This is a genomic window from Paenibacillus sp. NRS-1781 (assembly GCF_050467745.1).
Classification (GTDB): Bacteria; Bacillota; Bacilli; order Paenibacillales; family Paenibacillaceae; genus Paenibacillus; species Paenibacillus terrae_A.
Window position 1 is genome coordinate 1 of the sequence record NZ_JBITPI010000030.1, and the last position, 43,821, is coordinate 43,821.

At 47.4% G+C, this 43,821-nt stretch carries 44 protein-coding genes and 1 CRISPR repeat array; of the genes, 34 read left to right on the plus strand and 10 right to left on the minus strand.

What is annotated here, in order from left to right:
- Positions 1–13: 13 nt before the first annotated feature.
- The 3 genes from ACIFO6_RS11705 to ACIFO6_RS11715 form a co-directional block, all read right to left on the minus strand.
- Positions 14–760 (minus strand): transposase, encoded by a 747-nt coding sequence (locus ACIFO6_RS11705; RefSeq protein WP_430040840.1) that lies wholly within the window; start codon positions 758–760, stop codon positions 14–16.
- 366 nt (positions 761–1,126) lie between these two features.
- Positions 1,127–1,975 (minus strand): sulfurtransferase, encoded by an 849-nt coding sequence (locus ACIFO6_RS11710; protein ID WP_430040841.1) that lies wholly within the window; start codon positions 1,973–1,975, stop codon positions 1,127–1,129.
- 74 nt (positions 1,976–2,049) lie between these two features.
- Positions 2,050–2,994, minus strand: coding sequence for a DMT family transporter (locus ACIFO6_RS11715; protein WP_430040842.1), 945 nt, complete (start codon positions 2,992–2,994; stop codon positions 2,050–2,052).
- Positions 2,995–3,202: 208 nt separating this feature from the next.
- Between ACIFO6_RS11715 and ACIFO6_RS11720 the strand changes: the two genes are divergently transcribed.
- The 7 genes from ACIFO6_RS11720 (at position 3,203) to ACIFO6_RS11750 (ending at position 10,130) form a co-directional block, all read left to right on the plus strand.
- Positions 3,203–4,108, plus strand: a complete 906-nt coding sequence (locus tag ACIFO6_RS11720) for a hypothetical protein (protein WP_430040843.1) — start codon at positions 3,203–3,205, stop codon at positions 4,106–4,108.
- Positions 4,109–4,219: 111 nt separating this feature from the next.
- Positions 4,220–4,933 carry a 2,3,4,5-tetrahydropyridine-2,6-dicarboxylate N-acetyltransferase gene (dapD, locus tag ACIFO6_RS11725; RefSeq protein ID WP_430040844.1) on the plus strand — a complete coding sequence of 238 codons (714 nt, stop codon included), beginning with the start codon at positions 4,220–4,222 and terminating at the stop codon, positions 4,931–4,933.
- A gap of 184 nt (positions 4,934–5,117) precedes the next feature.
- On the plus strand, positions 5,118–6,263 hold the full coding sequence (locus ACIFO6_RS11730; protein WP_430040845.1) for an N-acetyldiaminopimelate deacetylase: 1,146 nt from the start codon (positions 5,118–5,120) through the stop codon (positions 6,261–6,263).
- Between the two features lie 74 nt (positions 6,264–6,337).
- Positions 6,338–7,447: an ABC transporter ATP-binding protein gene (locus ACIFO6_RS11735; protein ID WP_430040846.1), complete on the plus strand. Its 1,110-nt coding sequence runs from the start codon at positions 6,338–6,340 to the stop codon at positions 7,445–7,447.
- Positions 7,437–8,249 carry an ABC transporter permease gene (locus ACIFO6_RS11740; RefSeq protein WP_430040875.1) on the plus strand — a complete coding sequence of 271 codons (813 nt, stop codon included), beginning with the start codon at positions 7,437–7,439 and terminating at the stop codon, positions 8,247–8,249. Before ACIFO6_RS11735 ends, ACIFO6_RS11740 begins: the two co-directional genes overlap by 11 nt.
- The gene (locus ACIFO6_RS11745; protein WP_430040847.1) at positions 8,239–9,060 is read left to right on the plus strand and encodes an ABC transporter permease; all 822 of its coding nucleotides are present in this window, start codon (positions 8,239–8,241) and stop codon (positions 9,058–9,060) included. The genes ACIFO6_RS11740 and ACIFO6_RS11745 overlap by 11 nt, the downstream gene beginning before the upstream one ends.
- Complete coding sequence (locus ACIFO6_RS11750) at positions 9,057–10,130, plus strand: ABC transporter substrate-binding protein (RefSeq protein WP_430040848.1); 1,074 nt, start codon at positions 9,057–9,059, stop codon at positions 10,128–10,130. The genes ACIFO6_RS11745 and ACIFO6_RS11750 overlap by 4 nt, the downstream gene beginning before the upstream one ends.
- Positions 10,131–10,165: 35 nt before the next feature.
- Here ACIFO6_RS11750 and ACIFO6_RS11755 read toward each other — a convergent pair whose 3' ends face one another.
- Positions 10,166–10,339 carry a hypothetical protein gene (locus ACIFO6_RS11755; protein WP_430040849.1) on the minus strand — a complete coding sequence of 58 codons (174 nt, stop codon included), beginning with the start codon at positions 10,337–10,339 and terminating at the stop codon, positions 10,166–10,168.
- Positions 10,340–10,651: 312 nt separating this feature from the next.
- Positions 10,652–11,815, minus strand: coding sequence for an aminotransferase A (locus tag ACIFO6_RS11760; protein WP_430040850.1), 1,164 nt, complete (start codon positions 11,813–11,815; stop codon positions 10,652–10,654).
- 185 nt (positions 11,816–12,000) lie between these two features.
- Between ACIFO6_RS11760 and ACIFO6_RS11765 the strand changes: the two genes are divergently transcribed.
- The 14 genes from ACIFO6_RS11765 to ACIFO6_RS11830 all read left to right on the plus strand — a co-directional run bounded on the left by ACIFO6_RS11765 (position 12,001) and on the right by ACIFO6_RS11830 (position 27,059).
- Complete coding sequence (locus tag ACIFO6_RS11765; protein ID WP_430040851.1) at positions 12,001–14,769, plus strand: endonuclease/exonuclease/phosphatase family protein; 2,769 nt, start codon at positions 12,001–12,003, stop codon at positions 14,767–14,769.
- The gene (locus ACIFO6_RS11770) at positions 14,738–15,028 is read left to right on the plus strand and encodes an S-layer homology domain-containing protein (protein ID WP_430040852.1); all 291 of its coding nucleotides are present in this window, start codon (positions 14,738–14,740) and stop codon (positions 15,026–15,028) included. Before ACIFO6_RS11765 ends, ACIFO6_RS11770 begins: the two co-directional genes overlap by 32 nt.
- A gap of 5 nt (positions 15,029–15,033) precedes the next feature.
- On the plus strand, positions 15,034–15,141 hold the full coding sequence (locus ACIFO6_RS11775; RefSeq protein ID WP_430040876.1) for an S-layer homology domain-containing protein: 108 nt from the start codon (positions 15,034–15,036) through the stop codon (positions 15,139–15,141).
- 111 nt (positions 15,142–15,252) lie between these two features.
- Positions 15,253–15,654: a VOC family protein gene (locus ACIFO6_RS11780; protein WP_430040853.1), complete on the plus strand. Its 402-nt coding sequence runs from the start codon at positions 15,253–15,255 to the stop codon at positions 15,652–15,654.
- 113 nt (positions 15,655–15,767) lie between these two features.
- Positions 15,768–15,950, plus strand: coding sequence for a hypothetical protein (locus ACIFO6_RS11785; protein WP_430040854.1), 183 nt, complete (start codon positions 15,768–15,770; stop codon positions 15,948–15,950).
- A gap of 310 nt (positions 15,951–16,260) precedes the next feature.
- Positions 16,261–17,670, plus strand: a complete 1,410-nt coding sequence (gene aspA, locus ACIFO6_RS11790; RefSeq protein ID WP_430040877.1) for an aspartate ammonia-lyase — start codon at positions 16,261–16,263, stop codon at positions 17,668–17,670.
- Between the two features lie 167 nt (positions 17,671–17,837).
- A complete protein-coding gene (locus tag ACIFO6_RS11795) occupies positions 17,838–18,428 on the plus strand; it encodes a restriction endonuclease (protein ID WP_430040855.1) in 591 nt (196 codons plus the stop codon).
- A gap of 186 nt (positions 18,429–18,614) precedes the next feature.
- Entirely contained in the window at positions 18,615–19,619 is a 1,005-nt protein-coding gene (locus ACIFO6_RS11800) for a BMP family lipoprotein (protein WP_430040856.1), read from the plus strand.
- A 28-nt stretch (positions 19,620–19,647) separates the two neighbouring features.
- The gene (locus tag ACIFO6_RS11805; protein ID WP_430040857.1) at positions 19,648–21,312 is read left to right on the plus strand and encodes a methyl-accepting chemotaxis protein; all 1,665 of its coding nucleotides are present in this window, start codon (positions 19,648–19,650) and stop codon (positions 21,310–21,312) included.
- A gap of 199 nt (positions 21,313–21,511) precedes the next feature.
- Positions 21,512–23,956 (plus strand): AraC family transcriptional regulator, encoded by a 2,445-nt coding sequence (locus tag ACIFO6_RS11810; protein WP_430040858.1) that lies wholly within the window; start codon positions 21,512–21,514, stop codon positions 23,954–23,956.
- 130 nt (positions 23,957–24,086) lie between these two features.
- Positions 24,087–25,094: a tripartite tricarboxylate transporter substrate binding protein gene (locus tag ACIFO6_RS11815; protein ID WP_430040859.1), complete on the plus strand. Its 1,008-nt coding sequence runs from the start codon at positions 24,087–24,089 to the stop codon at positions 25,092–25,094.
- A 48-nt stretch (positions 25,095–25,142) separates the two neighbouring features.
- Positions 25,143–26,144, plus strand: a complete 1,002-nt coding sequence (kdgT, locus tag ACIFO6_RS11820) for a 2-keto-3-deoxygluconate transporter (RefSeq protein ID WP_430040860.1) — start codon at positions 25,143–25,145, stop codon at positions 26,142–26,144.
- A gap of 126 nt (positions 26,145–26,270) precedes the next feature.
- Entirely contained in the window at positions 26,271–26,624 is a 354-nt protein-coding gene (locus ACIFO6_RS11825) for a hypothetical protein (RefSeq protein ID WP_044647347.1), read from the plus strand.
- 153 nt (positions 26,625–26,777) lie between these two features.
- Entirely contained in the window at positions 26,778–27,059 is a 282-nt protein-coding gene (locus ACIFO6_RS11830; RefSeq protein ID WP_430040861.1) for a hypothetical protein, read from the plus strand.
- 372 nt (positions 27,060–27,431) lie between these two features.
- Here the strand turns inward: ACIFO6_RS11830 and ACIFO6_RS11835 are convergent, their stop codons facing one another.
- Together ACIFO6_RS11835 and fdhF are read right to left on the minus strand one after the other, a co-directional pair.
- A complete protein-coding gene (locus tag ACIFO6_RS11835) occupies positions 27,432–27,914 on the minus strand; it encodes a DUF1641 domain-containing protein (RefSeq protein WP_430040862.1) in 483 nt (160 codons plus the stop codon).
- Between the two features lie 17 nt (positions 27,915–27,931).
- A complete protein-coding gene (gene fdhF, locus ACIFO6_RS11840) occupies positions 27,932–30,871 on the minus strand; it encodes a formate dehydrogenase subunit alpha (RefSeq protein WP_430040863.1) in 2,940 nt (979 codons plus the stop codon).
- A gap of 592 nt (positions 30,872–31,463) precedes the next feature.
- Between fdhF and moaA the strand changes: the two genes are divergently transcribed.
- The 8 genes from moaA to ACIFO6_RS11880 all read left to right on the plus strand — a co-directional run bounded on the left by moaA (position 31,464) and on the right by ACIFO6_RS11880 (position 37,591).
- Entirely contained in the window at positions 31,464–32,477 is a 1,014-nt protein-coding gene (gene moaA / locus ACIFO6_RS11845; protein WP_430040864.1) for a GTP 3',8-cyclase MoaA, read from the plus strand.
- Between the two features lie 40 nt (positions 32,478–32,517).
- Positions 32,518–33,330: a formate dehydrogenase accessory sulfurtransferase FdhD gene (gene fdhD / locus ACIFO6_RS11850; RefSeq protein ID WP_430040865.1), complete on the plus strand. Its 813-nt coding sequence runs from the start codon at positions 32,518–32,520 to the stop codon at positions 33,328–33,330.
- A 29-nt stretch (positions 33,331–33,359) separates the two neighbouring features.
- Positions 33,360–33,608: a MoaD/ThiS family protein gene (locus ACIFO6_RS11855; protein WP_430040866.1), complete on the plus strand. Its 249-nt coding sequence runs from the start codon at positions 33,360–33,362 to the stop codon at positions 33,606–33,608.
- A gap of 57 nt (positions 33,609–33,665) precedes the next feature.
- Entirely contained in the window at positions 33,666–34,385 is a 720-nt protein-coding gene (locus ACIFO6_RS11860) for a molybdenum cofactor biosynthesis protein MoaE (RefSeq protein ID WP_430040878.1), read from the plus strand.
- Entirely contained in the window at positions 34,378–35,463 is a 1,086-nt protein-coding gene (locus ACIFO6_RS11865) for a thiazole biosynthesis adenylyltransferase ThiF (protein ID WP_430040879.1), read from the plus strand. The genes ACIFO6_RS11860 and ACIFO6_RS11865 overlap by 8 nt, the downstream gene beginning before the upstream one ends.
- 76 nt (positions 35,464–35,539) lie before the next feature.
- A complete protein-coding gene (gene modA / locus ACIFO6_RS11870) occupies positions 35,540–36,361 on the plus strand; it encodes a molybdate ABC transporter substrate-binding protein (protein WP_430040867.1) in 822 nt (273 codons plus the stop codon).
- A gap of 27 nt (positions 36,362–36,388) precedes the next feature.
- The gene (gene modB, locus ACIFO6_RS11875; RefSeq protein WP_430040868.1) at positions 36,389–37,054 is read left to right on the plus strand and encodes a molybdate ABC transporter permease subunit; all 666 of its coding nucleotides are present in this window, start codon (positions 36,389–36,391) and stop codon (positions 37,052–37,054) included.
- Positions 37,055–37,243: 189 nt separating this feature from the next.
- Entirely contained in the window at positions 37,244–37,591 is a 348-nt protein-coding gene (locus tag ACIFO6_RS11880) for a DUF2294 domain-containing protein (RefSeq protein ID WP_044647337.1), read from the plus strand.
- Positions 37,592–37,608: 17 nt separating this feature from the next.
- Here ACIFO6_RS11880 and ACIFO6_RS11885 read toward each other — a convergent pair whose 3' ends face one another.
- On the minus strand, positions 37,609–38,037 hold the full coding sequence (locus ACIFO6_RS11885) for a DUF4395 domain-containing protein (RefSeq protein ID WP_430040869.1): 429 nt from the start codon (positions 38,035–38,037) through the stop codon (positions 37,609–37,611).
- A 160-nt stretch (positions 38,038–38,197) separates the two neighbouring features.
- Here ACIFO6_RS11885 and ACIFO6_RS11890 point away from each other — a divergent pair, with 160 nt between their 5' ends.
- Both ACIFO6_RS11890 and ACIFO6_RS11895 read left to right on the plus strand, forming a co-directional pair.
- Positions 38,198–38,596 carry a hypothetical protein gene (locus tag ACIFO6_RS11890; protein WP_430040870.1) on the plus strand — a complete coding sequence of 133 codons (399 nt, stop codon included), beginning with the start codon at positions 38,198–38,200 and terminating at the stop codon, positions 38,594–38,596.
- A gap of 134 nt (positions 38,597–38,730) precedes the next feature.
- Complete coding sequence (locus ACIFO6_RS11895) at positions 38,731–38,904, plus strand: hypothetical protein (RefSeq protein ID WP_430040871.1); 174 nt, start codon at positions 38,731–38,733, stop codon at positions 38,902–38,904.
- Positions 38,905–39,935: 1,031 nt separating this feature from the next.
- Here ACIFO6_RS11895 and ACIFO6_RS11900 read toward each other — a convergent pair.
- Positions 39,936–40,151, minus strand: coding sequence for a helix-turn-helix domain-containing protein (locus tag ACIFO6_RS11900; protein ID WP_014282582.1), 216 nt, complete (start codon positions 40,149–40,151; stop codon positions 39,936–39,938).
- A 172-nt stretch (positions 40,152–40,323) separates the two neighbouring features.
- Here ACIFO6_RS11900 and ACIFO6_RS11905 point away from each other — a divergent pair, with 172 nt between their 5' ends.
- The 3 genes from ACIFO6_RS11905 to ACIFO6_RS11915 all read left to right on the plus strand — a co-directional run bounded on the left by ACIFO6_RS11905 (position 40,324) and on the right by ACIFO6_RS11915 (position 41,730).
- A complete protein-coding gene (locus ACIFO6_RS11905; RefSeq protein WP_430040872.1) occupies positions 40,324–40,974 on the plus strand; it encodes a hypothetical protein in 651 nt (216 codons plus the stop codon).
- A gap of 84 nt (positions 40,975–41,058) precedes the next feature.
- On the plus strand, positions 41,059–41,172 hold the full coding sequence (locus ACIFO6_RS11910; protein ID WP_223264084.1) for a putative holin-like toxin: 114 nt from the start codon (positions 41,059–41,061) through the stop codon (positions 41,170–41,172).
- A 150-nt stretch (positions 41,173–41,322) separates the two neighbouring features.
- Positions 41,323–41,730, plus strand: a complete 408-nt coding sequence (locus ACIFO6_RS11915; protein WP_430040873.1) for a hypothetical protein — start codon at positions 41,323–41,325, stop codon at positions 41,728–41,730.
- Here the strand turns inward: ACIFO6_RS11915 and ACIFO6_RS11920 are convergent.
- Entirely contained in the window at positions 41,684–42,172 is a 489-nt protein-coding gene (locus ACIFO6_RS11920) for a hypothetical protein (RefSeq protein WP_430040874.1), read from the minus strand. The genes ACIFO6_RS11915 and ACIFO6_RS11920 overlap by 47 nt on opposite strands.
- A gap of 364 nt (positions 42,173–42,536) precedes the next feature.
- Positions 42,537–43,785: a CRISPR direct-repeat array (repeat unit 32 nt; unit sequence GTCGCACTCTATATGAGTGCGTGGATTGAAAT).
- The last annotated feature ends 36 nt before the right edge of the window (positions 43,786–43,821 follow it).

Genomic DNA, 43,821 nt, shown 5'->3' on the forward strand with positions numbered 1-43,821 from the left:
AAATCCCGAAACATCACCACACGATGACGTTGTCTGGAACGACACTGAGGGGTTCCCAACTGGCAAGGATATCTCGAATGACGGATGAATCTGGCTTTGTAAGGCGACGTAGCGCATGAGGCTTTTCCAAATGGACGTTGTCGCGAAGCCGAATGACAAACGATTGTCCATGGGTTTTGAAGTAATCCAGACGCTCCAGTTTCCCATAAGCACGATCCATCACCACAATGTAGTCCGGTTGAGCCAACGCTTCACTCATGGGGCCATCATGCTTGGAACCTAGCGATTCGAGCACCTGAAGAGGTTGCCCATTTTCGGCTCGTAAAGCGACATGAAGCTTAATACCCGCACGCTCTCCGTGATAAGGAGCCCAAGGCAACCGCGTTTTCCCCACCGTCATCGTAGTTGAATCGATAAGTAATAGTTCTTTGGGGAAAGTCAGCTTCCGACGAGCTTCCCGGTTGCATTTGCTAACAAGTAGATGGAAAAGTTCCTTAAATACGGAAAACGGGACTTCGGCGGCTTTGGTTGAAAAGCGTGAGTAATGGACGACGGGCAAGCCACAGAGAGCCGCATAATCTACGCTGGATCGATAGCTACCCCATTGTTCCAACGCAGCCATGCACCAGTATTGGAGTAAATGGTACACCGTAAACTTGCGGGCTTTGTCTTCATAACCTATGAACTTCACAACCCTTTGAACTTCTTCAGGAGTCAGCATGGATTGAAGGATAGATGTAATCGTGATAGAATTCTTCATGAGATCGTCTTCTTTCGGATGGTACCAACGATTCTACAGAAAAGACGATCTTTTTTCTACCATTTTGTGGTTATTCAACAGGCGTGATTTAACATCATAGTTTTTGTTGGATGTCCGTTGATAGAGCCACACACTTATATGGCTTTGTTGATTTTAAAAAAATGAGAAAACAATTTGGCTAGTGTGCCGCTAATTTAAACATCTTTTGTCCCATTGAAAACGTATAATGCCACTGTCATAGAAGATGCTTTCTGTGAACCGATGTTGATCCCTTGTTGATTTTCAATCAATGAAAACACCGCCATTAGCACTAAGCCTAAATGGCGGTCTATTCATATAGTTGATCCTGTATTGTATTCCTTTGTCTTATTCCTCTTCCGTAGCCACCGGATTCTCTTCATAACTTATCCAATCGCTCCAGCTTCCCGGATATAACCGCACCTTACTAAATCCTGTCTCATTCAAGGCCAGAACATTCGGGCAGGCGGATACGCCTGAGCCGCAATATACGATAATTTCTGCATTCCGATCAAGGCTGGTAAAGTGCTGTTCCAGTTGTTTCGCATTTTTAAATGTACCCTTTTCGTCCAAGACCCCTTTCCAAAAATAATTCAATGCACCGGGGATATGCCCCGCTGCTTGATCTATGGGCTCTTCCAGTCCCAGGTAGCGCGGCCGTTCTCTGGAGTCGATCAATGTATAGGAGCCGACAGGAACCGAACCTTCGGACACACGTCGCACTTCTTCCATACTTGTGAGCATTTGCGGCTGTACCTTCGCTACAAAGGTTGAGGGAATGCGAATCGGCTGGTCTGCCGTGACCGGGAACTTCGCTTCCTTCCAGGCGCTGTAGCCTTCTTCCAGCACGTACACCTGCTCATGGCCCAAATAGCGCAGCAGCCACCAGAAGCGGGAGGCCATCATGCCGCCTTGATCATCGTAGGCGATGATGCGTGAATCTGCGTTAATTCCGGCGCGACTCAGGCGGGCGGCTAATGTGTCAGCATCCGGTAAAGGATGGCGTCCACCATGCTCACCTAGAGGAGCCGTGAGGTCTTCCTCCAGATCGAAGTGAACAGCCCCCGGGATATGATCTTCATTAAATTGAGCCCGTCCCGCTCCGGCTTGTCCGAGCAGAGAACGGCAGTCGGCAATGATGATATCTGGCTCATATAGTCGAGCTAATAGCCAGCGTTTGGATACGATGGATTTCATAAGGGATTCCGCCTTTCCTTTTTATCATTAAGATCGTTCACTTGAGTACTGTTCATGAAAATGGGGTAAATAAGTTATGAGCCTGTCTTAAGGGGAAGCTCGCTGTCGGGCAATTCACTTTGGTGGACGAATTGCTTCTTGAAATCTGTTCCGTACCGGATAAAAATCCATACCCCGAACAGGATGAAGAAGCCCGCGCCAAATTGTAAGGCAGAAAGTTTTTCTCCCAGCAACATCCAGGCTAGCAAGGAAGAAATAACGGGTTCGCCGAGTACCGCCATCGACACCGCGGTGGCGTTGATGTATTTGAGCAGCCAGTTAAACAGGTAGTGACCGAACAAGGTGGGCACTATGGCGAGCAACAGGAACAGTCCCCATTCCCGCGGAGCGTATCCGGTAAAAGGAATTGCGTTGACCACATTATACAGCGCAAGCGATGTGGCCGCGATGGCGAATACCCAAAAGTTATACACAAAGGCGCTCAAATGCTCGCGCAAATGCTTGCCCATCAGCATATGGATAGAGACGGCGATCATCCCCAGAAAAGATAAGGCATCTCCAAGCAAGGCTTGTCCCGAGGCATGAAAATCCCCGGCTCCGATCGCCAGCGAGCCAACAAGAGCCAGGCCCATTCCGATGAGCATAGCACGGTTTGTGCGTGTACGGAAAAATAAAAAAGAACCGAGCATGACAAGGATCGGCTCCAATGTCATAATAACGGTAGAGCTTGCAACGGTGGTCAGTCGCAGCGAGCCCATCCAGAGCAAGAAGTGCAGCCCTAGTGCAATACCGGACCAAAGGATCAGTATCCATTGCTTGCGGCTCAGGCTGAATAGCTCGGCACGGTATTTCCAGACCAAAGGCAGCATGACGAGATTGGTCAGGTACAAACGGTACATAGCGATGACGGACACCTCGGCTTCAGACCATCTTACGAAGATCGAGGAGAACGAAATAGCGATAATACCTACGATGTACAGTAATTCAAAGGAAAATGACGGTTTGTGCGCTTGATTCATGTGACAGCTTCATCCAGTACGGAGGAAGAATATTACGTGTATGATTCCTTCCATCGGTATCTCGAAAATTAGGTTTAATACAGCCCATTATACCGTACCTGACATCCGCGTAGAATATAAAAAGCGATGCAGGAAGAAGGATTTTAAGTATGGAGCTGCGTAGAACTTTTGCCGCACAAGCTCGTCTATCATAGTGGAGGTGGATTTTATGAAAAAACGCAGCACCTTTTCAATTATACTGTTAACTGTAGTGGCAGTGCTGGCTCTGTCAGCCTGTGGAACGAAACCGCAAACCAATAATACCGCACCTCAAGGGGGAGACCAACCACAGACGCAACAGCCACAAGTGAAACCGGAGCCAAGCGCCGAGTCGGAGGCCAAAAAGGGAACAGGCGTATACAACGGAGCCGCTGACCCGCACACGGTTGAAATTGAAACCAATGGCCAAGCCCAATCTTTCCAACTGGGTGAAGGACTGGACACGGTGGTAGCCGGACTTGAGGAAGGCGATTCAGTCGCATTTGAATACAACGAAAAAGCAGTGGAGGGCGACGCGGTTGCCAAGCAACTGATTTTGACGAAAATACAAAAAGTAGAAGCTGCAACAGACAGCACGCCAAACGGCAGCTCTAGTCAGGCAGTAGGCGGTGAACGCTCGAAAACGCAAGCTTTTGAGCTTAGCCTTGAAGGGAAAAAGGAAAAGCAGACAGCTACATTGGCAAAAGGAGAGGGATATACACTGTATGTGTTTGATCCCATGTCCCTGTTTCCTGATCAAAACCGTGTAGCCTTGGCTGTTGATGATAACTATTACGCTGAAATTACGAAGCTGCCCTCCGATGTAAATCTGGACGAGCTTCAAAAGAAAGGCGAAAAGGATCTGGCTTCCGTCGGTAAAGCGGTGAAGGTAGATAAAGCCGAAGTGCCTCAAGCGCTGACCAGCAGCCGTCTGTTCCTGCAAGCGAACGGTTCGAAGGTCACACGCCAATATATTGTTGTAGAACATAAACCAGGCGGCTTCATCCTGAAGGTAAACATTCCTCACGGCGAGCCTGCCGAGGGCTTCGAATCCTTCATTTATACATCGCTGGAGAGCCTGCAAGCCAACAAGTAACTCGAATCTGTAATTGCGGGACCTGTACTTTTGTGCTATAAAGGATGAGAGAATAAGATCATTCCGGCTTGCGAAGTCGTATGAAGCGATGAAGGAGTTGTTCGATTTACTATGTCCATCGAAATGAACACACAAGAAGTCATCAACGTGATTAAAAACAGTAAGAAAAAAACACCTGTTAAAGTATATGTAAAAGGGGCTTTGGCTTCCGCAGCATTCGGCGAGAATGTTCAAGCTTTTATTTCCGGAGACAGCGGCGTTGTATTTGGCGATTGGGCCGACATCAAGCCTGTTCTGGACAGTGTTAACGCTAATGAAGAAGACTATGTGGTGGAAAACGACCGCCGCAATTCCGCAGTGCCTATGCTCGATCTGAAAGGCATTAATGCCCGCATCGAGCCAGGCGCGTATATTCGCGATATGGTTGGTATCGGTAATAACGCAGTCATTATGATGGGTGCAGTCATTAACATCGGTGTCACCATTGGTGAAGGCACAATGATTGATATGAATGCTGTACTGGGCGGCCGTGTTAAAGTAGGTAACATGTGTCACATCGGTGCAGGCGTAGTCCTTGCGGGTGTTATTGAACCTCCATCTGCACAGCCTGTTGTGGTAGAAGACGATGTATTGATCGGTGCGAACGCGGTCGTATTGGAAGGTGTGCGAATTGGTAAAGGTGCAGTCGTTGCAGCCGGAGCTGTCGTAACCGAAGATGTACCTGAATACTCCGTAGTTGCCGGTACACCTGCACGCGTGATCAAACAGGTCGACGATAAGACTAAATCAAAAACTGAAATCTTGAAGGATTTGCGCGTTCTGTAAGACTGAAAAAGAGTTTTAAATGCACAATGGGTGAACGATACCTTGTCAGTGGCATGATGCATTGACAGCACAATTTAGGGACGAAGCACAACGGACAAGGCTCGGCGGCTGCGCCGGGCTTTTGTCCTTTTGTTCTTTTGTCTGATAAACCTGATGAGTTAGGAAAAGGAGGCGGATCAGCGGAATGAGCACGGTCGATTATCGTTCTTTTGTTCAAATACGAAGAGATTTGCATCAAATTCCTGAGCCTGGCTTTGAGGAATTTAAAACGCAGCAATATCTGCTGAATTATTTGGCAACGCTCCCTCAGGAGCATCTGGACATTCGTACATGGCGTACTGGCGTACTGGTGTTGATTCATGGAACGGCTCCTGTGCGCCGCTATGGATATCGCTGTGATATGGATGGTTTGCCAATTGTGGAAGAGACGGGCTATGATTTCCGTTCGACCCATCCCGGCTACATGCATGCTTGCGGTCATGATTTACATATGACAATTGGATTGGGGATTGTTTCTCACTTTGCAAGCCACCCGATCAAGGATGACCTGGTTGTATTGTTTCAGCCTGCCGAGGAAGGGCCTGGCGGAGCATTGCCTATGCGGGACAGCACGGAATTTGCAGATTGGATACCGGATGAAATGGTTGCGCTGCATGTTGCACCGGAATATCCGGTTGGCACGATTGCGACTCGCCCGGGCATCCTATTTGCCAATACATCAGAGCTTTTCATTGACTTGAAGGGTACAGGCGGACATGCTGCGTATCCACACAAGGCGAATGACATGGTAGTAGCTGCTTGTCAGCTGGTCGGACAACTGCAAACGGTTGTAGCCCGTAATGTGAACCCACTGGATTCAGCGGTCATTACGATTGGCAAGGTCGGCGGTGGTACGAAGCAGAACATTATTGCTGAAACAGCCCGTTTGGAGGGTACGATCCGAACGTTGTCAGCCGATACGATGACACTGGTCAAATCAAGGATTGAAGCGCTGGTGCGCGGTGTTGAAGCTGGGTTTGAATGCCATGCAGAAATTCATTATGGCTCGAATTATTTACAAGTGTTCAATGAGGCCAAGGTGACAGAGGAATTTATGAACTGGGTCCGTGAACGGCAGGATGTACAACTCATTGAATGCGGTGAAGCGATGACCGGAGAGGACTTCGGATATTTTCTGGAGCGGATTCCGGGTCTAATGTTCTGGCTTGGCGTGGATACGCCTTATGGTCTGCACCATGCCAAGCTGGAGCCTGCGGAGGAAGCCATTGGGGTGGCGATTCGTGTGCTGACAGACTATTTCACATGGAAATCCCAAGGTTCAAGGATATAGTCTGAATAAATAGGTTTAATGAAATGAATGAAATGAATGAAATGGAATGAAGTCGAATGTTGAGGGAGGGTGTTATGGGAGAGCAAACCATCATCCGATTCGAACGGGTGACCAAGCAATATGACAACGATCCACCGGTGCTGGCTGATGTCAGCTTTGAGATTGAACGTGGCAAATTCTATACGCTGCTGGGGCCCTCCGGCTGCGGTAAAACAACAATTTTGCGTATGATTGCGGGTTTTGCAGAGCCGACGGAAGGCTCGATTTATTTGAATGACAAGCTGATTAATCGTGTTCCAGCCAATGAACGGCAGGTCAATACGGTTTTTCAGGACTATGCCTTATTTCCACATCTGAATGTGTTTGAAAATGTGGCTTTCGGTCTGCGGATCAAAAAGATGAACCAAAAGGCCATTCAGGAGAAGGTTGCGCAGGCATTGTCGTTTGTCAATCTGGAGGGCTACGACGAACGGGAAATTTCTGAGATGTCTGGAGGGCAACGCCAGCGTGTTGCCATTGCACGGGCTATAGTCAATGAGCCGGACGTTCTGCTGCTGGATGAGCCGCTGTCTGCACTGGATTTAAAGCTGCGGACAGAAATGCAGTACATTTTGCGTGAAATGCAGCAGCGTCTTGGGATCACCTTTATTTTCGTTACGCATGATCAGGAGGAAGCGCTGGCGATGTCGGACGAAATTTTTGTTGTGAATAAAGGAAAGATCGAGCAGAGCGGTACACCGAATGATATTTATGATGAGCCGATCAATCGGTTTGTTGCTGATTTTATCGGGGAATCCAATATTGTGCCAGGACGCATGATCGCGGATTATCAGGTGGAGTTTAACGGTCGACAGTTTGAATGTGTCGATGGAGGATTGCGTCCGAATGAACCGATTGAAATTGTCATTCGACCCGAGGACTTGGAGATTACAACTGTTACAGAGGGCAAGCTGCGAGTAAAGGTGGATACCCAACTGTTCCGTGGTGTTCACTATGAAATTAGCTGCTATGATGATTCAGGCCAGGAGTGGCTGGTGCATTCTACCAAAAAGGCGGAGCTGGGTAGTGAAATCGGCCTCCATTTTGACCCGGAAGCGATCCATGTGATGCGGTTCGGGGAAACAGAGGAAGAATTTGATCGCCGTCTGGAAGCCTATGAAGAGGTGGAGCAGCATGTCCGGTAATACGAGAGCAGCGTATCTGCTGCCTTACTATTTATGGATTGTGCTGTTCGTAGCAGCTCCGGTCGTGCTTGTGTTTTACTATTCGCTATTTGATGTAGACGGTCATTTCACGTTCAGTAACTATGTACAATTTCTGACACCTGTCTATTTGAGCATGACGCTTAGCTCGTTTTGGTATGCGCTGTTGATTACGGTATTTTCGCTGTTAGTGGCTTATCCGGCGGCGTATTTGCTGACCCGAACCAAGCATAAGCAACTGTGGCTGTTGCTCATTATTTTGCCGACGTGGATTAACCTACTGCTTAAAACATATGCTTTTATCGGGATTTTTGGTACTTATGGTCCGGTGAATGCTGTGTTGGGCTTGGTCGGGTTGGGTGGTCAGCAATTATTGTTTACCAGCTCCAGCTTTGTGTTTGTATCGGTTTATATTTTTGTGCCGTTTATGATTTTGCCCATCTACAACGCGCTGGAAGGGCTGAACCCTTCACTGCTAGACGCCGCGCGTGATCTGGGCGCTTCCAAGTGGACGGCGTTTCGCCGGGTTATTTTCCCATTAACGCTATCTGGTGTGCGATCCGGGTGTATGGCGGTATTCATCCCGGCGCTGTCGCTGTTTATGATTACCCGTCTGATTGCGGGCAACCGCGTCATTACATTGGGAACGGCGATTGAGCAGCATTTTCTGGTCACACAGGATTGGGGCATGGGCTCTACGGTGGCGGTGTTCCTGATTTTGGCGATGGCAATCCTTATGCTGATAACCTCGGGAACGAAACAGAGGGTGCGGCATGGCAAATAAAAACCGGTTCGGGAATATTTATTTGGTGCTCATCTTTCTCGTGTTGTATGCGCCTATTCTGTACTTGATGTATTATTCGTTCAATAGCGGAGGGACGATGCACCAATTTGAAGGCTTTACGCTCCAATACTACAAAGAGGTGTTTGCCGACACTCGGCTGATTATCATTGTCATAAACACCTTGGTCATTGCGTTGTTGTCCTCTGCTCTGGCCACGATTATTGGCATCATGGGAGCGCTGGCTATTCACCAGATGCAGAACCGTCGGGTTAAAAATACACTGTTGTCGCTCAACAATGTGCTGATCGTGAACCCGGACGTCATTATTGGCGCATCCTTCCTCATTTTGTTCACGATGGTGGGGATCAAGCTGGGTTTTTACTCGGTGCTGCTGTCCCATATTGCATTTAGTGTGCCGATTGCGGTCATTATGATTCTGCCGCGGCTTCAGGAGATGAGTCCATCGCTGGTGGATGCGGCGCGGGATTTGGGTGCCAGCCGGATGGATGTGCTAACCAAGGTCATTTTACCTTTTATCAAGCCGGGGATTTACGCGGGCTTCTTTATGGCGTTAACGTACTCGCTGGACGATTTTGCGGTGACCTTTTTTGTGACAGGCAGCGGCTATTCGACCTTATCAGTGGAAATTTACTCGCGTGCCCGCCAAGGGGTTTCCCTGTCCATTAATGCGCTGTCCACGCTCATTTTTCTGTTTACCGTGCTGCTGGTTGTGGGTTACTACTTTATTATGCGCAAGGCGAACCGGAATGGGAAAAAGGAGCCTGCGGCGGAAATGGGGGTACCTAGATGAAGTCGCTTGTGCGCGTGTTTTTGTCGATTATTATCATCTCGTTCAGTCTGATGGGGGTGGCGGCATGGCTCAATTCCAGTCAGGGCTATTCCGGTGGCAATACGCTGACGGTCTACAACTGGGGAGACTATATCGACCCTGAGCTGCTGGCAAGGTTCCAGAAGGAGACGGGAATTACCGTCATTTATCAGACGTTTGACTCCAATGAGGCGATGCTGACGAAAATTGAGCAGGGTGGAACATCGTTTGATGTAGCGGTTCCTTCGGAGTATGCTCTGGCTAAAATGAAGCAGGAGCACCTGTTGCTCCCGCTGGATCACAGCAAGCTGCCGAATTTGAAGCATGTGGATGATCATTTTCTGAACCTTTCGTTTGACCCCAAAAACCAATACTCTGTGCCGTATTTTTGGGGTACGGTTGGGATTGTGTTCAACCCGGAGCTAACGAAGGGCGTTGATTTTCATAGCTGGGATGGTCTGTGGAATCCAAAGCTGCGTAACAACCTCCTGCTGGTCGATGGTGCGAGGGAAATCGTAGGTATGTCGCTGAACAGCCTCCACTATTCCTTGAACGATACGAATGAGGCGCATTTGCAGCAGGCTTTAACGAAGCTGGAGAAATTAGCGCCCAATGTCAAGGCCGTTGTCGGTGACGAGATTAAAATGCTGCTGGCCAACGAGGAAGCTGCTGCCGGGGTTGTATGGTCCGGCGATGCATCCGAAATCATGGATGAGAACGACAAGCTGGATTACATCGTGCCGGATGAAGGCTCCAACCTGTGGTTTGATAACATGGTTATTCCAAAAACCGCTACCCATGTGGACGCGGCCCATAAGTTTATCAATTTCATGATGCAGCCCGATGTAGCTGCTCAAAATGCCGAATTTGTAGGCTATTCCACACCTAACGAGGATGGAAAGAAGCTGTTGCCAGAGGATATATCCGGTGACGAGCGCTTCTATCCTCCATCTGAGATTACAGATAAGCTGGAGGTCTACGACAACCTTGGCAAGCGGATGCTGGCTCATTATAATGAATTGTTCCTGCAATTCAAAATGCATTTAAAGTAGGAGAGTGGAGGGGCGCGTGGATTCAGGTTTGAGCTTTAGAGGCCGCTGCGGGGGCGGATGATGCTTCCCATCGCCACCGCCCCCGGATTTCCGGAATGAAGCCAGGTTTTAGGGGGAAATCCGGGGACAAAAGCGACCGCATCGCTTGTCCAGCACCATTCCGCCCCCTCCGCTGTGCCGTGCTTCAAGCTACACGAATGAATCCACACGCCCATGTGGGAGTAGTAGTCGAACAAACAAGCTCTTGAATCACCTGTACGGGTGATTCAAGAGCCTGTTTTATTTTACTCACCGCGCAAAGCGGTGAGAGGGGTACTTCTTTTCCCCTGCGCCCCACACACGTTAGAGACTTGTGGGACTTTAAGGCGGGCAGTGAGCGAAGCGGGCTATTTGAATCTGAAGAAGCGACAGCGTTCGCCTTTGCAGGGGGATTCTTACCTCTAAATGTCTTACACAATCCAAAGAATCCCCCTGCAACAGCGATCGGAAGATCAAATGGACCGCGAAGCGCCTCCCCCACCTTAACTCCTCACAATTCCTCTAACAAACCCTTCTATTTTATCCAATCCCTGCTCCAGCACATTCTGCCCATAAGCATAGGACAACCGAATGTACCCTTCGCCATAGGAGGAAAAGGCATCTCCGGGCACGACAGCCACCCCATGCTCTTCCAGCAGCTTCATGGTGAAATCCATCGAGCTTAAGCCAAAATGGGCGATGGAAGGAAAAAGATAAAAGGCCCCCTCCGGCTTTTCAAGCGGAATGCCCATGTCGGTTAGCCTTCCGTGCACATAATCACGGCGCTTGCGGTATTCCTCGCGCATCGGAAGTGCATCGTCGACACCGACGGTCAAGGCTTCCAGCGCAGCATATTGGCTAATCGAACTGGCACAAGTCACGTTGTATTGATGAACCTTGACCATGTGCTGTGTAATTGCCGCAGGTGCAAGTGTGAAACCAATACGCCAGCCTGTCATGGAGTGCGATTTGGATAAGCCGTTGATGACGATGGTACGCTCTTGCATGCCGGGAAGGGCTGCAAGAGACACGTGTGGCGCATCGTAAATCAGTTCACTATATATTTCATCTGAAATGATAAACAGATCACGGCCTCTCAGCAAATCTGCGACGGCTTCCAGCTCTTCGCGGCTCATCACTCGTCCGGTTGGGTTTGAAGGATATCCGAGGATGACGGCTTTCGTCCGTTCGGTCAAATAAGGCTCCAGCACCTCTGCGGTCAGCTTAAAGCCGCTGTTGCGGGTGTCAGCCAGCACGGGTACGCCACCTGACAAGCGAATCAATGGCTCATATCCGGGGTAGATGGGCACAGGCAAAATGACCTCGTCACCAGGTGACAAAATGGTACGCAGGGCAATATCCAGCGCTTCGCTGGCTCCATTCGTTATGATAACCTCATCCTGTCCACGGTAATTCAGTCCGTATTTATGAGCTACAAACGCCGCTGCTGCTTCCCGCAGCTCGGGTAGTCCCGGATTTGGCGTATAGGAGGTGCGTCCTTCGTTAATTGCCCGATGGGCAGCCTCCATAATATGCGAAGGGGTAGGAAAATCAGGCTGCCCAATTGTTAAGGACAGGGTTCCGGGCAATGCGGCAACTTTATTGGCAATTTTGCGGATGCCACTGATTTGAATGTTTTTAACCTGATCGTTAAGCAAGTGCTCCATAGCGTATATGCCACCTTTTTCTGTATTAGAACAAGTTTACAATAATTTGATCAGATTATGCTACGGCGGGAAGCATTCATTTTACATAATTCAGGTACTGGTTTGACTATTTTATGGTATGTTTAAACATGGAATATATATTGTAAGCGTGACCATAGCTAAAATTGGGAGGAGCGCGTCTTTTAATGAAACAAGAATACATAGCAGTAACGTTACCCAGGAAATTAAAAAGGTTTGGGGTCACATGGCTCAGTGTGGCATTGGTGCTGTCGGGTGGAGGGCCGGGGTTACTGTCCGATGGAAAAGCTTCAGCAGAGCCTGCATCTTTAGTAGAAACGGGGGTACCATCATCACCCACGTCTGTTGGGACAAGCGTATACGTAGATGTCTACGTGCCGGGTAAGCTCCGTATCCATGATATACAAGGAGCGGCTCATCGTTCACCTTATGAGGGGCAAAAGGTAACGGATGTTGAAGGAATAGTGACGATGGTGAAGGGAAGCAACTTCTTTATCCAGGAGGCGGACGATAGGGTGGATCAGGATGAAAAAACATCCGAGGCCATTTTAGTGTACAAGTCTGGCAGCGGTGTGCAGGTTGGGGATGAGGTATGGGTCAGCGGCTCTGTGAAGGAATATACAGAAAGAACCTATGCCAGCAAGCCAGTCGACCTGACGACCACGGAAATTGTTGCTTCTTCGGTTTCGGTGATCGCCAAGGATCGTCCACTGCCGACTCCGATTTTGCTTGGAAAAGAGGGGCGCGTGATGCCGACATCTGTTGTGGATAATGACGGAATGACGGTGTTTGATCCGCAGGAGGATGGATTGGACTTTTTCGAAAGTCTGGAGGCCATGCGCGTAGAGTTGAAGGATGCACGAGTCATCGGCCCTTATGGTTATGAAATTCCGGTCAGGATTGATAACGGGGCGAACACAGGCGAGGTATTGACCGAAGCAGGCGGCTTGATGCTGACCGAAGAAAGTCTGAATCCGCAGCGGATTTTGATCGACGCCAAACCTTCGGTTCCGTTGAAAACAGGGGATCGTTTTGCGGGTCCCATCACGGGAATTGTGAGCTATAGCTTTAGCAATTTCAAGCTGTTGCCGGAGCGTCTGCCGGATATTGTGTCAGGTGGTCTCCAGCCAGCCAACACACGTCTGGTACAGGATGATCGTAAGCTGACGGTCGCTTCCTTTAACGTGGAAAATTTCGATCCCGGTGATGGAAAACGGATTGATCAGCTCGGACAGGCCATCGCCGTGAATTTGAACCACCCGGATATTGTAGGACTGTTAGAGGTTCAGGACAATAACGGTGAGAAGGATGACGGCACCACAGATGCTTCGGAAAGCTTTCGGGTGCTGATTGAGGCGATTCGTGCTCATGGAGGACCGGAGTATGCTTTTACAGATATAGCACCTGAAAATAATAAGGATGGCGGCGCTCCTGGCGGCAATATCCGGGTCGGCTTCCTCTACAATCCGCAACGTGTCACGCTGATGGACAAGCCGAAGGGAGATTCGGTTACATCTGTGACCTATGGAGAGCAGGGGCTTTCACTCAATCCCGGTCGTATTGATCCGCTGCATGCGGCATTTGAATACTCACGCAAGCCGTTGGCTGCTGAATTTGAGTTTGACGGTCAGCAGGTGATCGTGATCGCGAACCATTTTAATTCCAAAGGAGGCGATCAGGCGCCATTCGGAGGGATTCAGCCCCCCGTACGAAGCAGCGAAATACAGCGGGCGAAGATTGCAACGATTGTGAATGGTTTTGTGAAGTCGGTACTGGCTCAAAACCATCAGGCGAATATCGTCATATTGGGAGATTTAAATGATTTTCAATTTTCCGAAACGCTCGCTTGGGTCCGGGGACAGGAATTGACGAATCTGGTAGATAAGCTGGATGAGAAGGAGCGGTATTCGTATATTTATGAGGGGAATTCGCAAACACTGGATCATTTGCTGGTCAGTCCGTCCATAAGTGAATCATCCGTGCTGGATATTGTTCATATCAATGCGGATTTTAGCGCGGCGGACGGGCGGGTAAGTGATCATGATCCATTGGTTGCTCAAATTGGCTTGCCACGCCAAACAGTGGAACCGCCAACAGATGGCGAGAGTGGTCGGAATAAAGATGATGACGATGATCAGCAGGAGAGCAATGGCAGCAACAACACCGGGAATCATAGTGGAACGACGAATAACGGACAGGGTGAGACTGCGAATAGCGGGCAGAATGGTAACGGTTCGTCAGGTGTTAATGTGGTGCAAGCCAAGTCCATAGTAACAGAGCAAAACGGACTGAAAAGAGCAGTCGCACAGGTACCAGCCGCTGACATACACAATGCGATTCGGAACGGGGCGAATGGTACGCTCGTAGTCCGTGCAGGAGAGCAAGCGGATGCTAAGCTATTCGAAGTGAATCTAAACGGAGATGCTTTGGGTGCCGTCTTGAACGACCGTATTCACACCCTGCGAGTAGAAACGCCACAGGGCGGCTATGAAATAGCAACAGGTCGTTTGTCTGTTCAAAAGCTGGCTGACACCTGGCAGGTGCCTGTACAACAAATTTCCCTGAGCTTTACGGTTACGTCGAACGAAGGATTGACTAATCGCACAGATTTTCCGACAGGGCGCAAGCTGGTGCGGGCTGTTGATGTTGTGGCCGAGTTACGAAGCGAAGATGGACGCAAGCAGCCGTTGGCAGGTAGCGATAATTTCAGTAAAGGGTATGAACGTTATCTGCTACGTGTTCCTGCAACGGTAGCTATGAGCCAGCTTGCTGTAGTAAAGGTATCCACCAACCAAGCCGGACAGTTGTCCTATCATCCGGTTCCGTTTACCGCTTCTGGCGAGGAACTGACTGTGTATGGACGTTCGGGTGGAACCTATGTCGTGCTGGATGGCGGAGAAGCTAATGCAAGCAGATCGCATGGTGACGGGCTTTGACGATGTGCAATCGGAATCGTGGTATGCGGATTCTGTGCGTATCGCGGCCTCTGCTGGACTGATCAACGGTTATGCTGACGGCAGCTTCAGACCTGATGCTCCGGTATCGAGGGAGGAGCTGGCTGTGATTGTAGAGCGAGCCCTGCGCTTCGCCGGGACTGTAGAAGATACAACGGCAGGAAGTGCCTCAGCGTCATTAACGGATACACAAGCCATTTCTATATGGCAGCTCCGGCTGTCAACACGCTGTCCGGCTTAGGCATTATGAAGGGAGACGTGAAGGGACGTTTTGCTCCAGCTGCATCGGTGACGAGGGCAGAAGCAGCGGCTGTATTATCTCGAACTCTGGATAAGTTGAATTGGGAACAGTAGTATAATAATTGAAATGTCAGATTGATTGACTTTCTACGGTAGTTAAGTTATCTTTTGTTGGAGAAGCAGCATGAAAATTTGATTTTATAACTGATGAAGAGGTGAAATGTCATGGCAGTAACAGCCAAACAAATTTTTGTGAATTTACCAGTAAAAAATCTGCAACAGTCCATTGATTTTTTCTCAGCAATCGGATTTGAATTTAACGCGCAGTTCACCGATGAGCATGCAACCTGTATGATTGTCAGTGAGCAAATATTTGTTATGTTGCTGGTTGAAGAGCGTTTTAAAGCATTCACTACAAAAGAAATTTCGGATGCAACGAAAACAACAGAAGCGATTGTTGCCTTATCGGTGGAGAGTCGAGAAAAGGTGGATGAAATTGTCCACAAGGCTCTGGCAGCGGGCGGCAAGCCTTCAAACGAACCTCAGGATCACGGCTTTATGTACGGATGGAGCTTTCAGGATATAGATGGGCACCTGTGGGAGCTCTTTTATATGGCAGAGCAATAAGATGAAATAAAGCCAGACATACAGAAATTAAAGTAACACCATGGAAAGTAAGCGATCCTTAAAGGATGGTTTGCTTTCTTTATTATTATCAACATCACCGGGGAGGAATCACCATGTCTAATGAAATAGCAGTCTATCCCGTTCAAGCTCTGAACGATGCACTGACAGATACACTGACCCGGTTGTTGATCGATGTGGTGGCGGACGGTGCTTCTATTGGATTTTTACCGCCAATGGCTTATCAGGAAGCAGCAACTTATTGGAATAGCGTCCTTCAGGACGGTGTAGTCCTGTAGATTGCGGAGAAGGACGGCGTGCTTGTGGGGACTGTGCAGCTTCATCTGGCTACTAAGGCCAACGCCGCTCACCGTGCGGAAAACCACTTAATCCGTACCTGAGCCGTGGCTGAGTATTTGACGAATAACGGAGACATATACAGGTAATAATAGATTGTTATACGATTATATTTGCTTTTTTAACTATTTGACTGGAAAAGTAAGGGAATGAGAACGTATAATGAAGTGGAGATCGTCTAAAGGTTATCTTGATGCCAATTCGGCGGTCGGATTGAAGATCGTAGTATATATAGCGGAGGAATCGAAGAATATGAGGCTGGAGCATGATTTTCTAGGTACCAAGGAAGTGCCGTCAGACGCCTATTACGGTGTACAAACACTGAGGGCAAAAGAGAATTTTCCAATTACCGGTCAACGGCTGCATCCTGAGCTGATTAAAGCCATGGCGATTGTCAAAAAGGCAGCAGCAACGGTAAATATGGAGCTGACCCGCTTGCATCGTCCTAAGGCGGAGGCCATCATTCAGGCAGCTGACGAGGTTATTCAAGGGCAGTTGCACGACCATTTCATCGTCGATCCGATTCAGGGCGGCGCAGGCACGTCCATTAATATGAATACAAATGAAGTGATTGCGAACCGGGCGCTGGAGCTAATCGGCAAGCAGCGTGGAGATTATCAGGAGATCAGTCCCAACAACCATGTCAACATGGCACAATCGACAAACGATGCTTTTCCTACGGCTGTCCATTTGGCTGTACTAAGTATGATTGACAAGCTGTTGGTCACCATGAGCGAGCTTCAGGAGGCGTTTTCCCGTAAGGCGAAAGAGTTTGACAGTGTGATTAAAATGGGACGAACCCACTTGCAGGATGCAGTACCGATCCGGCTGGGACAGGAGTTTCAGGCTTATGCGCGTGTGTTGGGTCGTGATATCGGACGTGTCCGTGCCACGAAGCAGCATTTGCTGACAGTCAATATGGGGGCAACTGCAGTTGGCACTGGTTTGAACGCGGATCGCCGTTATATTCAGCGTGTCGCCGAGGTGCTGGCGGAAATAAGTGGTTTCCCTGTGGAGGCTGACGAAAATCTCGTCGATGCCACTCAAAACACAGATGCCTATACGGAAGTGTCTGCTGCGTTAAAAATTTGCATGATGAACATGTCCAAAGTAGCAAATGACATCCGCCTGATGGCCTCAGGGCCGCGTGCCGGTCTCGGAGAGCTGAGCCTGCCCGCCCGTCAGCCGGGTTCATCCATTATGCCGGGTAAAGTAAATCCGGTCATGTGTGAGGTCATCAACCAGATTGCTTTTCAGGTCATTGGAAATGATCATACGATCTGTCTCGCTTCCGAGTCTGGTCAGCTAGAGTTGAACGTGATGGAGCCTGTGCTTGTCTACAACCTGCTGCAATCGCTGGAAATTATGAAGCAGGGCTTTCATGTTTTCCGCATTCATTGTGTGGACGGAATTGAAGCGAACGTGGAGCGGTGCCGTGAATATGTCGAAAACAGCGTAGGTATTATTACCGCGCTCAATCCCCACCTCGGATATGAGGTCGTATCACGCATCGCCCGTGAGGCGATTACAACTGGCAAATCGGTACGCGAGTTGTGTCTGTTGTATAATGTGCTAACTGAGGAAGAACTGGACATTATTTTGGACCCGTATCAAATGACTCAGCCGGGTATTGCCGGAGAGTCGCTGCTGAATAGGGAATAATAGTGCGGAGTTTAGAATGCAGGCAGCATTGAGGCAAAATGAAGACAGCCCCGTCGAATCCGGCGGGGCTGTCCTTGTGTAACACGGTGTCAGCGTGAAATGTGGAATGCCCTGCTAAGGAGAATACACCGACCGCTGCACGCCTATTGTAGAAAAGGGGAAGAGGAATGCTGCTGGAGCAATTATCCGCATATAAGGAATTAGGAATAGGATTCATTATACTACTACTGTTACTTGTACTCATCATCAGAGGACTGATACGTCGGCGCAGAAATCGGATTTTACGTGATCTGGACCCGCGAAAAATTGGGATTCAGGATATAGACCGCATGGAGGATGGCTCGGAATTTGAGCTTTATCTGCAACGGTTGTTATCTGCGCTTGGCTATAAGGACATTTACAAAACGACCAGTAGCCGGGATTTTGGAGCGGATCTGGTGTTCACAGACCGTGAAGGGGTCAGAGTCGTGATTCAGGCCAAGCGTTATGCAGTACAAAATCCGGTCGGTTTGGGCGCAGTGCAGGAAATTTATACCTCCATGCGTTATTATGCCGCTGACAAGTCTGTCGTCATCACTTCCGGGCGCTACACGGAATCCTGTAAAACACTCGCTGCTGTCAACGGAGTTAAGCTATTGGACCGCAACGACTTGGTGGACATGATGGATTGGTTCAAGGCTAAACGCCGTGAGGAGGTCATGGATCTATTAGAAAGCAAAGCCGACGTGATTGCCTCCAAATGGAGCAGGAGCAAATGATAAAAGGGACTTTACTAGGCGGCGAGATGAAGCCTGGAAGTTCAGTCCCTTTTATTTTTAACATGATGCCGTACTTATAAGAGACTCTGTTTACAATGAATTTACAGAAAATCTTATGAAAAAAAATGACTTTATAACCGATATAAAGATGTTGGGGATTTGCAAATTATGCTGAGGTGATATGTCATGAAGAAACAGGTTCAGTTATTAACATTGAGGTGGGTTCCCATTGTCACTATTTTTGCTTTACTGCTGGGTGCATGTGGACAGCCGGCAGCACAAACCAAGGCGCAACCGATTAAGGTAGGAATTGTACTGTCAGATATTGGTCTGGGTGATCAGTCTTATAGCGACGCGGCTTTTCGGGGTTTGGTCAAGGCACGGGACGAGGGGAAAATCGTTTTTGAATATCGGGAAATTTCCGAGACCAAAACATATGATGCTGCTTTTGAACAGCTTGTTCAAGAAAAAGCCGATTTGATTATCGGGCTGGGGTACATGGTGAAAGAAAGTTTGGAAACCGTTGCGAAAAAATATCCGGATCTTAAATTTGTAATTGTAGATGAAAAATCCGATTTACCGAATGTGGCTTCCATTATTTTTAAAGAAGAAGAGGGCAGCTTTTTGGCAGGGGTCATTGCAGGAATGGCGAGCCGTACCGATCACGTAGGCTTTATCGGGGGAGTAGAGTCTCCGCTGTTGAAAAAGTTTGAGGTTGGATATCTGGCAGGGGTTCGCTCCGTTAAGCCTGATGCCAAGGTTACCGCTACGTATGCGGGAGATTTCGGCAAGGCGGAGTTGGGCTCGGAGATTGCACGCGATATGATCAATCGGGATCGAATTGATGTGATCTATGCGGCGGCCGGTCTTACAGGTGTAGGTGCGTTACAGGAGGCACAAAAGCAGGAAAAGTTCGCAATCGGGGTCGACAGCGACCAGTTTTTCATTGCGGAAAAAGCAGTAGTGACCTCGATGATTAAAAATGTGGATATCGCCATTTATACAGCAGTCAAAAGCTTTGCAGATCATCAAAGAAAATTTACGGACCAGAATATGGTGTTCGGTCTTGCGAAAGAAGGCATCGGTTTGGCGCCTATTCGTGTTTTGACATTGAACCCGGATCAGCAAAAGCTGCTGGATGACTTGAAGGAAAAGGTCAAGTCCGGCAGTCTTACTGTGCCCACCCAATAAATTTTCGTAAAACGGAGGATGATTCCTGATGAAACTGCAAGGTAAACTGGTGCTTAACGCGATGGTTTCCCTGATCGCATGCCTGGCTTTAGTGGCCTATATTATTTTTCAATTGATCCGTATCAACTCGCAAAGCAGTAGTCTCGTTCCAGCTATGCTGAATGTACAGCAGCTCAATGCTTATTTGATTCAGTCAGGACAGGCGCTGCAAAACTACTCTTCTTCCATGACAGAGAGCAATAAAACGGATGTGCAAAACCAACTGGGACAGGCGGAAAAAACGATCACTTTGCTTTCGCAAGGCATGATGCAGACCGAAGCGCAGCAAAAGCGTCTGAATACCGTTAAAACCAAATTCAGCGAATTGAAGGCTGCGACGGATAAAGCGATGAGCAACGGAAGCAGCCCTGAATCCAAACGTAATGCGATGCGTGTACAGGGTATCCAGAACGATGTGTTCATGCTGGATATTCTAACGAAGACGCGTTATGACGAATATACAGAGGAATTGACCAAGAGTATCCGCTTTACTTGGCAATTGGCCTTGGCAGGTGCTGTTCTGCTTCTAGTGGCGGTGGGACTATATAATACATATACATCCAGGCAGCTTGCCCTTAGAACCCGCAAATTGACGGATGCCGCGAAGCAAATTGCCGATGGAAATTTGACGGTGCAGCTTGCGCAAACGAAGGGACGTGATGAGCTGGACGAGCTCAACGAATCGTTCCGGTTCATGATCGGGAACTTGCGTAACATTGTGCTCTCTATTGACCAGTCGGGGAATCGTGTTGATCTGATGGCTAGGGATATTGACCAGCATAATGTGGCCATGAAGGAAATTGTGACGCAAGTTAGCACCTCAACAGAGGAACTGGCGATTGGTAGTCAAAAGATTGCCGAGGATCTGTCGACCACCGTTGGCGTTGTGGATGAGATGCAGCAGAAGTTTGAAGCGAATTTACTGGAAACCACGCAGTCCTCTACATATAGCGAAGACGCATTGCGTGTCATTGAGCAAGGTGCGCGTGTGATGAGCGATCAGCTACGCATTGTAGCGGAAAATCGTTCAGCGATGTCTGAGGTGGAGCAGACGGTCATGGAGCTGGAGGCCAATGCAGCCGAGATTACAATCATGACCGGCTATGTATCCGAGATTGCCAGTCAGACGTCGCTGCTATCCTTGAATGCTTCAATTGAGGCTGCGCGTGCGGGTGAGGCTGGAAAAGGCTTTGCTGTCGTTGCTGATGAAGTCAAAAAGCTGGCGAATCAATCGGAGTCGGCTGTGAAGCAAATTTATAACGCTGTCGAGGGCATTACGCAGGCTATGAATAAGGTGAAGAACTCTGTGGCGCAAAGTCAGGGACTGTTCCGTGAGCAGGAGAAGGCAACTTCGTCTACCGGGGAATCGTTCACGGAGATTAGCGGCAAAGTACAGCAAATTGCCAGCCAAGTCAGCAAGCTGTCGGTGGATATGAATGTATCTCGGGAACTGAGTGTACAGGTACAGCAAGCCATTGAGAACATTAGCGCGATTACCCAGCAATCCGCCGCAGGCAGTGAGGAAATTACCGCCTCTACGGTGGAACAGAAGCGTTCCTTTGAGGAATCGGCAGAGAAGGTGAAAGAGCTTCGTCAGATTCGTGAGGAGATGCAACGAGAGCTGGATCGTTTTCAGGTGGAAAAAACAGGATAAGCAACATAAAACCAACACCCGAAGAAGAAGTCTTACCCATGCAGGGAGGCTTCTTCTTTTTTTGAAAAGCGTCTAACGATTTATAATAATATCCATATTTTATTACTCTCCGTAGAGCTAAATAGGCAGGGAATTCCACATCTTACGTCAAATAGATTTAGGGAGTATATGTTAGCACACACGTTGTTGGCAAGAGATCATGGAAAACGAAGTCCGGAAGGATGAAGTTACGGGAATGCTACGATTAAAGCTTCGATTAATCCTGAAAAATAAACAGACAAGGCTGATTCTGCTGCTCACACTAAGCGTATCACTCATTATTAGTGTGATCGGCTTGCTATCGTATTCGGGATACCGCAAGGGTTTGGATACCGAATTAAACACACCAAACATAGAACTGCTGCAAATTAATCTGGATGTGACTAATAGGGCATTTCGTGAGTCCGATAATAAGGCACTGGATGCGGCCTATTCCCGGGATGTTGAGGCATTTGCACGTTTGCAAACGGATGAAAAATCGCAATCAAACAACGCTTCCGTTATCAAACGGCTTCAAAAATACTTGAAAGCCCTTTCTTCGCATGAAGAGATTCATTCGGCTGAAGTTATTTCTTTTGAAAATCATGCTCTCGTATCCAGCGAATACGGCTACTTGTCCGATTGGGACCAAGCGCCGGATACGACTTGGGTTCCCTGGATTCGGGACATTCAAAGGAAGCCATTACTGATTAAGCGAAGATGGTACGGCACGAATCATGAAAATGGAACAGTAGAACTGCTTTCGCTGGCAAGACCCGTGGTAAAGGATGGGCAGGTCATCGGTGCGGTGCTGGTCGATCTGGATTACGACCGCTTTTTCTCCAAGCTGTATATTCATTTATCCAACTCGCAATATGTGTACGATCTGGAGGGCGAACTGATCTATCCCAAGTTAAAATCATCAGTGCCCTTAAACGAAATGGACAGGGTTTTGAAAGAATTGGATGTGAGCCCCTATGCTTATGTGAAGGTAGGGGGGATGGAGTATATGGTGAACCAGACTTTTTCCGATGTGACGGGCTGGCGTCTGGTGTCACTTGTTCCTATGGACAAGCTGCTGAAGCATGTTAAGCTGGCCCGCAACATGATGTTGTGGTTGGCCTTTATTTCTATACTGGCGGGTTGCTCAGCGGTCTACTATTACAATTATGCGGCGTTTCGCCCTATGAAAAGAATTAATAGCCTACTGAATTCGGGCTACAAAGGAACGCGTCAAGGTGGATTGTATGATCTGGAGCCGGTCATTGGCAAGCTGGTTGGGGAGTTCCATCGCAAATCACTTGTGGTGGAGCGAAGTTTACCCGAGCTGCGTTCCAAATATATTGAAGATGTCATCCAGCGTAGAATGGGCATACAGGAAATGCGTATGAAATGGGAACAGTATTTTTCCGATTGGGACGGCAGCTCTTTGGCTGTGATGATCGTGTCGATTGATCGGTATTCTACTTGGGCAGCAAGCTTTCCAGAGGAAGATAAAATGCTGCTCAAATATGCGCTGAATAATATTTTGCTGGAATGGCTTGAACCTCACTGGAAGGCGGTAAGCGCGCCAGAGGAGCAAAGCGGGTTCGTTGTACTGCTACAGTTCAGTGAGCACGAGGATGAAGCTGTAGATGGGACTAGGACTGAGACTGATGCTGATGCTGATGCCAATGCCAAAGCCAATGTCCAAGAAAGTGTTCTGCTCCGCAAAAGCGCAGACAGGCTGATTCAGGTTGTGGGTGAGCATCTTCCCCTGACTATTTCTATAGGAATTGGTTATATATTCTCGGATATCTATGAGGCACGTCAGTCTTTTGTAACAGGGAGAGAAGCCCTTGGTCTGCGTTTGTATGAGGGATATGGACGTTCGCATATGAGTACCTACAGCATAGGGGAGGGCGCTCACGTCTCATCAGCGGTGGGAAACCGGAATGTGGAAATCATTCGTGCCATAGAGTCACAGGAAGCCGGAGCAAGTATAAAGCTGATCAGTCAATGGGGAGAAGAACTTCGTCTTCACAGGACCTCCCCGATGCAGGTTTACTTGTCTGTACATGAGTTGATGGAGGAATTGCTGAAATGGTGCATGACTCATAGTGTGACGCCGCCAGATCAGCTGGTAGATCACCACTGGAATCAGATTCTGACGCTTGATCTTCCAGACATGGAGAAGCAAATGTTTTCGATTGTGGCTGATATCGAGGAAGAGCTTATTGGACACAGACAGTCCAAGGAGTTTGTACGTGTACAGGAGATGATGGATTACATGCAACATCATTTGCATTTAAATATCGGGCTTCAGGAAATTGCAGATCAGGTCCATATGAGCGTGTCATCGGTGAGCAGTATGTTCAAGGAAGAGACAGGTTGCACTGTATACGACTACTTGACTGGTTTGCGAATGAAAAAAGCGTGCGCTTTACTGTGTGAAACACATCTGAAAATTGCAGAGATTGCAGATCAGGTCGGCTACCGGAATGAAAACAGCTTTATCCGTGTATTCCGCAAACATAAACAAGTGACACCTGGGAAATTCAGGGAAATAAACAGATGTTCCAATGGATATGCAGATCCGCCAAAAGGTCGACATTTTGGGGATTTGGAAGATAAATTCGAAGATTAAGCGATAGCTGTGCCCCCTGCGTTGCGGTACATTGACTTCATGTAAACGCAAAAATCATGGCTGAAAACGTCTGGGGGTGAAAACGGGTGCGTGACTGGCCCAGTTCATTTTTCGGAAAAGAGGAAACGTAATGAAGAACAAGCCATGGCAAAAATATGTGCTGGTTGCGGCGGGAGTGGCTTTTCTTTCTGCCTTGAGTATCAGTGAATATGTGGATCAACACGCTTTGCATGACCACAGTGGTGCATTTCCTGTGAAGCCTATTACCCTCGTCGTTCCTTATGCGGCGGGTGGCGGGACGGATATCACGGCAAGAGCATTGGCGAAAGCCGCCGAAAAGCATCTCGGTCAGCCGATCATCGTCGTTAACCGGACGGGTGGAGGCGGTTCGGTCGGGCTGATGGAAGGGGCTGAGGCGCAGGCGGACGGCTACACTGTAACGTATCTGGTTGCGGAGCTGACCACACTGCCACATCTGGGACTGCTGCCGCTCACCTATGAGCGCTTTAAACCGCTGGTCCAAACCAATATGGACCCTTCTGCCATCACGGTTAGAGCGGATGCGCCCTGGACGACGGCCGAAGCATTTCTGGAGGACGCTCATGCTCATCCCGGCAAGCTGAAAATGGGCAATGCAGGCACAGGGAGCATCTGGCACCTCGCTGCTGCGATGCTGGAGCAAAAAAGCGGAGTCCGCTTTACCCATATCCCTTATGAGGGAGCAGGGCCAGCCGTTTCAGCGTTGATGAGCGGCTTCGTGGATGCTGTGCCGGTCAGTCCTGCGGAAGTGAAAAAGGATGTGGACCAAGGGAAGCTACGCATACTGGCGATACAGGCAGATAGCATTTCGGAAGCGTTTCCAAATGTGCCGACGTTACAGCAGGCTACTGGGCTGCGTGTACATTTTATCGGGACTTGGAGAGGGCTGGCTGTGCCCAAGGATACGCCGGATGAGATTGCTCAAACCCTGGCGGACGCACTGATCAAGGGGACGAAAGAGGAGGAATTCAGGGAAGAAATGCGTAGGCATGGATTGGGGCTGCGTGTTAAGGATGCTGAAGCATTCGCACGACAGTTGAAGGAAAGCCATGACACCTTCGCAAGCCTAATTCCCGAACTTGGCTTGAGCCGCAAGTAAAACGGCCTTGTTTTTGCACTGGCAAAGACGAAAGGGTTGAATGAAGCTATGAAAATCAAACAACGCATTGATAAAATTCCAGGGGGCATTATGCTGGTGCCGCTGTTTATAGGCGCATTGGTTCATACTTTTATGCCTTGGTCCGGAGACTACTTTGGATCGTTCACCAAGGGGCTAATGACGGGGACGGTACCGATTTTGGCGGTGTGGTTTTTTTGTATGGGTGCTTCGATTGATGTACGAGCTACAGGTACCGTATTGCGTAAATCAGGTACACTCGTATTGACTAAAATTGCAGTCGCTTGGGTGGTGGCGATCATTGCGTCTAAACTGCTGCCCGTTGGTGGCGTGGAAAGCGGGCTTTTTGCCGGACTGTCGGTATTGGCGCTGATTTCCTCCATGGATATGACGAATGGCGGGCTATACGCCTCCATTATGCAGCAATATGGTTCCAAGGAAGAGGCGGGGGCATTCGTACTGATGTCGCTGGAATCCGGTCCATTAGTGACCATGCTTATTTTGGGCAGTACCGGACTGGCTGTTTTTGAGCCGCAGGCCTTTGTGGGGGCGGTATTACCATTTCTGGTCGGGTTCATGCTGGGGAATCTGGATCACGATTTCCGTAAATATTTTGGTAGCGCTACGCATGCGCTTATTCCCTTCTTCGGTTTTGCACTGGGCTGTTCCATTGATCTGAGTGTGATTGTTCAAACCGGCTTGCTCGGAATAATATTAGGTATTTTCGTTATTATCATTACAGGCATTCCGCTGATCCTGGCGGACAAATATATCGGCGGTGGCAACGGCACTGCGGGAATCGCAGCCTCCAGCACGGCAGGTGCAGCGGTAGCGAATCCGGTCATTGTGGCCAATATAAAGCCAGAATTTCTGCCAGTAGCGCAATCAGCAACAGCATTAGTTGCTGCTTCGGTCATCGTTACCTCTATTTTGGTACCTATTCTCACGGCTTACTGGGCCAAATATATGAAACATAAGGAAAAATCCAAGGGAGCGGGGCCTGTAAACCCAGGTGCCAATGTGCCTAAATAAAGCTCGGATGATCTTTAGTCTCTCCATTACCCGGGAAATGCTTTTGCAGATACGTCTCCTATCCTAACATCACAAACTTGTCCTAAAACGCTACTGCAAACATACATATGTAAGCAGAGGAGCGTGATGGAATTGGAAAACAAGGTGCGTCGCTACTATCAGTTAAAGCAGAAGCAAAAAGAAATTGAGGGTGAACTGACTGATTTGCGTAATGACATTACAGCTCATTGTGCACAGCAGGGAGTGGCAGATTGGGAAATTGGCAGTTATCGGGTTAAAGTTGTACAGCAGCACCGTAAGGAATATGACCATACCAAGCTGTATGATTCACTACCTGATCCGCAGCTATGGCGCTTGTTTTCCAAACCGGATACTTCGAAGATTGCCAGTTTGCTTAAACTCAAGGTCATCGCAGAGGAGCAATTAAAAGATGCTGTTTCTCTCAAAACGGTGACCCTATTACAGGTGGATAAAAAATAAAATGTAGATCATAGCGTTACTTTACAAAGTGCTGTAGCCTCAGAAAGGTTATTCGGTATGCGTCCGAATAGCCTTTTTCGCCTTTCCAATTTGCGTGATAGCTTTGGAGTGGCGTACTCTAGTAAAAGTTGGTTGAGACGGAGGAAGTATACATTGAACATGGAGACTGCTGTCAGTAAAGTATTTTTATATGTTTTCTCAATTTTAGTTGCGTTGGCTTCCTGTCATGGATTCATGTTGTACTGGATGTGGCAGTTACCGGAGCTTACGGACGAATTTTCTGATCTGGAAAATGGACTTGCTCTATTTGCCGCGGGTATCGTGTTTGCCTTCATTGCTTTTGTTGTTCACCTCATTCTACAACTCCTAATTTTCGCTCATCTACTTCATCGTAACGGCTACTCTATACATGTGAAAACAGTGCTATTCCCCTAGGAAACAAACAACAATACAATCCTCCGTATTTGTCTGTTGGTGGTTCTGTTGATTTGGATCGTTTATGCTACCATTTTACATACAATTCCGCTGTTTTCGGTCATTAGCTTTACGCTGGTTTTTATCAATTATAGTATTTGGCTGTTGCAATTTTTGACGGAGAGACGAGGCAGGGAGGTTTGATTGTTGGGGAAGTATCAAAGGAACATGAAAAGGGCTGACTCCCGTTTGCGGTGGGGCCAGCTCTCTTTTACTGTTGTTATCCTTGGCCGTTAAGCACCTGCCGAAAGTAAAACCGATACGTATTATAAAGGAACGTTTGAAGTGGAAGCTGAACCTCCAACTCTGTATCCACCTCCACGCTATATTCAGCTACTTATCGGACAAGCCTTTTCCCAGCCCTTTGAGAAAATGAATGCCAAAACCCATCGCCCGGTTTACATCCGGATCGTTCATGGCCTTCATGAGATCGCGCAGGCGGATCTTTTTGTTCTGTTTTAAATGCTCTTCCGCTTCGTTCAGGCCGGAAGTGACGCTGCCTACCAGCTTTTTCATCTGCTCGGGGTCTACCTCGGACAGCATACCGGCTGCTCCCATCAGATTATTAATGATATTCGTTACAGGCTTGCGCGTCGCTTGTCCTACAGCAATTTTGGCAATGCTTTCCTTGGCTTTCAGCATAGACTGAGCCGCTTCGAGAAGACCGCTATCGTGCAGCTCACGCACAATTTCGAGCGTCTTCTGCAATGCCGCCCCGTTGTCCGCCAGATCAGCAGTAAGCTGATCCAGCGATTGCTTTTGTCGTTCTTCTTCTGTCAACACACGTTTTCGCACGATTGAAATAGGCTTAGCCATGAGTCTGACCTCCTTTATTATTGATCCACCAGATCGACGTAACCGGGGCGATTCCATTTCCGCTCCACTTCAACCCCATTTTGCGGATGACGCTTTTTGTAGCGAGGGTTGATACGTGGCAGCGGATTTTGACCATCGACCTCCAAAATGTGCATTCGTACCTTGTTTTGCTTATAAGCCGGTGTGTTGGTGATTACATCGAATGCTCCGCCAGTTAACAGGTTCACGGCGCTGTCATGGCTGCTGGAGTGCATAGGTACGTAGACATCGGTTCCCTGCATCCGGTCGGTGACGAGAACACGCAGCTTCACGGCACCATATGGCGACTCCAGACGAACCAGCGATCCGTCCCTGACTCCGCGCTCCTCGGCTAATTCCGGCGACACCTCCACAAATACACTTGGAAGCTTGAGCTGGATACCCGGCGATTTGGTCGTCAGATTTCCTTCATGGAATTGTTCGAGCAGTCGACCATTGTTTAAGGTCAGATCGAACTCAGCCGGGTATTGTTTAGGCGGTACATATTCGAAAAGACCAAGACGCGCCTTTTTATCCGGGAAGTTAAAGCCGTTGGTGTGTAAAAGCGGTGTGCTGCTGCCATCCGGCGATCCCCAGTGGAAGCTGTTCCAGCCTTCCAATACGTCATAATTACACTGGGAGAAAAATGGAGTGAGTGATGCCATTTCCTCAAATATTTCACTTGGATGGCTGTAGCTCCAATCAAATCCCATGTGCTTGGCAAATTGGCTGAAAATCCACCAGTCCGGTTTGCTGTCTCCTACAGGCTTGAGCGCCTCATATAAACGCTGTACACGACGCTCGGTGTTCGTAAAGGTTCCGTCTTTTTCAAGCGAAGGTACGGCTGGCAAAATGACATCTGCGAATTCTGCTGTTTTGCTCAGGAATACATCCTGAACGACGAGGAAATCCAGGTTCGCCAGCATTTCCTGTGTATGGTTGGAGTCCGCATCCACCCACGCCATTTCTTCTCCGGCGATATACATGGCTTTTAGCTCACCTGTCTCAATGGCCTCCAGCATTTGGATATTGTCCAGTCCGCGCTGGCCTGGAATTTGTACGCCGTAGGCCGCTTCGAACTTGGCACGAATGTCATCGTTGGTGACAGGCTGATAACCCGGAAAAATATCCGGCATCGTACCCATATCAGCAGCACCCTGAACATTGTTATGTCCGCGAAGCGGATACGCGCCTGCACCTGGACGCATAAAGTTTCCGGTCACCAGCAGCAGGTTGGCAATCGCAATAGACGTATAGGAGCCTGCGATGTTTTGCGTCACACCCATGCCCCAGCAAATGGCAGTACCGTCGGCTTCATGGACCATAGTCGCGACCTCAATCAGCGTTTCTTTGGAAATGCCCGTTTCCTGCTCTGCAAATTCCAAGGTGAAGCTCTCCAGCAACTTCAAATATTCGGGATAAAAGTTTACATGCTCTTCAATGAATGCTGCGTCATGCCAGTTTTGATCAATGATGTACTTGGTTACTGCGGATAACCATACATAATCTGTACCCTGCCTTGGACGAATGAACAGGTCCGCACGATCCGCCATTTCATGCTTGCGCAGGTCGACCGCGATCAGCTTTTGACCGTGCAGCTTATGCGCACGTTTAATACGGGTAGCCAGCACCGGATGTCCTTCTCCCGGCGCACAGCCGACCAGCATGACCAGACCTGCTTGGGCAATGTCTTTAATCGTACCGCTGTCGCCGCCAATGCCTCCAGTGTGTTGCAGCCCCCATGAGGCGGGGGATTGGCAATACCGCGAACAGTTATCGACGTTATTCGTTTGGAATACCTGACGCGCCAACTTTTGCATCAGATAGTTTTCTTCATTCGTAAATTTGGACGAGGAAATAAAGCCGAGCGCTTCACCGCCATACGTTTCTTTAATAGCACCCATTTTGCTGGCCATCAGGCTTAATGCTTCTTCCCAGGTCGCTTCTACAAATTCGTCACCTTGGCGAATCAAAGGGGTAGTCAAGCGTTGATCACTGTTCACAAAATCCCAGCCGAATTTCCCTTTAACGCATGTCGAGATGCCGTTCACAGGTCCTTCAGAGGTAGGCTGTACCTTCAGAATTTTGCGGCCTTTGGTCCAAACCTCAAAGCTGCAACCTACGCCGCAAAAGGTGCAAACGGTTTTGGTTTTTTTCGTACGGGTTTCACGCATCGCTGCTTCTGCTTCGGAAATGGCAAAAATACCGCTATAGCCCGGCTCCACTTCCTTAATTAAATCTACCATCGGATTTAACAAGTCCTTCTCCATGCCACTCATGAAGCCTGCTTCACCCAGCATGGATTTCTCCATCAAGGCGTTACAAGGACAGACCGTTACACACTGACCGCAGCTGACGCACGAGGAATCGTTAATTGCAACACCATCATCCCAAATGACGCGAGGACGTTCTGCTTCCCAGTCGAGGGACAGGGTTTCATTGACCTGAAGGTTTTGACATACCTCTACGCATTGGCCGCAGGCAATGCACTGATTCGGGTCATAACGGTAAAACGGATGGGACATATCGACTTCCGTCGGATCAGCCTTGGGCCGATATGGATATTTTTGATGCTCAATTTCCATAAGCTCTGCCGTATTATGCAAGGAACAATTACCATTGTTGTTATCACATACGGTGCAGTAGAGGAGGTGATTTTCCAGCAACCGATCCATGGCTTCTGTTTGGGCTGCTTTGGCGCGATCCGAGTTTAATTGAATATGCATTCCGTCCGCAGCAAGTGTGGAGCAGGAGCGAACGAGCTTGCCGTTAACTTCCACGATGCAGGTATCACAGGTGCGGATCGGATCGACCTCGGGAACATAACATAGTTGGGGATGGGCGATATTGTTTTCGTTAATGACTTTAAGAATCGTTGTGCTATCTTTGGTCTTCAGTTCCTGTCCGTTTAATGTAATTTTGATCGTACTATCAATCACGGTTCAGACTCCTTTCAGATTTGAAATGTAAAAATTAGAAATAAAAAAACTCCACCATAAACACAAGTGCTCGTGATGAAGCACTTGTGTTTATGGTGGAGTAGTGACCAAGCTCTAGGTCCTGGAGGCCAATCCGCCATATGCGTATGTATTAATAACAGACGGTACACACCGCTTGTATATCAATAACCTGAATATGTCATTTTCTGCATGTCATCAGGTGTAACTATAACGTAAAATTTAAGATAGTTCAATGGTACATTATTAAAATTTTAATTGATAATGATTATCGTTTGAGAAAACGAAAAAGCATTGACAAACGTTCGAGGATTGCTAACAATAAGAATGTAATCTATTGCAGAGCATTCGTGAATGGAGTGTGCGTGGGGAATCGCGTATACTTTATTTGTCGCAGCGCTTGTTAGCTTGATTTTTCTATATCACATGATGTGAGGATTCGTAGAATCCTGATGTAGATAAATTAACCGGCATTTAGCAGATTCTTCGATGTGTTCGATGGCGAAGGATTTGTTGTGATGTCGGTTTTTTGGTTCTGGATAAAATGAATTGAAGACGGATTGAGGTGAGCGGGATGGCGAACCGGAGCGAAGATCAATGGAATCGTCCGTTACGGGACTTGAGAATATCCGTCATAGACCGGTGTAATTTTCGGTGTCGGTATTGTATGCCGGAAGAAATCTTTGGCCATGACTATCCGTTTTTGCCAAAAGAAAAAATATTGACCTTTGAGGAAATTATCCGGCTTTCCCGTATTTTTGTCTCTCTGGGAGTTACCAAGCTGCGCATTACGGGCGGCGAGCCGTTGCTGAGAAAGGACCTGGCTTCGCTCATTCATTCGTTAACTCAGCTCGAAGGAGTTGAAGATATGGCGATGACCACGAATGGCGTATTTCTTCCTAAATATGCAGCGACGCTTCGAGAGGCAGGATTGAAGAGAGTGACAGTCAGTTTGGATTCGCTCGATGATGATCGCTTCCGTCGGATGAACGGGGGAAGAAGCAGCGTGCAAGCCGTGCTGGATGGTATTGATGCGGCAGCACAAGCGGGAATGCAGGTGAAAATCAATATGGTTGTGCAAAAGGGCTTCAACGATCAGGATATTGTGCCCATGGCCGACTATTTTCAAAAGAAAAAGCATATTTTGCGGTTTGTTGAGTTTATGGATGTAGGTAACACCAATGGCTGGAAATTGGATCAGGTCGTCTCCAAGCAGCAGATCATCGAAGCCATCCATAAGCAAATGCCGCTAGAGCCTGTCCCGCCCCATTACAAAGGTGAGGTAGCGACGCGTTACAGGTATCAGAACGGCGAAGGGGAAGTTGGCATTATTTCGTCTGTTACAGATGCCTTTTGCTCCACATGTACACGGGCGAGGATTTCCGCTGAAGGCTCCTTGTACACATGCTTATTTGCTTCTCAAGGGTACGAGCTGCGGGGGATGTTACGTTCTGAACAGTCCGATGACGAGATAAGAGCTTACATGGAGCGGGTGTGGAGAGGGCGTACAGACCGCTATTCGGAGGAACGGCTGAACCATACGCAGCAATTAGCATCCAAAATTGAAATGTCACACATCGGTGGGTGAACCGAAACGCCAGCCTGCCCAAAACAAGGGAGTGGAGCACATGGAAAAGCCAGCTGAGGTCAAACGCGAGATTCTCCGTTATCGTGACGGTCAGATCAAGCGTGATGAGGACACTGTGGTGACGGAGCATCCGGTGACGATCAAAATCAATCAGCAGGAATTTGCCACCATGGTTTGTACACCGGAGTATGTGGAGGATATGGCAGTAGGCTTTTTGGCCTCGGAAGGTGTCATTCAACGGTATGATGATATCGAAGATATTTGGGTTCAGGAAAAAGAAGGCTTTGTTCATATTAAAACCCGGCGGATGAATGAGTTCTATCAAAACTTTCACTCCAAAAGGTACATTACCTCCTGCTGTGGGAAAAGCAGACAGGGCTTCTACTTTATGAATGATGCCAAAGTGGCAAAAAGAATGAACGACACCCATGTCATGCTGTCTTTTGACGACTGCTTCCGGCTGATGAATTTGATGCAACATTCGGCGCACACGTTTCAGGAGACGGGAGGCGTCCATAATGCCGCACTGTGTGACAAGGACGGAATCATCCTGTCGAGAATGGATATTGGCCGCCACAATGCGCTGGATAAAATCTATGGGTATTGCCTCAAGCATGATATTGTATTACAAGATAAAATTATTGTATTCAGTGGGCGTATTTCGTCTGAAATTTTGTTGAAGGTCGCCAAGATTGGCTGTGAGGTAGTGTTGTCCAAGTCGGCTCCGACAGAGCTTGCGCTTGAATTGGCTGAGGATTTGGGCATTACTACGGTAGGCTTTATACGAAATCATTCTCTGAATGTATATACGCATCCCCAGCGGATTGAGGAACTGGTTGAATCTAAAATATAGTGTGAACATTTCTGGGGGTGAACATTTAAATGAAATATCATATTCAAGTATTTGCCGGTCTTGCGGAACAGATGGGAGGGCCCATCATCACAGTACCCACCGATCAGGAAACGATGACCATTTCCGCGTTAAAAGACCTGCTATCCGAGCGCTTTCCAGAAGTAGCCGCGCAGTTGCGGGGTTCTTTTGTTGCCAAAAACCAGGCTTATGCCGCACCGGAGGATCTGGTGAGTATAGCTGACGAAATTGCGATCATTCCCCCGGTTTCAGGAGGGTAAATTCGATATAGGCTAAGCGAGTTCGATAGGATAGGTGCAGAGGGGGGTCAAATGGTTATGCAATACCGTATTCAACTATTCGCGGGTATGGCAGAGCAGCTTGGTCAATCCGTGATCACGCTGGAGTTTCCGCAGGAAACAGTGACCATTGCAGATATTCGAAAAAAGCTGAATGAGCAATATTCGGAAGCGGCTTCACAGCTGCAAGGTTCTTTTTTTACGAATAATAAAAAACTGGCTTCTCCAGAGGAACTAATACATCCATCAGATACAATCACGCTTCTTCAGTCCGCACCAGGGATGGAAACGGTCGTTTCGCCATGTGGCTTGTTTGCGATTACGTACGATCCGATTGATGCCGATGAGGTGACCGCGAAGGTGCAGGACCCCTCCCATGGAGCTTCCCTGACCTTTAATGGAACGACTCGGGAATATACACAAGGTCAGCGTACGGTGTTGCTGGAATATGAGGCGTATGTCCCGATGGCGATGAACACGATGAAGCAGATTGGTGACGAGATTGCAGAGCGTTGGCCGTCTACACGTACGGCGATTACACATCGGCTGGGTACGGTGAGGATTGGAGAGACGAGCGTTGTGATTGCTGTTTCTGCTGCACACCGCGATACTTGCTACGAAGCCAGCCGCCATGCGATTGAACGCTTGAAGCAAATCGTGCCGATCTGGAAAAAGGAAGTGTGGGAGGACGGCTCGGAATGGAAGGGGCATCAGCTAGGAGGTTGGAACCCTCATGGGGCGAAAAATCACGATGTCTGAAATGAAGAAGGATCAGAACATGGACGTCGATGTAGAAGTAGAAGCGCAGCCGCACGCGTCTCATGCCCGATATTCGAGACAAGAGCTGTTTACGAAAATTGGGCCGGCCGGACAGCAACATATCCGCAGCAAGCACGTGCTTATCATTGGGGCTGGAGCGCTGGGTACCGCTAATGCGGACATGCTGGTGCGAGCGGGCATCGGGCGACTGACGCTGGTGGATCGCGATTATGTAGATTGGAGCAATTTGCAACGCCAACAGCTCTACGATGAAGCGGACGCTCGTGATCATATGCCGAAGGCGGTGGCAGCACAGAAGCGATTGCAGCAAGTCAATTCCGACGTGGACATCCGCGCGCTAATTCGGGACGTATCGCTGGAGGAAATCGACGAGATTGCAGCAGGTGTGGACCTCATCGTAGATGCCACTGACAATTTTGATACACGCCTGCTCATGAACGATTACGCGGTCAAGCACCAAATTCCCTGGATTTACGGGGCTTGTGTAGGTAGCTACGGGACGACCTTTACCATCGTGCCGGGACAGACACCGTGCCTGTATTGCCTGCTCGGAACCGTACCGCTAGGCGGCGCGACCTGCGATACGGTGGGTGTGATTAGCCCGGCTGTACAGATGGTGGCAGCCTACCAAAGCGCCGAAGCACTGAAGCTCCTCACCGGGGACGACTCAGCGCTGCAAGGCAAGCTGATTTCCTTTGATCTGTGGAACAATCAGCATCAGGCGATCCAGATCAGCGCCATGAAGAAAGCCGACTGCCCAACGTGTGGGGAGCATCCGGTGTATCCTTTTTTACAATCGGAGTATCAATCCAAGTCGGCTGTTTTGTGTGGACGTGATACGGTTCAAATCCGCCCTGCCTCCGGTGCTGTGCGCGATCTGAATGAAGCGGCGCGTCTACTGTCCCGTCAGGGAGGCAAAGTTGAGCATAATCCATATCTGGTATCCGTAGTGATTGGAGCGCATCGGCTGGTTCTATTTCAGGATGGACGCGTTCTGATCCATGGCACCAAGGATATCGCTGAGGCGAGATCTATTGTTCACAAATATTTGGGCTGACCCAATAGAGTTGAACCGTTATGAGGTGTACATCGTTAGACCCATTTCGGAATTTATAGGACAGGGGAAGAGTAGGTTGAAAATGAGATTCGGGTACATATTCACGTTGGTTGGATTGTTGGCATGGGTGTTGGCTGGTTGCTCGTCTTCGGCTGCTGTACAGCCGACACAGTCTGCGCCAAAAACAGAGATCATCGTATCTGCCGCAGCGAGCCTTCAGGATAGTCTGAATACACTCAAGGATCAGTATGAAAAGCAGCATACGGATATCAAACTTACCTTTAACTATGCTTCATCCGGCACATTGCAAAAACAAATTGAGCAAGGCGCACCCGCTGACGTATTTATTTCGGCAGGTATGAAGCAAATGAAGGCATTGACCGATGCTTCTTTAGTAGAAAAGGATAGCGTACTGCTCCAAAATAAACTGGTTGTAGTCGTTCCACAGGATAAGTCGAAAAGCACGGATAGCAAAAGCATTACACTCCATGATCTGACAAGCCCGTCCTTCCTGAAAGTAGCTGTCGGGGAGCCAACTACCGTTCCTGCTGGACAGTATTCCAAAGAAGCGCTGACGAAAGCCGGACTATGGGACAAGCTGGAGCCGAAGCTGGTATTCGCCAAGGACGTAAGACAGGTATTAAACTATGTGGAAACAGGCAACGTCGATGCGGGACTCGTCTACCTGACGGATGCCAAATCATCGGATAAAGCAGTCGTTGCACTGGAAGTGCCTGAGGAACTGCATGCTCCGATTCTATATCCAGAAGGTATTGTAAAAGCAACGAAACACAGCAAGGAAGCTGGTGAGTTTCTCGATTTTCTGCGTACGGATGAAGCGATGAGCGTATTCAGCAAGGACGGATTTTCAGCTCCTAGAGAAACGACTGGAAAATAGCATCCATCTATAAAGGAGGGGGTCCCGTTGGATTGGTCAGCTTTTCTTCCTCCGGTTATGGTATCCGTCAAAGTCGCAGTCGTCGCCAGCATCTTTGTATTTCTGTTAGCTACCGTGGTGGCTCGGATGATGGCGAACTGCAAGCTGCGGAGGGGAACCAGCGTGATCGAGACGGTCTTGCTTCTTCCGCTCGTCTTGCCCCCCACGGTCGTTGGCTTTATTTTGCTCATCCTGCTGGGGAGGAAAAGCTGGATCGGAACAGCCTTCGAAAGCCTGTTCCAGCAGACGATTGTATTTACGTGGGGAGCTGCGGTGGTGGCAGCTGTAGTTGTGGCTTTTCCACTGACTTATCGGACGATCAAGGCAGGCTTTGAAGCCGTCGATCCCGAGGTAGAGCAGGCTGCACGCGCGCAAGGCGCCAACGAGTGGCAAGTGTTTCGCTACATCACGATGCCTCTCGCCTACCGCCCGCTTATCTCGGGATACATTCTCGGATTTGCCCGGGGGTTAGGAGAATTTGGCGCTACGCTGATGCTTGCGGGTAACATTCCTGAACAGACCCAAACCCTGTCTACGGCGATTTACACCGCATCCGAGGCCGGGAATATGACACTCTCTTGGAGCTGGGTAGCCGTCATCATACTGTTCTCTTTTATCATGTTGATGCTTTCAAACCGATTGGTGAGGGATTAGCTCGTTTGAAATATGAAACCTACGCAGTCTGCCGATGGGGCAGGCTGTGTTTTATTTGCTTAAGTTCAGGATATATCACAAAGCATGTTCCAAAAATCACTTTCCTTCGATCTCTGTTTTATATGAGAGAAATCGGTTATGATGGAAATAGTAACAAGGATTTTAGTAGATTTAGGAGAGCGGTGCGATATGAGAAAGGAAACAGGTTTTAACGAAATTATTCGCAAAGTACGTAAAGAGCTATTTGGAAAAGGCCCGGAACGTATACATACAACCTTTGTAGATAACATGGCCATCACGATGCTGTACGGTAATTTAACCCCCTCTGAAAAGTTTCTGGCACAAGAGGTTGCCGGGAAAGAGATGGTGCATGCAGCCCGAACCAAAATGGTTCAAAAAATCTATCCCGTACAGTTCAACAAAGAACTGGAGGATTACATGGATTCCCGACTGCTGCACCTCTTTTCGGATATTAAGGTGGAGGAAGATATAGCTATTTCTGTTTTTGTATTTGAGGATACGATTGTTGCAAAATAGGATGAAGGAGGGGCAATCTATACGTGATTTCTTCTCCGATGTTGATATTGGGACCATTGGTAGAGAATAAAGCATCCGACACAAAAGCCCAGAATAGCCACCAAGGCCGCCACCAGCACCATCGCCGAGAACACATAAGCGACAATACTCCATTGGAACGTAAATCCTGCCAGAGCCACCAGCAGAAAAAAGACGGCAAGGAGCTGATTAAATCTTTGCTGTCCCCGGTCCTCCTGCACATATGAGGAAGGGCTTTTCTTTAAAAATAGCTTGGCTACACGCATCACCGGATTGAAGTTGAAAAGCACACCAAGCAACCCCGCAACCAGTGGAATAGCTAACACCCCATACGCCCCTGTAATCCAGGTAAAGACTACAGACAGCACAATTACCCATTGATTAGTCCTGACCAGCGGACGCGGAATCGAGGCTGGAACTTGATTCATATATATCATCCTTTTCACATCGGAATAAAATAATTGAGATCATTATAACGTAATGCTTGGGGAATAGATAGCTGAAAAATGGCTTGTATGACTGTCACTATAGACCCATTACCAAAGACATGGTAAAGTTTTGGTATATATTCGGTAAAGGGGTCAGTTTATGAAAAAGGTATTGTTATATTTATGCGTAGCAGGAGTCGTTCTATCGGGCTGTACTACTTCCAAGAGCGGTACCACAAGTACAGAGAGTGCTCCAAGTTCAAATGCATCAGGAGGCTCCGCCAGTTCAACTGTACATGAGACGGTAGCGTCTGAAAATAAGGGATATCAAGGTAAAATTTCATTTCGCAACGTAGGCTGGGGGATGAGTAAAGAGCAAGTAAAGGCATCTGAAGATATGAAGGTTGAGGAAGAAGATCAAGAGGCGATTGCCTATTATTCCAAGATATTGGGACTGGAAAGCGGACTCATGTACTTTTTTGTGGATGATCAATTGGTTCGTGCAGGTTATTTAGGGGCCTCACTTGCAAAACTAACGGGCGCTACTGAAAGTAAATAAAAGAGAAGCAGACAATATTGCAGATGCTGCAACTTTTTTTATGTTTTAACTACCAAAATATGGTATAACATCATTAGATATTAATGTATTGTATATTTATATGTAAAATATAATTAAAATTGGAGGTATATTCTATGATTAATGAATTATTTCTTCATGAAATGTCTATACTTTTTCTCTTAGGAAGTGAAGTTCTGCTCTTCATTTTTGCGCTTATATTTATCATTAACATTTTTAAAAAAAACAAAGCAATGCATCGTTTGGATGAGATTTTAACAGAAACAACCCAACTAACAAAATCGAAGTAAGGAGAGGATTCTAATAGGGACCTGGACTATATCTGTAACCATGATCTACTGGTTCTGCTTTATTCATATTTTTATATGTTCATGTGCGTTGATCTACCTTTTCAAAATAAGAAAAACAAATCAATTATTCCATAGAAAAATAGAATTGCTCAGTAAGCATTTAGAAAAACTAAAAGAGCAGCTTGACAAAAAGTATTAAATTGCCAGAGAGGTCATTTTGAAATGAAATCAAGTTGGGTTCAGATGGGCGTTGCTCCCTATAATGAAATTTTGAATTTTAACTCAGCTTGTGGCGCTATACCCGCATCTGCAAGTTCGTCGTTTCTTAGAGGGCGATGTATGGTAAGATAATTAGACTTATAATTTGGTGCGAACCCCAAGCGCACATGAAATACCCGGGACATTCGCACCCCGCGCCAGATAAGGGATTCAGCGATTTTGAGGTGTGGTTTTTAACATTTATTGGTGAGTTGGAAAGAGATTCGCGAAAAAGCGTTTACAAAGCCTTGCTGGGTAAGGCTTTGTAACGCGTGCTGTCGCTCCTTATGTAGGAGCGTGGATTGAAATAAATCTGCAAGTCTCGTCACCATCATAATCCCCAGTCGCTCCTTATGTAGGAGCGTGGATTGAAATAACCTTTTCAGCCCATTTTGCTAATTCCAATGTGAGGTCGCTCCTTATGTAGGAGCGTGGATTGAAATTTCTTACAGAGCAGCTCCCATTTACCCAATGTGCGCAAGTCGCTCCTTATGTAGGAACGTGAATTGAAAGCACGTATTTCTCATACCACACATGTATCACAGCTATGACGTTCCTCATTTTTCTTTGAAACATAAAAAAGGTTTGCTGTAGAACTTGGCAAGCCTTTTTTGTGTTGGTTAAAATGCTAATGGACTCATCTTGATGAACTAATTTTTTTATAGTTGTGGAACTGCTCGGACTACCACCCTAAAAAGCTGAACACCAAAAAAGAAGCCTGTTTTAAAACAGACTCCTTAATCTATTCCTACGCTTAACATGCACAAACCACGCTATTCTGTTTCTTCAAACTGCATTAGCACGGAAATGTCCTTGATCTCCAGAGCATGAGCGATCTTTTCAAGCATAAGCAAGTTTACTTCTTGTCTCCCATTTTTACAAAGCTGTGAAATTCTCGCTTGATTAACACCTGATTTTTCCGAAAGTTGCATTTGTGTCATATTGCGCTCTTTTAACACTTCTTTAAGTCTTATATTTAATTTTAGCAAGAAAAAGAAACCTCCTAAAAACTCATTGACATTATTCATTTATGCGAATAATATAATGCATATACGATTTATTCGCCAATGCGAATATATTACCAACCCAAAGGGATGTAACGAACATACCCTTAGCTTTGCTATTGCTATTTTACCAGAATTTCAATGGAGGATGATACCTGTGACTGAAAAACGGAAAGCGAATGTGCAAGCGATCAAGGATATTGTACGCATGAATCAGGTGTGGGAGCAAGAAAAGGGAGAGCAGGGAGCAGCAGAGCTACACTATTATCATATTGTGGATGCACTTCAACGAAAATGGAAAACCATCGGTGTCAATGTTTCGGACGCGATTGAGGTTTTTGAAAGAGGGCATAACGATGCATGGACACGGATTATTGAGCCAGCTCCTTGGAACCCTAATTTAACCACTAATGATTTAATTCACCTGCTCAAAATCAGTCCCGAAGCTGTGCAGATTCGTCATGCTATGCAAATCATACTGAATACCGTTGAAAGACGCAATGCGTTCATCCGTCGTATCATCAATGTGAATGAACAGGCAATCCAGCAGCTACTCTACCTGATGAAAGACGAATACCTGCGTTATGAGCAACTCTCGAATAAAGCCTTTATGGCGATGTATGCTATGAATCCGGTCGAAGCCTTATCTGTATATTTTCTGGAATCCGTAGATGTGCATATGTACTGGGAATGGTGTGATGCTGGCGGTACAGGCGAACAGGCCATTCAGTATAAGCATGAGGACCCTCACATGACGTTGATTCAAGCGATTGAAAGAGTAGAAGAGAAAATGTATGCCCGTACATAACAAACCATAGGTGTAGTTGCTACGCTAACGACAAAATGGCTTGGGTGGGCAGTTGGCTAGTCTCCTGCAAAGGATGTGAGGGCTGTGGAGGTTAAAGATGCTTTGACATTAATGATGATGTTCGGTACGCTGCTGGTTGCGTTGATCGGATTAATTGTCACCATCTTAATCGCATTGAACCAACACAACAGAAAGTAGACGGCCCACTTATAGCGAATTTCAAACCCGTTTGTTACCATTCAATGAAATGGGTATAGACCATACAACATAGAGGAGGATATATATAAGGTGGATATTCAACAAAAGAAAAAAGGGTTGATGCCAAAGAGTCTGTAGAAGAACTCACCCGTGATTTTTGAGGAAAAGAAATCCAGCGGTTGGGGAGTGAGTTTTACTGAAATCAACGGTATATTGGATGATATCGCATTTCAGTCCGAAGAGGCCCAAAGCTATATAAAGGAATATGGTGAATCTATCGAAGAGTTACTCCAGTTCGAACAGCCGAACTTTAGACGAACTTACTTCATGTACCTAAACGCGCCAGCGGCAAGACTTTTACCTATATCGGTTCCTTTACCGGATATTATTTTCAAGCGTTCGGGGCAGATTCCGTCTATTTATTTTATGATAGAGAATTGGGTAAAGCGGTTATTTGCTTCCAGTATTGGTAGGGATATAGAAAAAGCTCCCCTGATGGGAGCTTTAAATCTTAATTTTTTTTCATTTCCACATCATGCTTTTTGGCAAGTGTGTTGAGTTGTTCTTGAAAATCTCTGCTTAGCTTTCTACTCTCGCTGAGCTTGGCGTTACTTTCATTGACTAAGTTCAGATCCTGTTTATCCAACGCATCTACCATCGTAATCATGGCTTCATTCTGGATATTAACGGCCTTGATGTAGATTTCGTGAAGGGCTCTTACCTCAGGAGTTTCCGTTTTTACAGCTTCTACTTTTTCGACAAATTTGCTGTATTCCGGTATGATTTCATCATTTAAAGTATTATATAGTGTTAGATCATCTGCGTTATCATCTTTAGTCATGGCTTCATACTTGTCAGTTACTGCTGTTTCATCTTTTGCCAAGGGAAGCATCCCATCATTGATATACGTAATTAAATCTTTTTTAACCGGATCAGTAGAGCAGGCTGCCAAAATGGAAAAGCAACATAATACCAACATAAATACGCTAAGTTTTTTCATCTGTATTCCCCTTTTTATGTATGTTATGGATAATTCGATGTGACTGTAGTCCAAAAGAACTATCCATATCTTTTATTATATCGTATAAATAAGAAAATGGTAGGGTTTTTATGGTAAAACAGTGTCGAAACTAAGTTGATTGATCTGCTCACTAAAAATAGGGTATCATATAGAAGACGCTTCGGTGCGAACCCCAAGCGCACATGAAAACCCCGGGTCCTTCGCACCTCGAAATTTGTCGAAAAGTGTTGGAATGGCTATTTAACCTTAAAAGTCAATAGTTGATTCAAGCTTATTGGGCATCAGTTTTTACGATAATGTGTGGAATTGATATCGTTAGGGTATGAATTACTGCATTTTCGCTGTCGCACTCTATATGAGTGCGTGGATTGAAATTAATATAATTCTCAATCGAACCAAAGTTTTTAATGTCGCACTCTATATGAGTGCGTGGATTGAAATAATTAAAACACCTTGATACGCATAATTAGACTCATCGTCGCACTCTATATGAGTGCGTGGATTGAAATAACTTCCTCGCCCGAATGACCAAAAATATCATTTGGAGTCGCACTCTATATGAGTGCGTGGATTGAAATCTACCCCTCCCTGAAGAGTATCAAGCAACGTCAAGTCGCACTCTATATGAGTGCGTGGATTGAAATTTAATGCTCTATCTCATTTTGATAATGGCTCTGTGTCGCACTCTATATGAGTGCGTGGATTGAAATCTATCTGACGACTTTATTGACGGTGGAATGATCAAAGGTCGCACTCTATATGAGTGCGTGGATTGAAATTATGACGGTTCTGCTGAAATCATTCCAACGGACAACGTCGCACTCTATATGAGTGCGTGGATTGAAATTTCCTCCTTCGTACTTACAGTAACTTTTTTAATCCGTCGCACTCTATATGAGTGCGTGGATTGAAATCATCTACCTGCCAAGTCCTGTTTCTCTTTTCGAACGTCGCACTCTATATGAGTGCGTGGATTGAAATCCACTGACGGCAACCCTGACCGGAGAACTGTACATGCGTCGCACTCTATATGAGTGCGTGGATTGAAATTTTAATGCTCACCTTCTCTGTTATAAACAACTCGTCGCACTCTATATGAGTGCGTGGATTGAAATACTTTTAAATTCAGCCATTTCCTCGATCCACAAAAAGTCGCACTCTATATGAGTGCGTGGATTGAAATTTTAGTCGAGTAACTTTTACCTTGGTTGTAGTGAAGTCGCACTCTATATGAGTGCGTGGATTGAAATAAACCATAAATCAGCTGAACGATCGAATTGCAGAGTCGCACTCTATATGAGTGCGTGGATTGAAATCACAATCACCCGAGCGGAGATACCCGGCCGTCTGAGGAAGTCGCACTCTATATGAGTGCGTGGATTGAAATCAGCAGTAATTCAAAACGCATCAGCGGCAGTAACAAGTCGCACTCTATATGAGTGCGTGGATTGAAATTAATGCCTCAGCAATCGGAAAATACATAATAGCAAAGTCGCACTCTATATGAGTGCGTGGATTGAAATATCACGGTCTGCATGAATCGAATCAATTGATCGTCGGGTCGCACTCTATATGAGTGCGTGGATTGAAATTTCCATAAATACATGGGCTCTTCGCTCTACTGGATG

What these genes read in the sequence shown, in the direction of transcription:
- ACIFO6_RS11705 (WP_430040840.1), bottom strand. Translation starts at nt 760, where the DNA reads ATGAAGAATTCTATCACGATTACATCTATCCTTCAATCCATGCTGACT.
- ACIFO6_RS11710 (WP_430040841.1), bottom strand. Translation starts at nt 1,975, where the DNA reads ATGAAATCCATCGTATCCAAACGCTGGCTATTAGCTCGACTATATGAG.
- ACIFO6_RS11715 (WP_430040842.1), bottom strand. Translation starts at nt 2,994, where the DNA reads ATGAATCAAGCGCACAAACCGTCATTTTCCTTTGAATTACTGTACATC.
- ACIFO6_RS11720 (WP_430040843.1), top strand. Translation starts at nt 3,203, where the DNA reads ATGAAAAAACGCAGCACCTTTTCAATTATACTGTTAACTGTAGTGGCA.
- dapD (WP_430040844.1), top strand. Translation starts at nt 4,220, where the DNA reads ATGTCCATCGAAATGAACACACAAGAAGTCATCAACGTGATTAAAAAC.
- ACIFO6_RS11730 (WP_430040845.1), top strand. Translation starts at nt 5,118, where the DNA reads ATGAGCACGGTCGATTATCGTTCTTTTGTTCAAATACGAAGAGATTTG.
- ACIFO6_RS11735 (WP_430040846.1), top strand. Translation starts at nt 6,338, where the DNA reads ATGGGAGAGCAAACCATCATCCGATTCGAACGGGTGACCAAGCAATAT.
- ACIFO6_RS11740 (WP_430040875.1), top strand. Translation starts at nt 7,437, where the DNA reads ATGTCCGGTAATACGAGAGCAGCGTATCTGCTGCCTTACTATTTATGG.
- ACIFO6_RS11745 (WP_430040847.1), top strand. Translation starts at nt 8,239, where the DNA reads ATGGCAAATAAAAACCGGTTCGGGAATATTTATTTGGTGCTCATCTTT.
- ACIFO6_RS11750 (WP_430040848.1), top strand. Translation starts at nt 9,057, where the DNA reads ATGAAGTCGCTTGTGCGCGTGTTTTTGTCGATTATTATCATCTCGTTC.
- ACIFO6_RS11760 (WP_430040850.1), bottom strand. Translation starts at nt 11,815, where the DNA reads ATGGAGCACTTGCTTAACGATCAGGTTAAAAACATTCAAATCAGTGGC.
- ACIFO6_RS11765 (WP_430040851.1), top strand. Translation starts at nt 12,001, where the DNA reads ATGAAACAAGAATACATAGCAGTAACGTTACCCAGGAAATTAAAAAGG.
- ACIFO6_RS11770 (WP_430040852.1), top strand. Translation starts at nt 14,738, where the DNA reads ATGCAAGCAGATCGCATGGTGACGGGCTTTGACGATGTGCAATCGGAA.
- ACIFO6_RS11775 (WP_430040876.1), top strand. Translation starts at nt 15,034, where the DNA reads ATGAAGGGAGACGTGAAGGGACGTTTTGCTCCAGCTGCATCGGTGACG.
- ACIFO6_RS11780 (WP_430040853.1), top strand. Translation starts at nt 15,253, where the DNA reads ATGGCAGTAACAGCCAAACAAATTTTTGTGAATTTACCAGTAAAAAAT.
- ACIFO6_RS11785 (WP_430040854.1), top strand. Translation starts at nt 15,768, where the DNA reads ATGTCTAATGAAATAGCAGTCTATCCCGTTCAAGCTCTGAACGATGCA.
- aspA (WP_430040877.1), top strand. Translation starts at nt 16,261, where the DNA reads ATGAGGCTGGAGCATGATTTTCTAGGTACCAAGGAAGTGCCGTCAGAC.
- ACIFO6_RS11795 (WP_430040855.1), top strand. Translation starts at nt 17,838, where the DNA reads ATGCTGCTGGAGCAATTATCCGCATATAAGGAATTAGGAATAGGATTC.
- ACIFO6_RS11800 (WP_430040856.1), top strand. Translation starts at nt 18,615, where the DNA reads ATGAAGAAACAGGTTCAGTTATTAACATTGAGGTGGGTTCCCATTGTC.
- ACIFO6_RS11805 (WP_430040857.1), top strand. Translation starts at nt 19,648, where the DNA reads ATGAAACTGCAAGGTAAACTGGTGCTTAACGCGATGGTTTCCCTGATC.
- ACIFO6_RS11810 (WP_430040858.1), top strand. Translation starts at nt 21,512, where the DNA reads ATGGAAAACGAAGTCCGGAAGGATGAAGTTACGGGAATGCTACGATTA.
- ACIFO6_RS11815 (WP_430040859.1), top strand. Translation starts at nt 24,087, where the DNA reads ATGAAGAACAAGCCATGGCAAAAATATGTGCTGGTTGCGGCGGGAGTG.
- kdgT (WP_430040860.1), top strand. Translation starts at nt 25,143, where the DNA reads ATGAAAATCAAACAACGCATTGATAAAATTCCAGGGGGCATTATGCTG.
- ACIFO6_RS11825 (WP_044647347.1), top strand. Translation starts at nt 26,271, where the DNA reads ATGGAATTGGAAAACAAGGTGCGTCGCTACTATCAGTTAAAGCAGAAG.
- ACIFO6_RS11835 (WP_430040862.1), bottom strand. Translation starts at nt 27,914, where the DNA reads ATGGCTAAGCCTATTTCAATCGTGCGAAAACGTGTGTTGACAGAAGAA.
- moaA (WP_430040864.1), top strand. Translation starts at nt 31,464, where the DNA reads ATGGCGAACCGGAGCGAAGATCAATGGAATCGTCCGTTACGGGACTTG.
- fdhD (WP_430040865.1), top strand. Translation starts at nt 32,518, where the DNA reads ATGGAAAAGCCAGCTGAGGTCAAACGCGAGATTCTCCGTTATCGTGAC.
- ACIFO6_RS11855 (WP_430040866.1), top strand. Translation starts at nt 33,360, where the DNA reads ATGAAATATCATATTCAAGTATTTGCCGGTCTTGCGGAACAGATGGGA.
- ACIFO6_RS11860 (WP_430040878.1), top strand. Translation starts at nt 33,666, where the DNA reads ATGCAATACCGTATTCAACTATTCGCGGGTATGGCAGAGCAGCTTGGT.
- ACIFO6_RS11865 (WP_430040879.1), top strand. Translation starts at nt 34,378, where the DNA reads ATGTCTGAAATGAAGAAGGATCAGAACATGGACGTCGATGTAGAAGTA.
- ACIFO6_RS11880 (WP_044647337.1), top strand. Translation starts at nt 37,244, where the DNA reads ATGAGAAAGGAAACAGGTTTTAACGAAATTATTCGCAAAGTACGTAAA.
- ACIFO6_RS11885 (WP_430040869.1), bottom strand. Translation starts at nt 38,037, where the DNA reads ATGAATCAAGTTCCAGCCTCGATTCCGCGTCCGCTGGTCAGGACTAAT.
- ACIFO6_RS11890 (WP_430040870.1), top strand. Translation starts at nt 38,198, where the DNA reads ATGAAAAAGGTATTGTTATATTTATGCGTAGCAGGAGTCGTTCTATCG.
- ACIFO6_RS11895 (WP_430040871.1), top strand. Translation starts at nt 38,731, where the DNA reads ATGATTAATGAATTATTTCTTCATGAAATGTCTATACTTTTTCTCTTA.
- ACIFO6_RS11920 (WP_430040874.1), bottom strand. Translation starts at nt 42,172, where the DNA reads ATGAAAAAACTTAGCGTATTTATGTTGGTATTATGTTGCTTTTCCATT.